This is a genomic window from Sphingomonas ginsenosidimutans (assembly GCF_002374835.1).
In the GTDB taxonomy this organism is placed as follows: Bacteria; Pseudomonadota; Alphaproteobacteria; order Sphingomonadales; family Sphingomonadaceae; genus Sphingomonas; species Sphingomonas ginsenosidimutans.
Window position 1 is genome coordinate 1 of record NZ_NWVD01000003.1, and the last position, 54472, is coordinate 54472.

Genomic DNA, 54472 nt, shown 5'->3' on the forward strand with positions numbered 1-54472 from the left:
TAGGCATGCCGCCAGCGTTCGTTCTGAGCCAGGATCAAACTCTCAAGTTTGATGCTCGATTCAGCCCCGGCGGAATAACCAGAACCAAACCGCTCACTTCAAGGAGCCGTTCCTGCACTTCACATAAATGGATACGTGAAAGACACATGAAACGGCCAACTTCTAACGACCCCAACGCACCTTGTATGCGCTAGACCCGCAGAACCACCGTCCACATGTCCCTTCATCTCAATCACAATGTCAAAGAGCCGACCGACGTCAAAACCGGACAACCTTCGTACCCCGCTATCTCTATCGGGGGACTTGGTGTCCGTCTGATGTGGCGACCGATGCGAGCGGCTGAAAGAGCAGCACCGCGTCGGTGGAGTGGCTTCTATGCCCGGGTTCCAACATCGTCAAATACTTTTTGCAATTTTCTTTCACGGCCGCCGCAAACCCGCAGAATTCCGTGCTTTTTAACGCCCCGGTGAGGTGATCCGGGGTAACGGCAGCCATGGTCGCGCCGACGAATCACGCCCCCGATGCCGGGAATCGGGCCCCGGAATCGCTTTCCACGCGGATTCGGCGGGCGGTGTTGTGGCGTTCGGGCAGCCAGGTGATCGCGCAGATCGTGCAATGGGGCGCGACCTTCCTGGTGATCCGTATCCTGACCCCCGCGGACTATGGTCTGTTCGCGATGACGCAGGTCGTGCTGATGCTGGCGGCGATGCTGAACGGCATGGGGCTGGCCAATGCGCTGGTCCGCGCGCCGGAACTGCGCCGCGAGGATGTCGCGCGCGTCTTCGGGATGCTGATCGCCGCGAATCTGGCGCTGGCCGCGATCCAGGTCGCCGCCGCGCCGCTGGTCGCGGCTTATTATCGCGAGCCGCGCGTTGCCGAGATCCTGCGGGTGCAGGCGCTCCTTTACCTCGCCAATCCATTGATCGCGCTGGCGCAGGGCCAGCTGGCGCGGACGCTGGAATTCGCCCGCCAGGCGCGGGTCAACATCCTGGCGGCGCTGGCAGGGGCGGGCACCGCGCTGACCGGCGCGCTGCTGGGCTGGGGGGTATGGGCGCTGGTGGCGGCGCCGATCGCGCTGTTCGGCGCGCGCGCGATCGGGCTGACGATCGCGGCGGGGAGCGTGCCGCGACCGTCGTTCGCGTTTCGCGGTGCGGGGGCGTTCGCGCGGTACGGCGGGCTGGTCGCCGCGGGGCAGTTCTTCGCCTTCGTGTGGAGCCAGGCCGATGTCGCGATCGCGGGGCGGATCGTCGATGCGCGCACGCTGGGGCTGTACGCCACCGCACTGTTCCTGGTGCAGATCGTCGTGTCGAAGGTGGTGCCGCCGCTCAACGAAGTGGCGTTCGCCGCCTATGCGCGGTTGCAGGGCACGCCCGGCGCGGTCGGGCGGGCGTTCCTGACGCTGGTGCGCGCGGTGATGGTGGTGGCGATGCCGTTCTACATGGGACTGGCGAGCGCGGCGGAGCCGGTCGTGCTGACCGCGCTCGGCCCGCACTGGCACGATGCCGCGCCGATCGTCGCGCTGCTGGCGCTGTCGATGCCGGCCTATACGCTCTACGTCCTGCTCGGCCCGGTATGCGACGCGCTGGGTCGGCCGGGCATCGCCACCGCCAATGGCGCCACCGCGGCGGTGATCGCGCCGCTGGCGGTGATCGTCAGCGTGCAATGGGGGATCATGGCGCTGGCCGCGTCGTGGATCGCGACCTTTGCGCTGCTGCTGGCGATCGGCGCGCGGCGCGCGCTGCCGGTGATCGGGGTGAGCGCGGGCGAGTTGGTCCGCGCGGCGGCGCCGGCGGTGAGCGCATCGCTCGCGATGGCGGCGGTGGTCCTGCTGGTCGACCGCGCGCTGCCGCCGCTGGCCGCGCCGACGCGTATCGGCCTGCTGGTCGCCACCGGGGGCGCGGTCTATGCCGGGTGGCTGCTGGTGTTCGCACGCACCTCGATCGCGGCGCTGCTGTCGTTGGTCAGGCCGCGGCCAGCCGCCTGATCGCGGCGCGCGTCTCGTCCAGATAGGTGCGCCCGTCGAAGCGGCAGGTGCCGACGAAATGCATCACCCCCACCCCCGCCGGCACGCCATCGTTCCAGAAATTGCGATAGCGGTCATACGGGAGCAGCAGCGGATCGGCGCTGTTGGCGACGACGACGTTCGAGGTCACCTGCTCCGTTCCCCATTCGCGCCAGCGCGCGGCGCCGACGATCCCCTCGGCGGCGCGGCTGAAGCTCTCCGCAACGGCGCGCCCTTCGCTCGAAGGGGCGAAGCCGGCGAACCCCGAACAGCCGCGGACGTAGCGGGCGATGCCGGTGCGGTCGATCGCCTGTTCGATCGCGCGCTGGACGTGACGGCTGTTCTCGGGCGCCAGCCGCGCGACGAAATCGTCCGCGGCCAGCAATTGCGCCGATTCCTCGCCGCGCAGCGTGAAGCAGCGCCCGGCATCGATCGCCGCCGCCACCTCCGGCACCGCGCCCAGCGTCAGCGTGTCCGAATCGAGCTGGATGACATAAGCGTCGCGCCGCAGGTCGAGGATCGTCAGCAGCCGTTCCCATGTGCCGCCGCGCGGGCATGGGCCGGTATCGACCGCGTCGATCGCGATGATGCGCGGATCGGCGAGATGCCAGGCCAGCAGGTCGCGGTCACGGGGCGTCAGCGTGCCGTCGTCGACGATCACCACCCGCCCGCGCCCCAGCGCCAGTGCGAAGGTCTTCACCGCCACCAGATAGGGCAGCACCGAGGCGGTGCCGACCATCGAGAGCAGGATGACGCCGTCGTCGCGGGCCGTGAGCGGCGGCGTATCGCGCACGCCGCGCACGATCCAGCCGTGCTGCGGCAGCTTGAGGTGCCAGTTGATATGCTCGGCAAGCGTGGGCATCGGGCCTTCCTACGCGGCGCGGCTTAACGCTTCGTCTCGACCGCCGGACACGAAGCGGCCCCGCCGGCCACGAAGGGCGGGCGGGGCCGGACCGTCATCGCAGCGAAGCGAAGGGCGCGCCTATTCGGCCGCAGCCTCGGCAGCCGCCGTGCGGACGCGGCGGCGGCGCGGCTTGGGTGCCTCTTCCGCGACATCGCCGGCGTCGGCGGCGGGCGCCGGTTCCGCGGCGGCGGAAATGCCCAGCGACGGCGGCAGGCGATCGGCGTCGAAGCCGGCCGCCTCGACCGGCGCGGCGGCCTCGCGCGGCTTGCGCGTGCGGCGACGCGGCGCGGCGCCTTCGTCGGCCGGAGCGGCTTCCGCCGTTGCGGCGGTCAGCGGCGCGCGATCGTCCTCAGCACCGGCATGGCCGTTGCGCCCGCCCTCTACCGGGGCGGCGTGACCGTTGCGGCGATCCTGGCGATCCTCTCGCGCGGGGCGACGATCCTGACGATCCGGACGATCCTCTCGCCCGCCCTCACGCCCGGCGAACTCGCGGTTCCCGTCGCGCTGGCGATCGCGGCCGCGGTCGCCACGCTCGCGCTGCGGCGCATCGGCCTCGCTGGCGCGCGCCTGTTCCTCGCCGCGGATCGGCTCGCCTTCGTCACCGAAGTCGTCGATATCGTCGAACTGGTCGAAATCGTCGCGGGTGCGGCGCTGCGGCTGGTCGTCGGTGCGGCCGCGCTGGTCGGCGAGGACGCGGAAATAATGGTCCGCGAACTGCAGATAATATTCGGTGTTGACGCGATCGCCGGACATTTGCGCGTCGCGCGCCATGTTCTTGTATTTTTCGAGCAGCTGCGCCGCATTGCCGCGCGCGCGACTGTCGATCCGATTGCCGCTGTCACGCTGTCCCTGGCCGCCGCCGCCCTGGCGCTGGCCACCACCACGGCCGCGACGGCGACCGTTCTGACGGTTATTGATCAAATCACTGTCCTCGTCCCGAAAACCAAAGCCCCGAAATCAAAACCGGCCCTTGCACGCCCCGGTCAGCCGACGATCGGTCCGACGCAGGGCGCTGGTTGCAGCAATGTCCCGCCGCACATCGACCATGGTCGATGCGGGCCTGCCATGGCCGCCGGACTGCAGCGGCTAATGACGAAGGGAGGACAAGACGCCTCGTACAACCGTATCGTGAGTGCGCGTGCCCCGCCCGTGTCTCTAGCGGCTCGGCAGGCGTTCTCAAAGGAAAATATTGGGATGCGCACGCGCTGCTTCAACCGCCCGATCCGGCCATCGCGATCACGCAGCGGTCGCGCCCGCCCAGATCGCGGCGAACCGTGGCCGACAACCCTTCGGCCGCCAGCAGCGCGGGCACCGCCGCGCCCTGGTCCCAGCCGATCTCGATACAGGCGACCCCGCCCGGCGCCAGCAGCGCGCGCAACTGCGGCGCAATGCGTCGATAGTCGTCCAGCCCGTCAGCCCCGGCGAACAGCGCCTGCGCTGGTTCGTAGCCGCGCACCTCGGCCGGCAGATCGGCATCGGTCGCGATATAGGGCGGGTTGGCGAGGATGAGGTCGAACCGCTCCGCCAGCCCCGCGCCCCAGTCGCCGAGCCGGAAGGCGGCGCGCGCGCCCATCCCCAGCGCCTGCGCATTGCCGCGCGCCTGACCCAGCGCGGCGGCGGAGGCGTCCACCCCCAGCCCGCTCGCCCCCGGCCACTGCGCCAGCGCGGCGAGCAGCAGCGTCCCCGGTCCCGTGCCCAGATCGAGGATCCGTGCGGGGCCGGCGGTGCCCGCGAAATGATCGACCGCCGCCTCGATCAGCGTCTCGCTGTCAGCACGCGGCACCAGCGCGCCCGGGCCGACCGCCAGGTCGATCGTCCAGAAGGCGCGCGTGCCGGTGATATAGGCGACCGGCTCGTGCGCGGCGCGCCGCTCCACCAGCGCGGCGAAAGCGGGCGGCACCGGATGGTCGCCGAGCGTCAGCAGCAACCGCTCGCGGGTGATCCCCATGGCATGCGCCAGCAGCAGTTCGGCATCGAGCCGCGGCGTCGCGGAAAAGCCGAAGCGCGCGGCCGCCTCGCGCAGCGCGGTGCGCGCGTCGGTCATCGCCGCGGCGCGCCCGCGAATGTTGCGAATGTTGAGACGATCGCGGGGTTGGGGGCGGGGGGCATCGGGGGTGTCGGTTCCTTGGTGGTGGTTGGGGCGTAGCGGGTCGGGGGGGCGTAGGACAGCCGGCAGGGGCGTTCGCCGCAAGAACGTCGCCGCTGCGAAAGGTTGGGGCCGTCCGGTCGGTTGGCGCGGCGGGTGACGTCTGGGGCGCGCGGAGCGGTGGCGGGCGTGCAGCATGGGTGTAGCGCTGGTGGCGCCGCGGCGAAGCCGCGTCGTCGGACGGGTGCTGCGCCCCGCCGGCCGCGCCTGGCCGAGTCCCGTCGCGGCGCGCGACGGGCCGGCCTACGCGTCCAGCGTCGCCAGCCGTTCGGCTTCGTCCTGCGCGATCAGCGCGCCGAGCAGTTCGTCCATCTCCCCCTGCAGGATTTCCGGCAGGCGGTGCAGCGTCAGGTTGATGCGATGATCGGTCACGCGCCCCTGCGGAAAGTTGTAGGTGCGGATTCGTTCGGAGCGGTCGCCCGATCCGACCATCGCGCGCCGCGTGCCCGATCGTTCCGCCGCCAGCCGCTCGCGCTCCGCCTCGTACAGGCGGGTGCGCAGCACCTTGAGCGCCTTGGCCTTGTTCTTGTGCTGCGACTTTTCGTCCTGCTGGATCACGACCAGCCCGGTGGGCAAATGGGTGATGCGCACCGCGCTGTCGGTGGTGTTGACCGACTGGCCGCCGGGGCCGGACGAGCGATAGACGTCGATGCGCAGGTCCTTCGCCTCGTCGATCTGGACGTCGACCTCCTCCGCCTCGGGCAGGACCGCGACGGTCGCGGCGGAGGTGTGAATGCGCCCGCCGCTTTCGGTGACGGGCACGCGCTGGACACGGTGGACGCCGCTTTCGAACTTCAGCTTCGCGAACACGCCGGTGCCGGTGACGCTGGCGACGACTTCCTTGTAGCCGCCCGCGTCGCTGTCCGACGCGGAGATCAGCTCGACCCGCCAGCCCTGCCGCTCGGCATAACGCTGGTACATGCGGAACAGGTCGCCGGCGAACAGCGCCGCCTCGTCCCCGCCGGTGCCGGCGCGCACCTCCAGCATCGCCGAGCGCTGGTCGGCCGCGTCACGCGGCAAGAGCGCGAGCGCGAGGCGGCGGTCGGCAGCCTCCAACGCGGCCTTGTTGTCGCGCAGTTCCTCCTCGGCCAGCGCGCGCAGCTCGGCATCGGCATCGCCGGTCATGAAGGCGAGGCTGTCGGCCTCCTGCCGCAGCCGCCGCACCTCGCCCGCCGCCTGCGCGACGGGTTCCAGCTCGGCATATTCCTTCGACACCGCGACGAAGCGGTCGCCGTCGAGATTGCCGGTCGCCATCTGCGCTGCCAGTTCGTCGCGCCGCGCCTCGATCTGGCGGATGCGGTCGGGAGAAATCGACGTCATCAGAGTGGCCGAACCACCGCATCAATCTGACCCGCCCTCGGGTTCTCCCACGAACGTTCTATCGTGAAACCCTTAGCGAGCGCGCTAAGGATGGCTTCGACGTGAGTATCGCCAAGCTCATGGTCTTGGTTCGCTCGAACCGAGATACCCGCCGCGTTCTCCCCCGAAAATTGTTCCGTGGCGACGATAACGCGACCGCCCGATTTGACTTTAGCAGCCTCCTCGAATCGTTTTTTGGCTTTGCCTCGGAAGCCCAAATCCACGATGAACCCCGAGCGGCGCAGGTTCGCGGCGATACGGGTCGCCATCTGTTCAGCGGATGGCGCCTCTGGAATTACAGAAACATCCGGCCGCTCCGCCGCCGGCTCCTCGATCAGCATCGCCAGCCGCTCGATCCCCGCGGCCCAGCCCACGCCCGCGGTCGCCGGGCCGCCGAGGCTCTCGACCAGCCCGTCGTAGCGCCCGCCGGCCAGCACGGTGCCCTGCGCGCCCAGCCGGTCGGTGACGAATTCGAACGCGGTGTGGCGATAGTAATCCAGCCCGCGCACCAGCCGTTCGTTGCGCGTCCAGCGCACGCCCGATGCGTCCAGCCCCTTCTGCACCGCCTCGAAGAAGGCGCCGGCCTCCGCGCTCATGAACGCGTCGATGCCGGGCGCGGCATCGGCGATCGAGCGGTCGCGCGGGTCCTTCGAATCGAGGATGCGCAGCGGGTTCTTGTCGAGCCGCGCCAGGCTGTCCTCCGACAGCTCGCCGCGGTGCGCGGCAAAATGCGCGACCAGCGCGTCGCGCCACGCATCGCGCGTCGCGGCATCGCCGAGCGTGTTGAGCTGGAGCGTCACCCCGTCGGCGATGCCCAGTTCGTGGAGCAGCTGGTCGGCGAGCGTCAGCAGCTCGACATCCGCCGCCGGTTCGGGCGCGCCCAGGACTTCGGCGTCGATCTGGTGGAACTGGCGATAGCGGCCCTTCTGCGGGCGTTCGTAGCGGAACACCGCGCCGCTCGTCACCAGCTTGACCGGCGCATATTGCTGCCAGCCGTTGGTGATATAGGCGCGTGCGATCCCGGCGGTGAATTCCGGGCGCAGCGTCAGCGAATCGCCGCCCTTGTCGGGGAAGGTGTACATCTCCTTCGACACGACGTCGGTGGTCTCGCCGATCGAGCGCGCGAAGACCGCGGTATCCTCGAACACCGGCACCTCGACGCGTTCGAAACCGTAGAGCCGGCGGACGCGGTCGAACGCGTCCAGCACGCGCGCGAACCGGCGCTGCTCCTCGCGAAAGATGTCCTGGGTGCCGCGCACGCGGCCGGGGGTGGGAATACGGGCCATATAGGGGCCGGGTATCTAGTGCTGCCGTGCGGGAATCGCTAGCGGGATTGCATGAACGACGTGCGCCGCTGGTGGGGTCTGGGACAGCGCGTGGCACCGCCGCGCTTCATCCTGTTCGTGATCGTGTTCGCGGTGGCGACGCCGCTGCTGCAGGGCGAGGTGGGCACGGGGCGCGCGGTGATGGGCGGGTTCGACATCGCCGCGGCGATATTCCTCGCCTCGATGATCCCGCTGTTCCGGCATGACGATCCGGTGCGGATGCGCCGCGCCACGCGCGCCAACGACGCCAATCGCGCGCTGTTGCTGGCGATTACCGGCGCGGTATCGCTGGTGATCCTGGCGGCGGTGCATGACGAGCTGAAGGGGCGCAACACCGGCGGTGCGATCGCGTTCGTGATCGTCACGCTGGCGCTGGCGTGGCTGTTCTCGAACCTGGTCTATGCGCTGCATTACGCGCACCTGTTCTACATGTCGGCGCCGGACGGGAAGGATGCGCGCGGCATCGACTTTCCGGGCACCGACACGCCCGATTACTGGGACTTCCTGTATTTCAGCTATACGCTCGGGATGACGTTCCAGACGTCCGACGTGGAGATCACCGACGGGCGGGTGCGGCGGATCGTGACCGGCCAGTGCCTGGCGGCGTTCGTGTTTAACCTGGGCGTGATCGCGTTCAGCATCAACGTGCTGGGCGGCGGATAGGTGTGGACAGGCGGGCGGAGGGGCCGTTACGCCTGTGCGATACGCCATAACCTGACGGGACGCCCCACCGCATGATCCGATCGCTCGCCGCCGCCGCCGCGCTGCTGTCCACCGCCGCGCTCGCCCACCCGCTCGCCGCGCAGGTGCCCGCGGGCAATTCCGCGCCGCAGCCGGTGCCGTTCGTCGATACGATCCCCGCGCCGCGCGACACCCCCTTCCCCGGCACGATCCGGCTGGCGGTGGACGCCACCGACACGCAGCGCGGCATCCTGCGCGTGAAGGAGACGATCCCGGTGCCTGAGGCCGGGCATATGGTGCTGCTGTTCCCCAAATGGCTGCCCGGTGCGCATTCGCCGCGCGGCGAGATCGAGAAGCTGGCCGGGCTGGTCGTCACCGCGAACGGCAAGCGGCTGGACTGGACGCGCGACCCGGTCGACGTCTTCGCCTTCCACATCGACGTGCCGGCGGGCGCGAAGGCGATCGAGGCGAATTTCCAGTTCCTGTCCGCGACGAAGAGCGACCAGGGGCGCATCGCGGTGACGCCGACGATGATTTCGCTTCAGCCCAATTCGGTCAGCCTGTATCCGGCGGGGTACTTCACCCGCCAGATCCCGATCCAGATGACGGTCACCTGGCCGCAGGGATGGACCGCGGCGGGCGCGATCCCCGCGAAGGTGGCGGGCGCGACCTCCACCTACGACACCACCAATTACGAGATCCTGGTCGATTCGCCGATCCTGGCGGGCAAGTACGGGAAGGTCTGGCCGCTGACCGACCGGGTCAACCTGAACGTCTTCGCCGACACCCCCGACGAACTGGCCGCCACCCCCGAACAGATCGCCGCGCACCGCCGGCTGGTGGAACAGGCGGTCAAGACGTTCGGCGCGCAGCATTACGACCGCTACGAATTCCTGCTGTCGATCACCGACCGGCTGGGCGGGATCGGGCTTGAGCACCACCGGTCGAGCGAGAATGGCGTGACGCCCGGCTATTTCACCAAGTGGAACGACGGGCCCGGCCGCCGCAACCTGCTGCCGCACGAATTCACGCACAGCTGGGACGGCAAGTTCCGCCGCGGCGCGGACCTGTGGACCCCTGATTTCCGCACCCCGATGCGCGATTCGCTGCTGTGGGTGTACGAAGGGCAGACGCAATTCTGGGGCTATGTGCTCCAGGCGCGCTCCGGCCTCGTCTCGAAACAGGACACGCTGGACCAGCTGGCGGCGATCGCGGCCACCTATGACAGCCAGCCCGCGCGCGCGTGGCGCGACCTGATCGATACCACCAACGATCCGGTCATCTCCGCCCGCCGGCCGAAGGGGTGGACCAGCTGGCAGCGCAGCGAGGATTATTACAACGAAGGGCTGCTGGTGTGGCTGGACGTCGATTCGCTGCTGCGCGAGAAATCGGGCGGGACGAAGTCGATCGACGATTTCGCGCGCGCCTTCTTCGGGGTGCGCGACGGCGACTGGGGCGAGCTGACCTATACGTTCGACGATGTCGCCGCGACGCTGAACGCGATCGTGCCGTGGGACTGGGCGGTGTTCCTGAAGCAGCGGCTGACCGAACATGCCAAGGGCGCGCCGCTCGACGGCTTCACCCGCAACGGCTACCGGCTGGTCTATACCGACACGCCGACGCCGTCGTCGAAGGCGGCGGAGGCCGCCGCGAAGAACACCAACCTGACCTGGTCGGGCGGGCTGATCGCCAATGCGACGGGCGAGCTGACGTCGGTGACATGGGACAGCCCGGCGTTCGCCGCGGGGATGACGGTGGCGGACCAGATCGTCGCGATCGACGGCGATGCTTGGTCGGCGGACCGGCTGAAGGCCGCGATCACCGCCGCGAAGGGCACGAAGGAGCCGATCCAGCTGACCGTAAAGCGTGGTGATTCCTATCGTTCGGTCGCGCTCGACTATCACGGGGGCTTGCGCTACCCGCGGCTCGAGAAGACCGGCACCGGGGACAGCGGACTCGACCGGCTTCTGGCGGCTCGCTGAACAGCGAGCGGCCCGACAAGACGCCTCTATAGGGGAAGAGAATGCGTATCGATCTGATTCCCGTGGGCAAGAGCCCGCCGGACGACCTGAACGTGGTGATCGAGGTTCCGACCGGCGGCGAGCCGGTGAAGTATGAATTCGACAAAGCATCCGGCGCGCTGTTCGTCGACCGGATCCTGCACACGCCGATGCGCTATCCGGCGAACTACGGCTTCGTGCCGCACACGCTGTCGCCCGACGGCGACCCGCTCGACGCGCTGGTCGTCGCGCGATCGCCGTTCATCCCCGGCTGCGTCGTGCGCGCGCGCCCGATCGCGGTGCTGAACCTGGAGGACGAGGCCGGCGGCGACGAGAAGCTGGTCTGCGTGCCGGTCGATTCGACCTTCCCCTATTACGCCAATGTCGGCGAGAAGGACGACCTGCCGGAAATCGTGTTCCAGCAGATCGAGCATTTCTTCACCCACTACAAGGACCTGGAGAAGAAGAAGTGGGTGCGCATCGGCACCTGGGGCGGCCGCGAGGAAGCGCGCCGCATCACGCTGGAAGCGATCGACCGTTACGAAGCCGCCAAGGCCGAGGGCAAGGAACCGCACGAACACGACGTGCCGGGACGCTGAGCGAAACCCGGATCACCGGATCGGGGGCGGCGCGACACCGGTCGCGCCGCCCTTTTCCTTTGGATCTGCGTCGCCGCTACATCCTCTCCGTCATGCCGGGCCTGTTCCGGCATCCACCGTGCCGCGCGCGCCACAAGGGTTTCATCGTGCGGAACGGTGGCCCCCGGAACACGTCCGGGGTGACGGGTGGAAGACGGGTGCCGCGATCGCCCCGCCCTCAATGCCCCGCGGTCAGTTTCAGCCCCGCGATGCACGCCACCGCGCCGACGATCAGCAGCAGCCGCACCGGCGTCGCCGCCTCTCCGTAGAAGATGATCCCGACCAGCACGGTGCCCAGCGCGCCGATCCCGGTCCACACGGCATAGGCGGTGCCCATCGGGATCGACCGCGCCGCCCATTCCAGCAGCAGCATCGACAACAGCACCGACGCCAGGAAGCCGGCGGTCCAGCCGATATGGCGGAACCCGTCGGCGTTGCGCAGGCAGGTGGTGAACCCCACTTCGAACAGCCCGCCCGCCACCAGCCACACCCATGCCATCACTCGCGTCCCTGCCCCGTGCCGGCGCCCGCCAGCGCGTGCAGCGCCGCGCCGTCGACGCGCTGCACCGTCCATTCGTCCTGCGCCACCGCGCCCTTCGCGCGATAGAATTCGATCGCGGGCAGGTTCCAGTCGAGCACCCACCATTCGAACCGCGCATAGTCGCGCGCCACCGCGATCCGCGCGAGATGCGCGAGCAGCGCGGCCCCCGCCCCCGATCCGCGCGCGGCAGGGGTGACGTACAGGTCGTCCAGCCACATGCCGCGCCGCCCGGTCCAGGTGGAAAAGGTGGTGTAGAAGATCGCGAAGCCGATCGGCGCGCCGTCGCGCTCGGCGATCACCGCCTCGGCCGCCGGGGTCGGGCCGAACAGCGCGGCGTGCAGCATCGGCACGGTCGCCTGCACCGCATCCGGCTCCCGCTCGAACGCAGCCAGCGCGCGGACGAAATCGAGGATCGCCGGCACGTCGGCGGGGGTGGCGGGGCGGATCGCGGGCGGATCTGCGGGCGCGGTCATGTCATCGGCTCCATTGTTTCGGCGGCGATGTCGCTGCGCCGCGCGCCGTACAGGCAGGCGCCGACGATGATCGCCGCGCCCAGCAGCGTGGCGGTCGCCACCCGTTCCCCGAACACCAGCCAGCCAAGTCCCGCGGCATAGACGAACGACGTATATTCGGTCGTCGCCAGATACCCCGTCTCGCCATGCGCATAGGCCCAGGCGAGCAGGAACAGCGATGCGGTGGCCAGCGCCGCAGCGACCAGGATCTTCGGCCATTCGCCGGCGGCGGGCAGGTGCGCCAGCCACGGCGCGGCGAGCAGCAGGATCAGCGTGACGATCGCCGACTGGACGAACGCGATCTCCCCCGGGCGGGCGACCTGGCTCTGCAACCGCGCGACGATCAGGTTGAAGGCGTAGAGCACTGCCGAGGCCAGGATCGCAATCGCCCCCGCCAGCGCATCCGGCGCCGCGGCGCCGCGCGACTGGCCCGCCAGGATCACGCCGACCCCGGCCAGCGCCGCCAGCGAGGCGACGATCACGCGCCGCCCGACCCGTTCCTTCAGCAACGCCGCGCCCAGCACCAGCGCCAGCAGCGGCGCGATATAGGCGAGCGAGATCGCCTGCGCCATCGGCACCCGCGCCAGCCCCCAGAAGAACAGCAGCGCCATCGCGGTCGTCAGCGCGCCGCGCGCGACATGCAGCCGGAGCGCCCGCGCAGTCGGCCAGCCCCCACCGCCCGCGCCCCATGCCACCGCGCCGAACAGCGACCCGGCGCCCATCCGCCACAGCAGCGCGTTATAGACGCCGATCGCCAGCGTCAGCGATTTCATGAAGGCGTCCATCACCGAAAACAGCCCGATCCCCGCCGCCGCCACCGCGAAGGCGAACGCAGGCGACAGATGGCGGGAAGAACGGCGGGTCATGGCGCGGCGGTATCACGTCGGCTAGGCCGCGACGACAGGAACCGGCAAGGAAAAGGCGCCCGCGATGCTCCGTCCGCTCATCATGCTGCTGCTGGCCGCGGCGGCGACCCCGCCCGACGCCGCGGGCCGAACCGAGGTGATCGACCGCGCGGCGCTGGCGCGGCTGCGCGGCAACGAGGGCGTGTCGCTGCAGTGGATCGACTGGGACGGTACGCACCGCGGCTTGCTGCACGTCCGGCAGCCGGGCGCGCTGGTGCATATCGACGGGGAACAGCGCGCCGCCGGGCAGCCGGGGGTGCTGACGATCGACGGCGACGTGCTGCGCATCGCGGCGCGCGAGTTCACCTTCCGCGGGCGGATCGTCATCACCGACACCCCCGACGTCGGCCGCCAGTGCGTCCGCGACGGCACCTTCACCTTCCGCATCACCGGCACGCGCCGCTACTGGCGGTTGCAGCAGATGGAGGCGTGCGACGGCCTGACCGATTACGTCGACATCTATTTCTGAGGCGCGCCGCTCAGCGGATCAGGCGGATCTCCAGCCCGACGTCCAGCGCCGCCCAGGCGTGATCGGCGGTCAGCACCTCGGTGAGGTTCACCGTCGACAACAGCAGCGGCCCGGTTTCCTGCGACAATCGCTCGCCACCCGGCTCGCCCAGCAGGAACGCAAGCACGACCGACGAATCGACGACCAGCGTCACTCCCCCCAGTCCTGCCGCCGTTCGCGCAGGAACCGGTCGACGCTATATCCCTTCATCGCATCGCGCAGCCGTGAGAGCGCGGCGGCGGGATCGTCGCGGTGCAGGACAAGATGCTCGCCATCGCGTTCCAGCACCACCGAATCGCCGTCCCTGATCCCCAGTTCGCGGCGCAGCGCGGCGGGGATGACGATCTTGCCGCCGGCGATCACCTTCGCATGATAGGTCATGTCACGCCCTCCAGGACGCGACATATGCGACAGGTCCTACTCGGCGGCCAGTACCGGCGCGGCCTTGGCCGCGTCCGCCGCCTCGATCTCGGCGGCCTTGGCCTCGACCAGCCTGACGATATGCTCGATCATGTCGGCGTCCTGGACGTGATGGTCGGTGACGCCCGACAGATAGACCATGTGCTTGCCGTTGCCGCCGCCGGTGATGCCGATGTCGGTCTCGCGCGCCTCGCCCGGGCCGTTGACGACGCAGCCGAGCACCGACAGGCTCATCGGGGTGCGGATGTGCTGGAGCCGTTCCTCCAGCGCCTGCACGGTGCGGATCACGTCGAAGCCCTGGCGCGCGCAGCTCGGGCAGCTGACGACGCGCACGCCGCGGTTGCGGATGCCCAGCGCCTTCAGGATCTCGAACCCGACGCGCACCTCGTCCTCCGGCTCGGCCGACAGGCTGACGCGGATCGTGTCGCCGATCCCGAACCACAGCAGCGATCCGATGCCGATCGCGCTCTTCACCGTTCCGCCGACGAAGCCGCCCGCCTCGGTGATGCCCAGGTGCAGCGGGCAGTCGACCGCTGCCGCCAGCTGCTGGTACGCGGCGACCGCCAGGAAATGGTCGGACGCCTTCACCGCGACCTTGTATTCGTGGAAATCATGGTCCTGCAGCAGCTTGATATGATCGAGCGCGCTTTCGACCAGTGCGTCCGGGCACGGCTCGCCATATTTTTCCAGCAGGTGCCGTTCCAGCGACCCGCCGTTGACGCCGATGCGGATCGCGCAGCCATTGGCCTTGGCCGCGCGCACCACCTCCGCCACGCGCTCCGACGAGCCGATGTTGCCCGGGTTGATGCGCAGGCACGCCGCGCCCGCGTCCGCCGCCTCCAGCGCGCGCTTGTAGTGGAAATGGATGTCGGCGACGATCGGCACCTTCGCCGCGCGCACGATCTGGCCCAGCGCCGCGGTGCTTTCGACATCGGGGCAGCTGACGCGGATGATGTCGACGCCCGCCTCCTCGCAGCGGCGGATCTGGTCGATCGTCGCGGCGGCATCCTCGGTCAGGGTATTCGTCATCGTCTGGACGGTGACGGGCGCGTCGCCGCCGACGGGGACGTTGCCGACCATGATCTGGCGGCTCGCGCGGCGCTGGATATCGCGCCAGGGACGGACGGACATGAAGGCTTCCTATCGGTTCGCGGGCGATATAGCGATCCGCGCAGCAAAACGGAAATGGGGAGAGGGATGATGACGCTGTCGCTGTACGAGGCACTGGTCCCGTCGATGCTGCAGACGCTGGGCGCGGTCGACGGCCTGCTGACCAAGGCGGAGGCATATGCCGCCGAACACGGGCTGGCGCCGTCCGAGCTGATCGACGCGCGGCTGGCGCCCGACATGGCGCCGCTGGGCTATCAGGTGAAGGCGTGCCGCGAACATTCGCTCGCCGCGATCGCGGGCGTGCGCGACGGGCATTTCACCCCCAGCCGCGCGCCGTGGCCGACCGATTTCGCGGGCCTGCACGCGCTGCTGGCGGAGGCGACCGGCGCGCTGACCGCGCTGGACGCCGCCGAAATGGACGCGCTGGCCGCCGCGCCGGTCGATTTCGTGATGGGCGAGATGCGGCTGCCGTTCACCGGCACGACGTTCCTGCTGTCCTTCTCGCAGCCCAACTTCTATTTCCACGCCACCACCGCCTATGCGATCCTGCGGATGAAGGGATTGCCGCTGGGCAAGACCGATTTCCTCGGCCGGCTGCGCCTCGGGCGTTGATAGGAAGGCGCGCCAAGGGGTTAGCGTCGCGCCGCCGAAGCTGTTAGGGGCGCGCGCGATGCAGCGGCACTACGGCCTCGACTGGCTTCGCATCGGGGCGTTCGCGATCCTGATCCTCTACCACGTGGGCATGGTGTTCGTGCCATGGGACTTCCACGTGAAGCTGCCGGGCGCCTGGTGGGTGGCGGTGCCGATGATGGCGTCGAACCCGTGGCGGCTGGCGCTGCTGTTCGTCGTATCGGGCTATGCCAGTCGCGCGCTGTTCCTGCGCAACAAGGTGCCGTGGCGGTTCGCGCGCCAGCGCAGCCTGCGGCTGCTGGTGCCGCTGGCGTTCGGGGTGGCGGTGATCGTGCCGGTGCAGCCGTGGGTCGAACTGACCAGCCGCTACGGCTACGCCCACGGCTTCTGGCATTTCTGGCTGCACGACTATTTCCGCTTCGGCGCGCTGGGCCCGCTGGTGCTGCCGACGTGGAACCATCTGTGGTTCGTCGGCTATCTGTGGGTCTATACGCTGGTGCTGGCCGCGCTGGTCGCGATCGTGCCGGCGCGCGGGCGGCGGGCGGCGCAGCGCGGCTTTGCCTGGATCATGCGCGGCCCGGCGCTGCTGCTGCTGCCGATCGGGTGGATGGTGCTGGTCAATTTCGTCCTGTTCCCCGGCGGGCGCGAAACGCATGCGCTGACGGACGACTGGGTGGCGCACGCGACCTATTTCCCCGCCTTCCTGTTCGGTTTTGCGCTGGCGTGTGCGCCCGCGACGCTGGCCGGGTTCGTGCGGCGGTGGCGCGAATCGGCGGGGATCGCGATCCTGGCCTATCTTCTGGTCGCGGCGATCGAGATCCGCTGGCCGGGCAACACCATGCCCGCGCCATGGGGCACGGCCTTCTCCGTCGCGCGCGCGGTGGAAGGATGGGCGGCGGTCGCCGCGCTGATCGGCTATGCCGACGGACACTGGAACCGCGACCATCGCTGGCGCCCGATGCTGACCGAGGCGGTGTTCCCCTTCTACATCGTCCACCAGTCGGTGATCGTGGTGGTCGCCTTCTGGCTGCGCGCCACCGGCTGGCCGGTGTGGCTGGACGCGATCGTGCTGGTCGCCGCGACGGTGGCGGGGTGCTGGGCCTTCTACCTGATCGGCCGCGCGATCGGGCCGTTGCGCCCGCTGATCGGGCTGCGCCGCCACGCTTCGCGCCGGAGCGGCGTCGATCCACGCCCGGCGATCGCGTGAACGTTACTGGCCGAAACGTTACTGCCCGAACGTGCCGGGGCGGTAGAGCAGGGTGATCGCGACGCGGCGGTTGCGCGGATCCTGCGGATTGTCGGCGATCATCGGCTCGCGATCGGCCACGCCCTCGATCCGGTTGAAGCGCGATTCGGGGATACCGCCCAGCGCCAGCCGCCGCCGCGTCGATTCGGCACGGCCCGACGACAGCATCCAGTTGTTCATGGCGCGCGGATCGCCGAACGGCAGGCTGTCGGTATAGCCGCGGATCATGATCGGGTTCTCGGTCTCGCCGATGCCCTTGGCGACCAGCCCGATCAGCTCGCTCGCCTTCGAATCGAGCGTCGTCGTGCCCAGCGCGAACATCGAATAATCGGCGTCGTCGATCAGGTCGATGCGCATCCCGTCGGGGGTCATCGTGAAGCGGATATGCTTGGCCAGATTGGCCATGTCGCGGCTCTGCGCCATGCGGCGCATCACCTCCTGCTTGAGCCGCGCGAAATTGCGCTGGTCCTCCTGCGCCGCCGCGCTGCGCAGCGACCCCTTGGTACCGAAGCCGCGGACCTCGCCCGGCGCGCGTTCGGTGACGAGCGCGATGGCGCGGATCTCCGCGGTGCCCGCCTTGGCGCCGATCTTCTCCTTCGAGGTGATCGATTCGCCGCCGAACACGCCGCTGCCGCCCAGCCCGACCACCTTCTTGTCGATCAGCGTCGGCGCGAAATAATCGGCGATGCCCTTGCGCTGCTTCTCGGTCGTCGCGCCCAGCAGCCACAGCAGCAGGAAGAACGCCATCATCGCGGTCACGAAATCGGCATAGGCGACCTTCCACGCGCCGCCGTGGTGCCCCGCGGCGATCACGTTGATCTTCTTGACGATGACGACCTTGGGCGGCTGGTTGTTGCCGTGCGGAGCCTTGGCCATCGCGCTTACTTACCGCGCAGCCCGTCGAACACCTCGGCGAAGCCGGGCTGGTTCTTGTGGTCGATGCCCGAGCGCGCCGCCTCGATCACCAGCGGCTGCGGATGGCCGTGGAGCGAGGCGATGATGATCTGCTTGACGACGTGATAGATCGCCGCATCGGCCGCGATCACCTGCTTCAGCCGGCCCGCGAACGGATTGACGATACCATAGGCCAGCAACACGCCCATGAACGTGCCGACCAGCGCCGAACCGATCATCCCGCCCAGCACCGCCGGCGGCTTGTCGATCGAGCCCATGGTCTTCACGATGCCCAGCACCGCGGCGACGATGCCCAGCGCGGGCAGCGCGTCGGCCAGGCTCTGCAACGTGTGTTCCGGCCCCTCGACCTCGTGGTGGTGGGTCTTGATGGCATTGTCCATCACCTCCTCCACCGCATGGACGTCGAGCGTGCCGGACGAGACCACGACCAGCCGCAGCGTGTCGGCGATCAGGTTGACCAGGGTATGGTCCTTCAGCAGCTTGGGATATTCGGCGAACACCGCCGAGGACTTGGGATCCTCGACATGCGGCTCCAGCGCGATCGGCCCTTCCATGCGCAGCATCTTCATCAGCTTGCTGACCAGGAAGATGACGTCGAGATAGTCCTGCTTCTTGTACTTCGGCCCCTTGAACACCTTGGCCAGGCCGCCGCCCATCGCCTTCAGCTCGCCCATCGAATTGCCGATGATCAGCGCGCCGGCCGCGGCGCCGCCGATGATGAGCATTTCGTGCGGGATAGCGTGGAAGACGGGGCCGAGATTGCCGCCGGTGATGGCGAACCCGCCGAACACCATGCCGAGAAGGACGACGAGGCCGATGGCCGCAAACATGCGCGTTTCCCCGTAAGAAGGACGTGACGGTTACCGCAGCGTGGTTAACCCGGCAGGGGTAGCGAAGTGGTTACCGCGCGCGCGAAATTCGTACCGACCCCCTCCCCGCTCCTGCCGTCCCCGATCGCGCCGCCGGCGGCACGCCCCCGCGACGAAACCGCCGCCGGCGCACGGCGACGCCGCCGCGCGCGCGGCCGCGCGATCAGCGCAGATAGGTGAACAGCGACAGCTGCGACAGTTTCGAGAAGCTCTGCTGCGTCGCGTTGAGGATCGTCAGCGTCTTCGACAGCTCGGTATAGGCCTTGGTGACGTCGACATCCTCCAGCGAGGACCGCAGGTCCGCGCGGTCCAGATTGGAACTGTCGAGCAGCCCCTGTTGCAGATCGACCCGCGCCGCGCGCGCGCCGACCGACGCCTGCACCACCGATACCTGTTCGCTGGCCTCCTTCAGCGGCGCCATCGCGGCATTGGCGACGGTCTCGCTCGCCGTACCGGTCTGCAACGCGGCGGCCAGCGTCGACAGCGCCTGCAACGTGTCGCCGGAGCCGGAGGTGAAGATGCGCGCGGCGGTCTCGGTCGGCTGGACCGACACGCCGTCGCCGATCGGGATTTCCGACAGCTTGTTGGCGGTGTTGTAGGTGAAGGTGCCGTTCGCGTTGCGGATCACCGCATCGGTGCCCGCCAGGCTGCCGAACAGCGGCTGACCGCGCAGGTCCTTGGTATTGCCCAGCCCGATCAGCGCATCGACGATCGAGGACAGCTGGTCGCCGATCACCTTGCGGTCGCTGCCGCTGAGCGCGCCGTTGGCGGCCTTGTTCACCAGTTCGGTCGCCTGCTGCATCTGCACGCTGATCGACCCCAGCGTCGAATCGGCCTGCTGGAGCAGCGCGGCCGACAGGTCCAGGTTCTTGCCATAGACCTCGGCATCGGCGTCCTTGCGCGCCAGTTCGGCGATCTGCTGCGCCACCGCCACGTTTTCGGACGGGTTGGTGATCTTCTTGCCGGTGGCGATCTGCGTCTGAAGCCGCGTGGCGGTCTTCATCAGATCGCTCATCTTGCCGGCGGAGCGTTCGAACAACAGGCTGCTGGAAATCTGCATCGCGCTTACCTGATCTCGAGGATCGACTGGAACGTTTCGCGGGCGACCTGCACCACGCGGCTGGACGCCTGATATGCCTGCTGGAAGCGGACCAGATCGATCGCCTCCGCATCGAAATTGACCCCCGACAGCTCCGACCGGGCGGTCAGCGCGCCGTCATGGATCGCGGTCTGCGCGTCCGACACCAGGTTGCGCTGCTTCAGCGTGGCGGCATTCTGGGTCACCAGTTTCTGCACGCGGCCTTCGTAATCGTCGCTGACGCGCAGCCCCGCGAGCGTCGCGAGGTTGCTGGCGTCGCGCTGCCCGCCGGTCTTGGCGGCGGCGATCTTCGCGCCATCGCTCAGCGCGACGGTGAATTTCGTCGGATCGCCCGCGGCGACGGTGAACAGGTCGGTGCCGGTCGCGCCGTTCAGATCCTGTCCACTGCGCTGCAGGGTGTTGACGGTGCTGGTGAACTTGTCGGCGATCGCGCCCAGTTCCTGGCGGGTCGAGAAGATGCGCTGCGCGCCCTCCGCCACGCCGGCCAGCGCGCCGCCTTCGGGACTCATCAGCTGCGACGATCCGTCGGCACGGGTCACCTGCAACGCGACGTTGCCGTTGCTGCGCGCATAGCCGACGTTGGTCGCCTCGCGCACGTCGACCAGCACCGGTCCGCTGTTGCCGCCGGCACGCACCGTGGCGCGGCCGAAGGAATCGAACTGCGCGTCGATGTCGGTCAGCCCGCTCATCTGTTCCAGCAGCTGGTCACGCTGGTCCTGCAATGCCGCCGCAGCGGACGTGCCGGGCACGACGGTCATCAGACCCTGGTTGACCTTCAGCACCGCCTGGTTGAGCCGGTTGAGCTCGCCGACGTTCTGGACCGCGCGCGAATCGAGCTCGGTCATCGATTCGTCGAGCGAGCGCGCGGTCACGCCGAACGAATCGGCGACCGACGCCGACGCGCTCAGCATCCCGGCGCGCAGCGCGGTGCTGGTCGGTTCGCCCTGCAGCGCGGTCGCCGCGCCGAAGAAGGCGGTCATCTGCGTCGTCAGCGCGCCGCCGCCCAGCGCGGTCTCGATCCGCTGGAGCCACACCGAACTGGCCTGCGTGCGGGCCAGATCGGCACCGGCGTTGCGCACCGCCGCCTCGGTATAGGGATTGCTGGACCGGCCGACGCCGTCGACGATGACGCCGCTGCCGTTGAGGGTTCCGCTGCCGTAGCTGCCCGCCGACGCGACCTCGCGCATCACCGTCGTGCGGCGCACATAGCCCGCAGTCCCGGCGTTCGCGATGTTCTCCGACGTCGTCGTCAGCGCGGTCTGATACGCGCGGACGCCCGAAGCGCCGATGGCGAGCAAGTCACTCATTCTAACTGCGTGCCATGACCGACATTAAGATTCGGTTGAGATTTCGCGAGAAAATCGGTCATCGCCTTGCCGATGCCGACCGGCGTGTGCTCGGCCATGTGGCGCACCGTCGCCTGGTCCTGCATGTCGCGGAAGGTGTCGAGCGCCTTGCTGTCGAACAGCGGGTCGGACAATTTGGCCTGGCGCATCGACTTCAGCATCATGCCGGTGAACACCGCCTCGAACTGCTGCCCGGCCTTGGCCAGGTTGTCGCGCGTCTCGGTGCGGCCCAGCCCCGAATCGATCCCGGTCGCACCGGAAATGGTCGGCATCGTCGTCATCACAGCACCACCAGTTCGGCCTTGAGCGCGCCGGCTTCCTTCAGCGCCTCCAGGATCGCCACCAGATCGGCGGGGCTGGCGCCGATCGCGTTCACCGCCTTCACCACATCGGCCAGCTTCGGGCCGGGCGACAGCAGGAACATCGGCTTCTTCTCCTCCTCGACCGACACGTTCGAGCGATTCTCGAGCGCGGTCTGCCCGCCGCTGAACGGCGCGGGCTGGCTGACGCGCTGATTCTCGTCGATGCGCACCGTCAGCTTGCCGTGCGTCACCGCCGCCGCGCCCAGCCGCACGGCCGAGTTGATGACGACCGTGCCGGTGCGCGCGTTGACGATCACCTTGGCGGACGGCTCGGCGGTCTCCACCGCCAGATTCTCGATCTGGCTCATCAGCGTCGCGCGCACGTCGGCGCCGACCGGCGCGCGCACCGCCACCGACACCGCGTCGGTCGCCTGCGCGGTGCCCAGCCCGAAGCGGCGGTTGATCGCGGCGGCGACGTTCTGCGCGGTGGTGAAGTCCGCGCGCGCCAGATTGTAGGTTAGGAACGGCGTATCCTCGAACCCGGTCGCGACCGCGCGCTCGACGGTGGCCCCTTCGGGAATGCGACCGGTGGAGGGGACGTTGACGACGATCTTCGATCCGTCCGCGCCCTCCGCGCCCAGCCCGCCGACCGCCAGATTGCCCTGCGCCATCGCATAGGTCTGCCCGTCGGCGCCCAGCAGCGGGGTCAGCACCAGGCTGCCGCCGCGCAGCGACTTGGCCTTGCCCATCGACGCGACGGTGATGTCGATCCGCTGGCCCGGCTTGGCGAAGGGCGGCAGTTCGGCGGTGATCATCACCACCGCGGCGTTCTTCATTCCCGGATTGGCGTTGGGCGGCAGCTGCAACCCGAAGCGCGAGGCGACCGCCTTCACCGACTGGACGGTATATTCGAGATTGTCGTCGCCGGTGCCCGGCAGCCCGACGACCACGCCATAGCCGGTCAGCTGGTTCGAACGGATGCCCTGGAACCCGCCCAGATCCTTGATCCGGTCGGCGGTCGCAGGGGTCGCGACCAGCAGCGCGGCCAGCGCGAGGAGGATGGCACGGATCATCAGAACGGGCTCACGACCTGGAAGAAGCGGGACAGCCAGCCCTGACGGCTGGAGCGGGCGACATCGCCCTTGCCGGTATAGGCGATCTGCGCATCGGCGACGCGGGTCGATTCCACGCGGTTGTCGCGATCGACGTCGGCGGTGCGCACGATCCCCTTGATCTGCACGAATTCGTCGCCGCGGTTCAGCGTCACGCGCTTCTGCCCCTGCACCAGCATCGTGCCGTTGGGATAGACTTCCGCGACGGTCACCGAAATCTCGCCGGTCAGCGAATTGGACTGGTCGGCCGCACCCGTGCCGTTGAAGCCGCGGTTGCCGCTGACGCTGGCATCGCTCGCGCCGAACAGGCTGAGCGCGCCGGTGGTCGGCGGGGTCAGGCCGAAGCCGCCCTTCGAATCGAGTTTCGACGACGACGTCTTGGACGCCGCGGTGCGTTCGACCAGCACGATCGTCAGCGGATCGCCGACGCGGCGCGCACGCCACCCTTCGTGCAGCGCGCCATAGCCGGCCGATGCCTGGAAGATCGCGCCATTGGCGGGCGGCGGCGGCGTCACCGGCGGCGCCAGCGGCGCACGGATCGCGGTGAAATCCTCCTTCGGCTTCTTGCGGCCGAACAGGCTGGCATCGGCGGGCGCCGGCGCGAACGCCGCCGCGACCAGCGCCAGCGCGGTCGCGCCCAGCGCCAGTTCGATCCAGCGCGCATCGCGCGCCAGCGGGCGAAGGGGGATGGGGCGGGTGGCCATGATCTGCATTCCTGTCGCGATCAGATGTTCTGGTTGGCGTATTTGAGCATCTCGTCGGTGGCCGAGATCATCTTCGAATTGACCTCGTACGCGCGCTGGGTCTCGATCATGTCGACCAGCTCCTCCACGACGTTGACGTTGCTCGCCTCCAGCTGGCCCTGCCGCACGCGGCCACGCCCGTCCTGCCCGCCGACGCCCAGATTGGCCGCGCCGCTGGCATCGGTTTCGAGGAGGATGTTGTCGCCGTTCGATTTCAGCCCGGCCGAATTGGGGAAGCTGGCGACCTGGATTTGCCCCAGGTTCTGCGACCCCGACTGGCCCGGGACGGTGGCGGACACGGTGCCGTCCATGCCGACGGTGATCTCGCTGGCGTTGGCCGGAATGGTGACGCCGGGCATCACCTGATACCCTTGGCTGGTGATCAGCATCCCTTCGGGCGAGCGGCTGAAATTGCCGGCGCGGGTATAGCCCAGCGTCCCGCCGGGCATCTGCACCTGGAAATAGCCGTCGCCGTCCAGCGCGACGTCCAGGCTGTTGCCGGTCTGGTTCATCGACCCCTGCGTTTCCATCCGCGCGGTGCCCTGCACGCGCACGCCGGTGCCCAGGTTCAGGCCGGTGGCATACTTGGTTTCCGAGCTGGACGGCGCGCCCGCAGCGGTGACGACCTGGTAGGACAGCGTTTCGAACGACGCGCGATCGCGCTTGAACGCGGTGGTATTCACGTTCGCCAGGTTGTTCGAGATGACCCGCATCCGCATGTCCTGGGCGTCGATCCCGGTACGTGCGATGTGCATGGCGGCGGTGGTCATGAGCTAATCCTTCCTCAGCCCGGCAGGCGCATCACGGATGCGCTCGATTCGTCCATGGTGCGTGCTTCCTTCAGAAGGTTCGCCTGCACCTCGTAGCTGCGCTGGTTCTCGATCATGTCGACCAGCGCCTGGGTCATGTTCACGTTCGATCCCTCGAGCGTGCCCGACGCGACCTTCGCGTCGAGATCGGCGGGCAGTGCGCCGCCGTTGGGAACCCGCATCAGATTGTCGAGACCTTTGACGGTCTGCGACCCCTTCGACGAGACCACCTTGATCCGGTCGATCACCTGCGGCCCGCCGGTGTCGCCCTGCGCGACGATCGCGATCGACCCGTCCTGGCCGATCGACAGCTGGCTGTACGGCGGCAGCGTGATCGGACCGGACTGGCCCACCACGATGAAGCCGTCGCCGGTTTCCAGCACACCCGAGGGCGACACCTGAAGGTCGCCGCGGCGGGTATAGGCCTCGCTGCCGTCGGCGGCCTGCACCGCGATCCAGCTGTTCTCGTCCGTCACCGCGACGTCCAGCGGGCGCCCGGTCTGCTGCAACGCGCCCTGCCGGCGGTCGATGTCGCGCACTTCCTGCCCGGTCGGCTGGCGCGCCGACAGCGTGGTGGTGCCGTCGGACAGGACGATGCGGTCGAAGATGACGCGATCGGCGCGAAAGCCGGTAGTGGAGGCGTTCGCCATGTTGTTGGCGATCGCGGCCTGCGCGGACATGTGCGCGCGCAGACCCGTCGCCGCCGTATAGACCAGCTTGTCCATCTACCGGCTCCCGCCCCCGCCTGTCGCTTACGAGCGGATGTTGAGGATGGCCTGCGACACCTGCGTCGCGGTATCCAGCGCCTTGGCGTTCGCCTGGAAGTTGCGCTGCGCCGCGATCAGGTTGACCAGTTCCTCGGTGATGTCGACGTTCGACCCTTCGACCTGGCCCGACTTCAGGTTGCCGTAGCCGTCGGTCGCCGCCGAACCCAGGTTGGCCGCGCCCGAGATACCCGTCGCCTGCCAGTAACCGCCGCCGACCTGGCGCAGCCCGGTGGGGGCGGAGAACTTGGCCATCGCCACCTTGCCCAGCGGCACGATGTCACCGTTCGAGAAGCTGGCCTTGATGAGGCCCGAATCGTCCACCGTCACGCCCGCCAGCTGGCCGACCGCGACGCCGTCCTGGCTGCGCGAATTGACCGACGACGCGCTCGACAGCTGGGTCGAACCGGCCAGGCTCAGCGTGATCTGCTGCTGCGCCGCGCCCGAGGCCGGGATGAACGGATCGAACGCCAGCGTGCCCGTCGCCGGCGCGATCAGCGCGCCGGTGTTGCCGAACTTCAGCTCGACCGGCGGCGGCGGGGTGCCGGTGTCGCCGGTGCGGCGCATCGGCGCGTCGCCGACGAAGGTGAACACCTTCCACGTGCCGGTCGTCGGCGGCGACGCGGCCGGATCGCCCATCGCGGTGCGCACGTAATAGTTGGTCATCGTCATCGGATTGCCGTTTGCGTCGTAGATGCGGCTGGCGACCGAGTTGTTGTACGTGGTGGTGTCGGTACGGTCGAACTTCGTCGCATCCTTCAGCGACGAGGTCGACGTCAGCTGGACCGACGTGGCGACGTTCGCGGTCGCCTGCGGGGTGCCGCTGGTCTGCTGGATCTGCAGGTTGGTCAGCCCCTGCTGCCCGGTGGAGGTGACGTTGCCGTCATTGTCGACCGGATAGACCATCAGGAAGCTGCCCTGCGAATCGACCACGTTACGATCGTCGTCGACCGAGAAGCTGCCGGTACGGGTATAGTTGACCTGGTCCGACAGGCCGGTCGACTTCACCACGAAGAAGCCTTCGCCGACGATCGCCATGTCGAGCGCGTTGGTGGTGCCGTTGAGCGGGCCGTCCTTGAACTGCTGTACCGTGCCCTTCACCATGACGCCCGAACCGACCATCTTGCGCGGATCGGTCGACACATTCGACGCGATCACGTCGGCGAACATGGTACGGCTCTTCTTGAAGCCGGTGGTGGATACGTTGGCCAGGTTGTGGCTGATCGTGGCCATGTCGGTCTGCATCGCCTGCAGGCCGGAAAGCGCGGTGAAGAAGGACATGGTGTAAACTCCTCGCGGTAACGATGTGATGGCAGGTTCGTGGATGGGGGTGTCAGGTGACCTTGCGGACCGAAGCCGGCTTGACCTCGCCGAGGCCGGCGACATTCAGCACCGGCTCGCCGCCGGGCACCAGCGTGGCGGACTGGACCGGCGCCCACACCAGCGGCGTGGCGGCGACGATCGCGGACTTGTTCGCCGCCTCGACGATGATCGTATAGGGGCCGTTCTCGACGGCGTTGCCGGCGTCGTCCTTGCCGTTCCAGTCGAACGTCGCGGTGCCCTGCGGCTGCTCGCCCAGCTGTAGGTTCTTGACGATCTTGCCGTCCTTGTCGGCGATCGCGACGTTGACGTCGCTGGCCGCGCCGCCCAGTTCGACCGCGCCGGCGATCCCGCCGGTGCTGCGCTCATAGGCGGTCTTGCCCTCGGTCAGGACGGTGCGGCCGACGAACGACATCGCATCGGCGGTGCTGGTCGCGCCGAGCCGCGCGGAGATGGCGGCCAGCGACTTGTTCATGTCGCTGATGCCCGCCACGCTGCTGAACTGCGCCATCTGGGCGACCATCTCGGTATTCTCGACCGGCTTGAACGGGTCCTGGTTCTTCAGCTGCGCGGTCATCAGCGCGATGAAGTCCTCCTGCCCCAGCGTAGTCTTGTTGCCCTTGGCGGCGGTGTTCGCCTGCGCGCCGGTGCGCGTGATCCCCGCCGCGGCCAGCGCGGCGTCGTAGCTGCTCTTGCTGGCGTCGGCGGCCGCCTGGGAGGTGAGGGTGAGCGAATTGCTTGCCATGATCAGCGACCCATCTTGATGGTGTCGAGGATCAGCTTCTTGGCCGTATCCATCACCTCGACATTGTTCTGGTAGCTGCGCGCGGTCTCCATCATGTCGACCAGCTCGCGCGATTCATCGACCGCCGCGTCGAAGACGTTGCCGTCCTTGTCGGCCAGCGGATTGGCCGGGTCGTACCGCTTGGTCGGCGCCTCGCCGGCGGTGACGATCTGTTGCACGTCGACGGTCGACATGCCGCTGGCCGCGTCGAAGCTGGTGCGGAACACCGGCTTCATCGTCTTGTACGCGCCGTCCGCGGTGGTCGCGACGTTGCCGGCATTGGCCAGGTTCGACGCGGTCGTGTTCATGCGCGTCAGCTGCGCCGACATCGCGCGCCCGGCGACCTGGAAGATGGTGAGCGGGGAACCCGTGGGCATCGCTTATTCCCCCTTCAGCGCGCGGGTGATCTGGCCGATCCGCCCGTTCAGGAACGACAGCGTCGTCTGATACTGGACGGCGTTTTCGGCGAAGGCGGTCTGTTCGGTCGACAGTTCCACCGTATTGCCGTCCATCGACGGGGTGGTCGGCACGCGATAGCGCACCGCGCCGTCGATTCCGCCCGCATTGCCCGCCTCCACCGCGCCCAGCGCGGTGCGGAAGTCCAGGTCGCGGGCCTTGAAACCGGGGGTGGACGCATTGGCGATATTCGACGCCAGCACGCCCATGCGCTGGGAACGCACCTCCAGCGCACTGCCATGAATTCCGAACAATCCGTCAGCCATGGGCCGATCCTCCTTCGCACGAACAGGTGCTCGCCGAGGTATCAGCAAGGGGCGTGCCAAATGCCGCGCAACGGGAACGAATCGCCGCCGGGGCGCCGCACGGCAGCAGCGGCGGCAAGCCTTTGCCGGTTGCCGGCAACGATCTTGCCGTCCGCGCGCCGTCGCGGTCGCCGTCCGTCAGCGCATGCGGATTGGCCCGCGGATTGCAGGGGGATCGCGCATGACACCCGGCACCTTCCTCGATCCCGCCGCGCTCGCCATCGTCGGTGGCGGCACCGTGCTGGCGACGCTGCTGCGCACCCCGCTCGCCGATGTCGCGTGCGCGCTGTCGGCGCTGCGCGTGCTGCTGCGGCGGCGGTTCGATGCCGGCCCGCTGGTCGAACAGATCGCCGCGCTGTCGCGGATCGCGCGGCGCCACGGCGCGATGGCGCTGGACCGCACCGTCGTCGCCGATCCCGACGTCGCGCTGGGCATTGCCGCGATCGTCGACGGAACGCCGGTGCCCGCACTGCTCGACGCGCTCGACACCGCGCAGCGCGCGCGCGTCGAACGCCACCGGATCGCCGCCGACGTATGGGCCGGCACGGCGGAGGCGGCGCCGGCGATGGGGATGGTCGGCACGCTGGTCGGGCTGGTCGCGATGTTCACGCAGATGACCGATCCCGCCGCGATCGGCAGCGCGATGGCGATCGCGCTGCTGGCTACCTTGTATGGCGCGCTGCTCGCCAACCTGATCGCGCAGCCGATCGCGACCCGCCTGCGCACCGCCGCACGGACCGAGGCGCTGGAGCGGCTGCGGCTGGCCGCGCCGCTCGCCGCGCTGGCCGCGCGCGAGGCGCCGCGACCGGTCTCGTTCGTGCCGCAGCGTGATGGCGCTGCTCCCGCCACGCCGATCGCGGAGGAGGATGCGGCATGACCGCCGACGACCTGCCCCTGCCCGCCCCCGCGCGCCCGCTGTGGCTGGTGACGCTGGCCGACCTGTCGCTGCTGCTGGTCGGCTTCTTCGTGCTGCTCCAGGCCAATCGCGATCTCGATCCGCGGCGGCTGGCCGAGGGGCTGGCCGCCGGCTTCGGCGTCACCGCGCCGGCGATGCCGGTCGCGGGCAATGCCATCGACGGCTTCGCCCCCGGCAGGGCCGATTTGCCGTATAGCCCCGCCGCGCTCGCCGCCTGGGCCGGTGCCGAGCTGCGCGATCCGCGCGTGCGGCTGACCGTCACCGGCGTCGCCGACACCGTCCCCGGCCATGGCGACGTCGACGCGGCCAGCGGCAGCGGCGCGGTGCTCGCCGCCGATCGCGCACGCACGCTGGTCGCCGCGCTCGCCCGCGCCGGAGTGCCCGACGCGCGCATCGATATCGCCGCCGCGCTGCGCCCCGGGCGCCGCGCGGTCATCGTCACGCTCGCCTTCGCGGGCGATCCGTCCGTCGCTTCCCAGGGGAAACGTCCATGATCCTGCCGCTCCTCCTCGCCGCCGCCGCGGCGCCCGCTTTCCAGGATACCGCCGCGCTCGACCGCGCGGTCGCCGCCTTCACCGCGCAGCCGATCGGTGCGCTGGGCGGAGCGCGCGCGCCGGTCGATCCGCGGCTGCGGCTGGCGACCTGCCCGATGGTGGCGATGTCGTGGCGCACCGATGCGCATGACGCGGTCGTCGTCGCCTGCGCCGGTCCCAGCTGGCGGATCTTCGTTCCCGTGCTCGCCCCGCCGCGCGCCGCGCCCGCCGCCGCCACGCCGGCGCTGCGACCGGCCGCCGCCGTCCCCGCCGCCCCGGTGATCCGGCGCGGCGATCCGGTGACGATCGAGGCCGGTTCGGACGGCTTTTCGATCACCCGCGACGGCGTCGCGATGGGCGATGCCGCCCCCGGTGCGCGGCTGATGGTGAAGGTCGACGACACGCCGCGTCCGGTGCAGGCGGTGGCCGTCGCGGCGGGCCGCGCGACCCTGCCGGGATGGCCGGAATGATCGCGCCACAATGACCGCTATAAAAAAGTGCTAAAGTCACCGCCCCGATGGTCGTTTCTGCCGGTGTCAGCGGAACCGGATGGGTGCGGACATGGTAGACTCGGTAAGTTCAAACACGATCAGGGCAGGAGATCTTCGGATCGCCAACGTCGCGCGCGTCGCGGCGGCTCCGGCGGTGACGACCGACGCTCCAGCGTCGTCTCTTCCCGGCGTGCAGGCGCCACAGACGCTCGCCCGGTCGATGGCGACCAAGCCGCCGGTCGATTCGGAGCGGGTCGCCGCGATCAAGTCCGCGATCGCCAACGGCACCTTCCCTTTGTCGCCAGCGACGATCGCCGACCAGCTTATCGCGCTGAAATACGATTGGATGTCGCATGAACAGGCGTGACGCGCTGGTGCGCGTGATCGATCTCCTCCACGCCGAGATCGCCGCGCTCAAGGCCAACGACCTCAACGCCCTGGAACGCGCCACCGCGCACAAGCTGACCGCGATCGAGACGCTGCGCGCGCTCGGCGACGGCCCCGCCTCGCCCGAGGTACGCGCGCTCGCCGAGGAAGCGGACCGGCTGAACGACACCTGCCGCATCTACGTCAACCTGATGGCGGCAAATGTCCGCCGCCGCCTGCAGCTTCTTTCCGGCCAGGGCGGCAACGCCTATCGCCGCGGCAGCGTCGCCTACGCCTGATCCGCGCCACCCGCGCGCCGCGCGGCGAAATGGCACGCCTCTTGCTGATTGCGGCATATGACCGTGTCAGCGATTTCCCCGACGACCCAGCGCGTGACGTCCGCGATCCAGCGGGCCGCCCAGCGCACCGGCATCGACTTCGACTATCTGCTGGGCCAGGCAAAGCTGGAAAGCGGCCTGAATGCCACCGCGCGCGCGGGCACCTCCTCCGCATCGGGGCTGTACCAGTTCATCGAGCAGAGCTGGCTGTCGGTGGTCAAGAAACACGGCGCCGAACACGGACTGGGCTGGGCCGCGGACAGCATCCAGCAGACCGGGTCGGGCCGCTTCACCGTCACCGGCGGCAATCGCGCCGCGATCCTGGGGCTGCGCAACAATCCCGAGATCGCGTCGCTGATGGCCGCCGAACATGCCGGCGACAACAAGGACGGGATCGAGGCGGTGACCGGCCGCGCCGCGACCGGCACCGACCTGTACATGGCGCATTTCCTGGGGCTGGGGGGTGCGCGCACTTTCCTGTCCGCGATGAAGGGCAACCCCGATCGCAGCGCCGCGTCGCTGTTCCCCGCCGCCGCGCGCGCCAACCGCAACGTCTTCTTCGAACGCGACGGCTCCGCCCGATCGCTGTCGGACGTGTACCAGCGGTTCGCGGACAAGCTGGGCGCGGGCGCCGCATCGGCGGGCGCGGGCACCGGCAGTGCCGCCGCCACCGCGATGCAGTTCGCGGCGCAGGCGCTGGCGATCGGCGACGACGCCACCGTGGTGACCGGCGCGGGGCAAAGCGCCAGCGACGCGCTCGCCTGGGCCAGTTCCACGCTCGGCCGGATCCAGGCGGCGGCGGGCCAGTCGGCCGCCGCGGCCAATAACAGCATGCTGCGCCCCTCCCCCGATCATGCCCGCCTGGCGTACATGATGCTGGCGAGCATGGGGGGCTGACCTGGTGAAGCTGCTCCACAACGCGCGTCAGGCCGCGCTGCCCGCCGCGATCCTGCTGCTGGTCGTGCTGATGGTGGTGCCGATCCCGGCGGCGCTGCTCGACCTGTTCTTCATCATGAACATCACGATCAGCCTGGCCGTGCTGATGGTGGCGCTGAACGCGGAACGCCCGCTCGACTTCTCCGCCTTCCCGACGGTGCTGCTGTTCGCCACGCTGTTCCGGCTCGGCCTCAACGTCGCCTCGACGCGCGTCGTGCTGGTGCACGGCCACACCGGGTCGGCCGCGGCGGGGCACGTGATCGAGGCGTTCGGATCGTTCGTGATCGGCGGCGACTATGTCGTCGGCCTGTTCGTGTTCGCGATCATCGTCATCATCAACCTGATCGTGGTGACCAAGGGCGCGGGCCGCGTGTCCGAAGTGTCGGCGCGCTTCACGCTGGACGCGCTGCCCGGCAAGCAGATGGCGATCGACGCCGACCTGAACGCCGGCCTGATCACCCCCGACGAGGCCAAGCAGCGCCGCGTCGACGTGGCGACCGAAGCCGAATTCTACGGTTCGATGGACGGTTCGTCCAAGTTCGTGAAGGGCGACGCGGTCGCCGGGCTGCTGATCCTGGCCGCCAATATCGTCGGCGGGCTGATCCTCGGCCCGGTCAGCCATGGCATGGCGGTCGGCAAGGCGGCGCAGACCTATACGATGCTGGCGATCGGCGACGCACTGGTCGCGCAGGTGCCGGCACTGCTGCTGTCGATCGCCGCCGCCGCCATCGTCACCCGCGTGAAGTCCGAAAAGGATCTGGCCGGGCAGATCGGCAGCCAGTTCGGCTCGGCGCGCACCTGGACGCCGGTCGCGGCGATCCTGACGCTGCTGGGCGTGCTGCCGGGGATGCCGCATCTGGTGATCCTGCCGATGGCCGCCACCGCCGGCTTCGCCGCGTGGAAGCTCAACCAGATCGCCAAGCGCCCGAAGATCGTCGAGCCGGCCGCGCCGGTCGAGGCGCCCGATCCGTCGAAGATCGGCTGGGACGAGGTGACCGAGGCGATGATGGTCAACCTCGACGTCGGCTACGGGCTGGTCCCGCTGGTCGACGAGCGCCGCGGCGCGCCGCTGATGGCGCGGCTGACCGGCGTGCGCCGCCAGCTGTCGAAGGAACTGGGCTTCGTGGTGCCGCAGGTGCGCGTGCGCGACGACATCAACCTGCCGCCCTACACCTATCGCCTGATGCTGGGCGGGGTGTGCATCGGCGAGGATCAGGTGTCGCCCGATGAGATGCTGGCGCTCGACACCGGCCAGGGTTTCGGCGAGCTGATCGGCAAGAAGGCCAAGGATCCGACCTTCGGGCTGGAGGCGACGTGGATCTCGCCCGGCGACGCCGACGTCGCGACCGGCCAGGGCTATCTGGTGGTCGATTCGGGCACCGTCATCGCCACCCATCTGAACCATGCGCTGGGCGCGCATTCGGCCGACCTGCTGGGCGCCGACGAGGTCCAGTCGCTGCTCGACGGGTTGAAGGAGCGCGCGCCGCAGCTGGCCGCCAGCCTCGCCACGCTGCCGCTGACCACGCTGACCGGCGTGCTGCGCGGCCTGTTGGCGGAGGGCATCCCGCTCAAGGAATTCCGCCGCATCGCCGGGGCGATCGCGATCGCCGCGCCGCGCAGCCAGGACGCTGGCGAGATCGTCGAGCTGATCCGCCCCGACCTCGGCCCGCTGATCATCGCGCGGCTGGCCGGCGTGCGCGAGCCGCTGCGCGTCATGACGCTGGAGGGCGGGCTGGAACAGCTGCTCGGCCAGGCGATGCGCAACGATCCCGGCCGCCAGGTCATCGAACCCGAACTGGGGCGCCGCATCGTCGACGCCCTGCAAGCCGCGGCCCAGCCGCTCATCGCGGAAGCCAAGCCGTTCGCACTGGTCGTCCAGCCCGCGATCCGCCTGGCGATCCGCAAACTCGTCCGCACCGTTCTTCCGGATACGCCCGTCATGAGCTTTTTCGAAGTCCCCGAGGACAAGGCCGTTGAAGTCGTCGCGATCATTGGCGGCCACACCCCGCAGCCGGCGCTGGCGGCATGAGCGCCGAGCCGATGAAGGGCGCGTTCGCCAACGCGACCCCGCTGGAGTCCGCTCCGCTCACTTATAGTCCACGCGCGCGCGCGCGAGACGACAATGCGCTGGTGCAGACGCACCTGCCGCTGGTCCGGCGGCTGGCGTGGCATGTCCACGGCTCGGTCTCGACCGCGATCGAGGTGGAGGACCTGATCCAGGTCGGGCTGGTCGCGCTGGTCGAGGCGATCGCCACGTTCGAGGATCGCGGGCAGGTGACGCTCAAACAATATCTCGTCACGCGGCTGCGCGGCGCGATGATCGACGAGCTGCGCCGTCATGCGGCGATGACGCGCGGCGCGATCCGCCGGCGGCGCGACTATGCGCGCGCGGTCAACCATCTGTCGGGCGAACTGGGCCGCGCGCCCACCGACCGCGAACTGGCCGAACGGCTGGGCGTCACGGTCGAGAAGATGCGCGCCGAATATGCCGCCGCCGAGGCGGTGAAGTACGAATCGATCGACGAAGTTTATGCCGACGACCAGCCGTGGTTCGCCAGCGACACGCCCGATGCGTTCGAGCAATTGTCGGAGGCGCAGACGCGCGACCGGCTGATCGCCGCGATCGCGACGCTGCCCGAGCGCGAACAGATGGTCATCCAGCTGTATCACGTCGAGGAACTGAACCTGGAGGAAATCGGCCAGGTGCTCGGCGTCGGGTCGGCGCGCGTCTGCCAGATCAAGGCATCGGCGCACGCCCGGCTGAAGAAGGCGATGCAGCGCGGCGCGGGGTAAGGCGTTGTCCGCGCGGGGCTGCCCTGCCCCGCCGGAGACGATCGCATGGCCGGGCGATCCCGACGAGCCGACCGTCGAGGGCGGCGAATGAGGGACACGACGACACCCCGGCGGCCGACAAATCGGTCGCCGGGGTGTCGCGCGTCAGCGGTTACGGGCCGCCGCGGGGGGACAGCGGCCCCACCCGTCGCTTAGCCGAGCAGCTTGAGCACGCTCTGCTGCGACTGGTTGGCCTGCGAGAGCATCGCGGTCGACGCCTGGCTGAGGATCTGCGCCTTGGCGAGCGCGGTCGTCTCGGTCGAGAAGTCCGCGTCCTCGATGCGGCTGCGCGCGTCGGTCAGGTTGGTCATGTTGGTGGTCATGTTGTTGACCGCCGATTCGATGCGGTTCTGGATCGCGCCGAATTCCGCGCGCTTGTTCGACACGTTGGAGATCGCGGTGTCGAAGGCGTCGATGTTGGTCGTCCAGTTCGGCGACGCGGCGGTGACGTCGACCGCGGACACCGCGGGCGGGCCGGCGGTGACGGCGCTGCTGATCGTCGGCGCCTGGAACGTCATGCTGATCGCGTCGGCGCCCTCGGCACCGGCCTGGATCGACTTGGTCGCGGCGGTCGCCGGGAACAGCGCCACGCCGTTGAACTGCGTGTTGCTCATCACGCCGTTCACCTGCTTGGCCAGCTGGTCCATTTCGCTCTTGATGTTCGACAGGTCGGTCGAGCTGTAGCTGCCGTTGGCGGCCTGCACCGTCAGTTCGCGCATCCGCTGCAGCATGTTGCCGACTTCGTCCAGCGCGCCTTCGGCGGTCTGCGCCATCGAGATGCCGTCGTTGGCGTTGCGGATGCCCTGCGCCATGCCGCGGATTTGCGACGTCATCGACGCGCCGATCGCCAGGCCGGCGGCATCGTCCTTCGCCGAGTTGATGCGCTTGCCGGTCGACAGCCGCTGCATCGCGGTCGTCAGGTCCTTGCTGGCGAGCGCGTTGGCATTGGTGGCGCGCAGCGCCGAGGTATTCGAAGCGATAACGGTCATCGGGACCTCCCTGAAGTGCTGCGCCGCCGCCGCCGCCAGGCATCGGGCCGGGCATTGGATCGTCGCTGCAGGGAGAAACGGCCGTCATCGGGCACGCTTTAGGATTTTGTTGCACGTCGGCGAAAAGAACCCCGCCGCCCCTGACGAGCGACGGGGTTCCGGTCGACACCAACGCCCCAGTTTCGGGGGCGAAGGGCGCCGGTGCAGACGAGCCGGTCGTTAGCCGAGCAGCTTGAGCACGCCCTGCTGCGACTGGTTGGCCTGCGAGAGCATCGCGGTCGACGCCTGGCTCAGGATCTGCGCCTTGGCGAGCGCGGTCGTCTCGGTCGAGAAGTCCGCGTCCTCGATGCGGCTGCGCGCGTCGGACAGGTTGGTCATGTTGGTGGTCATGTTGTTGACCGCCGATTCGATGCGGTTCTGCACCGCACCCAGTTCGGCGCGCTTGTTCGACACGTTGGCGATCGCGGTGTCGAAGGCGTCGATGTTGGTCGTCCAGTTCGGCGACGCGGCGGTCACGTCGACGGCAGACACCACCGGCGGGCCAGCGGCGATCGCGCTGCTCAGCGTCGGCGCCTGCAGCGTCATGCTGATCGCGTCGGCACCCTCGGCACCGGCCTGGATCGACTTGGTCGCGGCGGTCGCCGGGAACAGCGCCACGCCGTTGAACTGCGTGTTGCTCATCACGCCGTTCACCTGCTTGGCCAGCTGGTCCATTTCGCTCTTGATGTTGGTGAGGTCGTTCGAGCTGTAGCTGCCGTTGGCGGCCTGCACCGTCAGTTCGCGCATGCGCTGCAGCATGTTGCTCACCTCGTCCAGCGCGCCTTCGGCGGTCTGCGCCATCGAGATGCCGTCGTTGGCGTTGCGGATGCCCTGCGCCATGCCGCGGATCTGCGACGTCATCGACGCGCCGATCGCCAGGCCGGCGGCATCGTCCTTCGCCGAGTTGATGCGCTTGCCGGTCGACAGCCGCTGCATCGCGGTCGTCAGGTCCTTGCTGGCGAGCGAGGATGCGTTGGTGGCGCGCAGCGCCGCGGTATTGGAAGCGATAACGGTCATCGTGACCCTCCGTGGTTGTCGCGCCGCCGCCGCCCCCGAGGCGTCGGACCGTCGCTGACACCACAAACGACCATGGTTGATGCGACTTTAGGCCTTTTTTTCAGCTGGGCATGACGAAGCCCCGCCGGCGCGATCGCCGGCGGGGCCGCGTGATGCCGGACCGTCGGATCCGCGCCGTTACTGGAGCAGCTTGAGCACGCTCTGCTGCGACTGGTTGGCCTGCGCCAGCATCGCGGTCGACGCCTGGCTGAGGATCTGGGCCTTGGCGAGGGCGGTCGTCTCGGTCGAGAAGTCCGCGTCCTCGATGCGGCTGCGCGCGTCGGTCAGGTTGGTCATGTTGGTGGTCATGTTGTTGACCGCCGATTCGATGCGGTTCTGCACCGCGCCGAATTCCGCGCGCTTGTTCGACACGTTGGCGATCGCGGTGTCGAAGGCGTCGATGTTGGTCGTCCAGTTCGGCGACGCGGCGGTCACGTCGACCGCGGACACCGCGGGCGGGCCGGCGGTGACGGCGCTGCTGATCGTCGGTGCCTGGAACGTCATGCTGATCGCGTCGGCGCCCTCGGCACCGGCCTGGATCGACTTGGTCGCGGCGGTCGCCGGGAACAGCGCCACGCCGTTGAACTGCGTGTTGGTCATCACGCCGTTCACCTGCTTGGCCAGCTGGTCCATTTCGCTCTTGATGTTGGTGAGGTCGGTCGAGCTGTAGCTGCCGTTGGCGGCCTGCACCGTCAGTTCGCGCATGCGCTGCAGCATGTTGCCGACCTCGTCCAGCGCGCCTTCGGCGGTCTGCGCCATCGAGATGCCGTCGTTGGCGTTGCGGATGCCCTGCGCCATGCCGCGGATCTGCGACGTCATCGACGCGCCGATCGCCAGGCCGGCGGCGTCGTCCTTCGCCGAGTTGATGCGCTTGCCGGTCGACAACCGCTGCATCGCGGTTGTCAGGTCCTTGCTGGCGAGCGCGGATGCGTTACTGGCGCGCAGCGCCGAGGTGTTCGAACTGATTACGGTCATGGGATGGTCTCCTGCGTCGCCTAACCCCGCCAGCCCCCTCGGAAGGCAGGTGATCCGCGCCGTCTGACCAGCAAAACGGCAGGGTTTTGCCGGTCTTTAGGAAAATTCTTGCCGGCCCCCTGCCGGGGCTTGCCGGTTGCCGGCCAATCGGGGCACCTCGCGCGCGCGCGATACGCCCCCGCGCGAGGGCACGCGACGCACCGGTACGCGCGCCCGGAAAAAATCTGCCGCCGGACGGCAAATGATACCCGGCGTTAACCATTTCGGTCGCATTCCAACCCTCGTCAGATTGAGGGATTCGAAGATCATGCGATCGATCATGCCGTCGGCCACCGTGGAGCGGGAGCATCTCACGCTCGTCTCCTCGCTGCGGGCGCAGGGCTTTTCGGTGGAAGCGCCGGGCACGCGCGCGCCGGCCGCCACGACCTTCCTGGTCGCGGACGGCGAAGCGATGGCCGCCCCGGCGCGCACGCTGATCGTCGGCAGCGAGGGGCGCACCGTCCTGCCGTTCCGCGACGGGCAGCCGGCGCGGATCGCCTATGGCCATGCCGATGCCGCAGTGGGCAACGCCTTCGCCCGCGCGCTGGTCGGCGGGCCGGAGCTGCCGACCGCCGCCGACCCGGAGACGCTGGCGCTGCTGGCGCTGGCCGAGCGCGTGGCGCAGGCCGACATCACCGTCCTCATCAACGGCCCCACCGGCACCGGCAAGGAAGTGCTGGCGCGCACGATCCACCTCAATTCCGACCGCCGCGACGGCCCGTTCGTCGCGATCAACTGCGCCGCGCTGCCCGAAACCATGCTGGAAGCGATGCTGTTCGGCCACCAGAAGGGCGCGTTCACCGGCGCGTCGTCGGGCGGCGAGGGCTTCTTCCGCGCCGCCAACGGCGGCACGCTGCTGCTGGACGAGATCGCGGAAATGCCCCTCAACCTGCAGGCCAAGCTGCTGCGCGTGCTGCAGGAGCGCGAGGTAGTGCCGATCGGCGCGACGATGCCGCAATCGGTCGACGTACGCGTCATCGCCTGCGCCAACCGCGATCTTCAGGGCGAAGTCGCCGCCGGGCGGTTCCGCGCCGACCTCTACTACCGCCTGTCGGTGTTCCCGCTGACCACCAAGGCGCTGGCCGACCGGCCGCAGGACATTCCCGCGCTGGCCGCGACGATGATCCTGCGCCACGCCGGCAACCGCCCGACCATTCCGTGGCCCAGCGACCAGGCGATCGCCGCGCTGCTGGCGCACGACTGGCCGGGCAACGTGCGCGAGCTGGAGAATGTGATCCAGCGCGCCTTGCTGTTCGCCGGCGGCGACACGATCGAGGCCGGGCACATCGTGTTCGACCGCCCCGCCCCGGCCCCCGCCGCGATCGGCCCCGCCGCCGTCGGCGCGGAGGACGCAACGCTGGGTCAGGTGGTGCAACTGTCCGAATTCGCCGCGATCCGCGAAACGCTGGCCGCATGCGGCGGCAGCCGGATCGAGACCGCGCGCCGACTGGGCATTTCGGAGCGCACGCTGCGCTACCGCCTCGCCAAGGCGCGCGAACAGGGCGACGATCTGGCCGCCGGCACCGGCCGCGCCGGCTTCGCCGATCGGGCGATGTCGGCATGAGCGGGGTCGCCGGAATCGGCGGCGTCGACCGGGTGATGGCGCTGCGCGCGCAAATCCTGGAACGCAACGCCGCGCTGAGCCGCGCCAACGCCTCCGCGGGGGCAAGCGCGCCCGAGCCGGTCGGCGCATCGACCGGCGCCACCAGCTTCGCCGACACGATGCAGTCGGCGATCGGCAAGGTGAACGAGACCCAGCAGAAGGCGTCGGCGCTGTCGGAAGCCTACGAACGCGGCGAAACCGTCGACATCGCCAAGGTGATGCTGGCCCGCCAGGAAGCGTCGGTCGGGTTCGAGGCGACGCTGCAGGTCCGCAACAAGATCCTGTCCGCCTACAAGGACATCATGAGTATGCCGGTGTAACATGAGCAACGCTCTCGCACCCACATCGCAGCCGCAGCAGCCGGTGCCCGTCACGATGGTGCCGGAACGGTTCGCCAATCCGCTGCGCCAGATCCAGGGCGTGTTCGCACAGCCCGCGGTACGCCGCGCGGGGCCGATGGCGCTGATGGTCAGCCTGATCGGCGGCGCCGCGCTGGCATGGTCGGCACTGTCCACCCCGCCGCAGAAGACGCTGTTCTCCGGCCTGCCGGACAGCGACAAGGCGGCCGTCACTACCGCGCTCAATGCCGCGAACATCACCAGCCATATCGACGATTCCACCGGATCGCTGACCGTCGCCGAGGAGGATTATTCCAAGGCGCGGCTGCTACTGGCGGGCCAGGGTCTGCCGAAGGCGGCGCCCGGCGGCTATGCGATCCTCGACCAGCTGCCGATGGGCGTCAGCCGCGCGGTGGAGGGCGAACGCCTGCGCCAGGCGCGCGAGACCGAACTTGCCCGTTCGATCCAGGAGATCGACGCGGTGGCGGAGGCGCGCGTCCACCTCGCCATGCCCGAAACCAGCGTGTTCGTGCGCGACAATGCCGCGCCGTCCGCATCGGTGGTGCTCAAGCTGCAGGGCGGGCGCTCACTCAGCGACGCGCAGGTTTCCTCGATCGTCAACCTCGTCGCCTCGTCGGTGCCGGGGATGAAGCCCGATGCGGTGACGATCGTCGACCAGCTCGGCGGCCTGTTGACCAAGCATGCCGGCGGACCGGATGCCGCCAATGACGCGCGCATCGATTTCCAGCGCCGCGTCGAGGAAAAGTATCGCCAGCAGCTGATCCAGCTGCTGACCCCGCTGGTCGGCGCGGGCAATTTCACCGCCGAGGTGCAGGCCGACGTCAATCTGGACGAAACCAGCGCGACGCGCGAAAGCTATGACAAGCAGGGCGCGCTGCGCGCCGAAACCGGCAACTGGACCGGCAACCAGGCGACGACCGCCCCGCCGGGCGGCATCCCCGGCGCGCTGAGCAACACCCCGCCGCCCGCCGCGCAGCTGTCGACGCCGCAGCCGGCGACCGGCAACCCCGGCACACCGCCCGCCGCGCCCACCGCCGGCGGCCCCGCGCCCGATCCCGCGAAACAGTCCGATGCGTTCCAGCGCGCCTATGACCTGGGCAAGGAAGTGTCGGTCACCCGCAACGCGCCGGGCAGCATCAAGCGGCTGTCGGTCGCGGTGCTGCTGCGTGATCCCGACAAGGGCCGGCGCACCGCGATGGAAATCGGCCAGATCAGCGATCTGGTGAAGGGCGCAGTCGGTTTCGACCAGGCGCGCAACGACAACGTCACCGTCATCAGCCGCAAGTTCGCCGATTCGGCGACCGAGCCGGCCGCGGCGCCGAAATGGTACGACAATGCGCTGGTCCCGATGATCGCGCGCAATGCCACCGCGGTCATCATCGCGCTCCTGGTGCTGCTGCTGGGCGTCCGCCCGCTGGCCAAGGCATTGATGAAGAAGCGCGAGGAGGCACCCGCCGCCGCCGCCGAAGCACTGCCCGCGCCCGCCGCGCGCCGCCGCAAGCGCCGTGGCCCGAGCGCCGGCGCTGCCGACGACGCCACCGCGCATTACGACGACGACGATGACGACATTGAGGTGTCCGAACCGGTCGGCCTCGACCAGATCGAGACCAGCCGCAGCTATGACGAGCGGATCGACGCGGTGCGTGGCTTCACCCGTGACAATCCGGCGCGCGCCGCGCTCGCGGTACGCGACATGATCGCCGCGGACGCCAAGTCATGAGCGAGGAACAGGCCACCGCCACGACCCCGCCGCCGCGCACCTTCACCGGGGTGGAGCGCGCCGCGGTGCTGATGATGCTGGTCGGCGACGACGAAGCCGCCGCGATCCTGCAGAAGCTGGAACCCGACGAGGTCCGCAACCTGGGCAGCGCGATGTTCGCGGTGGCGGACGTCAGCGAGGAAGAGGTGCAGCTCGTCCTCGACAATTTCGTCGGGTGTGCGCGGCAGCGCACCGGCATCACCTTCGATCCCGGCCGCAAGGTGGAATCGGTGATGACCCGCGCGCTGGGCGCCGAAAAGGCCGAAAGCGTGCTGGCGCGCATCACCCCGGCCGAGGCGGTGTGCGAGATCGACCTGCTCGACTGGCTCGACGCGACCGAGATCGCCGCGCTGCTCGACAAGGAGCATCCGCAGATCGCCGCGGTGATGATCGCCAATCTCGATGCCGAGGTCGGCAGCAAGGTGCTGGAGCTGCTGCCCGAGCTGGTCCAGCCCGACATCCTGCACCGCATCGCACGGCTGGGGCCGATCACGCCCGAGGCGGTCGACATGCTGCGCACGCTGATCGCCAACCGCACCAGCGGCGGCGGCACCGGCGCGGGCACGTCGCTGCAACTGGGCGGCGCGCGCGAGGCGGCCAAGCTGCTGCAGGGCGCGCGCAAGTCGGTGGAACAGCGCGTCATGCCCAAGCTGTTCAAGATGGACCGCGACATGGCCAAGCAGATCGAGGAGGCGATGTTCGTCTTCGAGAACCTGCTGGAAATGGACGACAAGAACCTGGGCACGCTGATCCGCAACGTCGATGGCGACACGCTGACCCGTGCGCTGAAGGGCGTCGAGGAAAGTGCGCGCAACCGCATCCTGGGCTGCATGTCGGCACGTGCCGCCGACGGCATCCGCGACGATATGGAAGCACGCGGCCCGATGAAGCTGAGCGAAGTGCTGGATGCGCAGAAGGTGATGATCCAGATCGCGCGCAACCTGGCGAAGGACGGGACGATCCAGATGGGGGCAGGCGACGACGATTATGTCTGACAACGGTTTCGTCATCGGACTGCCGTCGCGCGTGGACGAGGCGGCGGCCTCGCGCGTGCGTGCGCAGACCCGCGAGCATCAATCCCCGACCGGTTTCACTCCTGCCGAACTGATCCAGCGGATCGAGGAAGCGTTCGGCGGCAGCACCGCCGAGACGGTCGGCGCCGCGCCGCGCCATTTCCACCCCGCCGACCGCGCCGACAATCCCACCGAGGGCTGGGATCCGCTCGATGCCGCGGCCGAGCCCAGCGCCTTCCTCGACCCCGTCGAGGTCGCGCGCGCCGAGGGGTATGAGGACGGCGTCGCCGCCGCCACGCTGGCCGCGCGCGAGGACATGGAGCGCGACCGCGCGATGATGACCGCGCTCGCAGCCGAGCTGAAGGCGGGCGGCGCGATCGACCGCGCGGCGCTGGCCGATGCGCTGCGCCGCACCGTGCTGGCGCTGGTCGGCAAGCTGGTCGGCGAGAACGGCGTGTCGGGCGAATTGCTGGCGGCGCGCATCGCCGCGGCGTCGGACCTGCTGGCCGATGCGCACGAATCGGCGATGCTGCGCGTCCATCCCGACGATGTCGCGCTGCTGGACGGGCTGCTGCCCGACACGATCTTCCCGGTCGGCGACGCCGCGATCGCGCGCGGCAGCTTCGTGCTGGAAGCCGCCTCGACCATTGTCGAGGACGGCCCAGCGCTGTGGCTGGACCAGCTTGCCGGCGCGATCGAGCGCGTTCCCCTTCCCGCGTCCAGAACCGCCGCCGCGTGATGCTCAACCGCTACGCCGGCGATTATCTCGACGCGCTCGCCGCTGCGGACGTGCGCCCGCGCGCGCGCGTGTCGGGGCGGCTGGCGTCGTATGACGGGCTGCTGATGGAGGCGGTGGGGCTGTCGCTGCCGGTCGGCACCGTCTGCCTGATCGGCGCGGCGGGCACGCATCAGGTGGAGGCCGAGGTGATCGGTTTCCGCAACGGCCGCACGCTGATGATGAACCTGGGCGGCGCCGCCGCGCTGCTGCCCGACGCCCCGGTGCGCCCGCTGGGAGCGCCGGGCGAGGCGGAGGTGGGCGCCGCGCTGCTCGGCCGCGTCGTCGATGGCGCGGGTAACCCGATCGACGGGCTGGGGCCGATCCGCGGCGCGGGCCACTGGCCGCTGGCCGGGCGCATCCAGTCGCCGCTCGACCGCGGGCGCGTGGTGGCGCCGATGGACGTCGGCGTGCGCGCGATCAACGGGCTGCTCACCGTCGGGCAGGGCCAGCGCGTCGGCATCATGGCCGGTTCGGGGGTCGGCAAGTCGGTGCTGCTGGGGATGATGGTGCGCGCGGCGCGGGCCGACGTGGTCGTCATCGGGCTGATCGGCGAGCGCAGCCGCGAAGTCGCCGACTTCCTGGAAACCAAAGTGGCCGGGGAGGCGCGCGCGCGCGCGGTCGTCGTCGCGGTGCCTGCCAACCATTCCCCCGTGCTGCGCATCCGCGGCGCGCTGCGCGCCACCGCGATCGCCGAAGCGTTCCGCGCCGAAGGCAAGAAGGTGCTGCTCATCATCGATTCGCTGACCCGCGTCGCGCACGCCGGGCGCGAGATCGGGCTGGCGCTGGGCGAGCCGGCCTCGGCGCGCGGCTATCCGCCGTCCGCGATCGCGATGCTGCCCAACCTGATCGAGCGGGCGGGGTCCGACGTCCACACCGGCGGGTCGATCACCGCGATCTACACCGTGCTGGCGGACGGCGACGACGGTAACGATCCCGTCGTCGATTCGGCGCGATCGATCCTCGACGGGCATATCGTGCTCAGCCGCGCGATGGCCGAACGTGCGGTCTATCCCGCGATTGACATCTCCAAGTCGGTCAGTCGCGTGATGAACGACATCGTGCCGCGCGATCACCAGCAGGCCGCGCGCGCGCTGCGCCGGCATCTGGCGACCTATGAGGAAAATCGCGATCTGGTGCTGATGGGCGCCTATCGCGCCGGCAGCGATGCCGCGATCGACGCGGCGATCGCCTATCACCCGGCGATCATGGAATTCGTGCGCCAGGACACCGACCAGATCGTGCCGCTGGAGGATGCCGCGGCGGAACTAACCGGCGTGTTCGGCGACGCGCCGGACGGCACGCATGGCTGACGGCAAGCGGCTCCAGCGGCTGCACCGCGTCCGCACGCTGCAACTCAACCTGGCGCGCGCGGACGAAGCGCGCGCGCGCGAACAGGTGACCAGCGAACAGCAATTGTCGCATCGCATCGCGCAGCTGGCCGCCGCGGTCGCGCCGCAGCCCGCGCTGGTCCCCGGCGCCGCGCATCTGGCCGCCGCCGCGCACTTCCGCGAGCGGCTGCACCGGTCTGCCGACGCCGCGGTCGAGCGCGTCCGCACCGCCGAGATGAACGCCGACCGCCGCAGCCAGGCCGCGCGCGCCGCGCACCGCGACCAGAGCGCGGTCGAAAAGCTGATCGATCGCCACCGCGCGGAGCTGATCCGCGCCGAGATGAAGGCGCTGGAGGATGCGCCCGCGCCCACCCGCCGGCGCTGAGCCACGCGCGATCGCCGCCGGGGCGGGGGCCGCCCTTTCGTCCGCGAGGTCCGCGAATCCAATGGCTTGTACGGATACGGGGCGGTCGCGAGGCGCGCTACGCCGACCGCATGTCGCCCGCCGCGAATCTCAAAACGGCACGCATCTTGCTGATTTGTCCACGGACGCTCGCGTCCATCGGTTCAACCCGCTGCGACTGGATACGCCTTGACCACGATGGCCAGCCTTTTGCTGACGACCGCCCCCGGCGCGATCGCGATTCCGGCATCGCCCGTGTCCGCCGCCGGCGGTACGCCGGGCGAGGCGGCGGCGGTTTCGTTCATCGACCTGCTGATGCCCGGCGCCGCAGGCGTGCCGACGCTGCCCGATGCCGCCCGGCAGGCGCTTGCCGCCCCCGGCACGGCGATGCCGGCGCTGCCCGCCGCAGCGGCCGTTGCGCCCACCCTGCTGCCCGCGGCGCTGCCGGTCGCCGACACCGCGCGACCCGCCGTCCTGCCCGACGCCGCGCCGGGCGCCGTCCTGCCCGAGGCTGTGCCGATACTCACCGTGACGCCGAACACGGCGCCGATCGCGCACGTGCCCGACGCGCCCGTAGCGCAGCCGCCGGTCACCGAAGCGCCGGTCGCGCGCGCCGCGCCGGCGCCAGCGACGCGCGCGCCGCGTGCCGATGCGCCGGCCGATCCGCTCGCCTGGCTGGCCGACGCCACCGGGATCGTCGTTCCCCCCGCGCCCGCCGCGGAGGCGGACGCGGAAACGCCGCCCGCCGCCACGCCGCCGACGCCGCCGACGCCGGTGCTGGCCACGATCGTGCCGCCGGTGCTGCCGCGCGCCATCCGCACCGCGCGCAAGGACGCGCCCGCCACGCCCACGGACATGCCGGTCGCCGTCACGCCGGAGGCGGCCGCTGCCACCCCCGACGACGCCCCGCGCGCGGACGCGGCGGTCGAGGATCCCGCGTCGGCGCCGCTCACCAGCGACGCCCCCCTCGCCAGCGATACGCCCGGCACCGCCGATCCCGGGCCGTTGCCGGTCGTCCCGAGCGACGATCGCCCCGCCGCCGCGCCCGTCACCGAACCGCAGGCGCGGACACCCGCATCCGACCCGGCGCTGGTGCCGCTGCCCGCCGCACCGGTCGTGACGCCGGCACCCATCGCCGCGGCGCCCGCGCCAGCCGCGCTGCGCCATGCCGCCGCGGCAGCGCCCGTGCGTGCGCGATCCGGTCCGGTCGCGACATCGCCCGTCGTGCCGCCCGCCGCCGCGCCGGCCGCCGCGCCTGTTACCGCCGCACCGGGGCCCGCTGAGTCAGTGACGCACGCCGACGCGCCGGTGCCGGTCGCCGCGACGCCGCCCTCCGTTCCAACCACCACCACCATCGCGGCCCCCGCCGTCGCCGCTGCCGATGCGGCCACGCCGCCCGCCGCGACCCGGACCGCGGATCAGACCGCCGTGGCAGGTCCGGCGCCCGTCGTCGCGCCGCCCCCCACCCCCACCGACGCCCCGACCGACACCCCGGTCGCGCGCTCGGCCGTCGCCGCCCCCGTGGCCGACGCGCCAGCCGAATCCCCGGCCGCCCCCCTGCCCGCCGCCGCTACGCCCTCGCCCGCCAGCCCGGTCGTCAGCCCGCCCGTCAGCCAGGTCGTCAGGGCGCGTCCCGCCGTCGCCGATCGCGCGCCGGACGGTACGGCGACCACGGATGCATCCACACGCGCGGTACCGATCGTCGCGCCCCGCGCATCCGCCGCCTTCCGCGCGATCGACACCACCGCGATCCCGCACTTCCGCCTTGCCCAGGCGGTCGCCGCATCCGTCGCGACCGTCGCGCCGGCCGCCGCCACGCCGCCCGCCGCGGCCGCGATCGTCACCGATTCGGCACCGCCGGTGCCAGCACCCGTCATCCCGGCCGCGATGGAGGTCGCCGCGACGCCGCTGCCCGCCGCCACGACCGGCGCCGCCGCGACACTCGCCCCGCGCCTTGCCCGCACGCCGTCACCGGTCGCCGGCCCCGCCACCCCCGCCGCCGCACCACGCGCCACGGGCGAGGCACCGCCCGCGATCGACACCGCCGCACGCGCCTTCGCCGATGCGATCCACCGCGCGGTCACGGGGGAGGATCGCCCCGCCGCGCCCGACGCCCCGCTGCCCGCGCCGGCGTTCACCGCGCCGGTCGCCGCCGCCGGCGCCGCAGCGCAGACCGGACAGCAGACGCTCGACATGAACCAGCCGCGCTGGCCGGAGGCGATGATCCAGCGGATCGAGATGCTGCGCGACATGGCCGATGCCAACGACATGTCGATCCGGCTGGTCCCCGATGCGCTGGGCGCGATCGACATCTCGCTGCGCCGCGACGGCGATACCGTTCAGGTGCAGCTGACCGCCGAACAGCCGCGCACCCGCGCGTTGCTGGCGGAGGCGCAGCCGCAGCTGACCGACATGGCCGAGGCGCGCGGGCTGAAGCTGCAGCAGACACCGGCCGCGACCGGCGGCGATCGCACCGCGATGGCCGGCCAGCAGCAACAGCAATCGCAGGCGCATCAGCAGGCGCATCAGCAGTCGGGGCAGCACCAGCCGCCCCGCGCGCCCGCGCCCGCCCCGCGCCCGTCGCGTGGCCCCGCCGACAGCGCGGCCGACGATGACGAGCGCATCGCCTGAGCTTCTTTCGACAAGACGACCGTGAGGAACCCCGACCATGAGTGACACAGAGGCAGCGCCCGCGCCCAAGAAGAAGGGCAAGATGAAGATGATCCTGCTGATCGTCGTCGGCGTCGTCGTCCTGCTGGGCGGCGGCATCGGCGCCGGCCTGTATGCCGCCGGCTCCGGGCTGGTCGGCGGCGGCGGCGGCAAGCACGAGGAGAAGGAGGACCCCAACAAGCCGCATCTGGTCCCCAAGGCCGAGCAGAAGCGCGCCGGTGAAGGCGGCGGCGAGGGCGGCGAGCACGGCGGCGGCGGCGAAGGCGGCGGCGGCGGCGAACATGGCGGCGGCGAGGGCGAGGCCAAGGAGGAGCACGTCGGCGCCCCCACCCCGCACGGTTCGGGCGGGGAGGAATATGCCTCCAACTATTATGCAATGGAGAAGGAGTTCACCGCCAACCTCCAGAACTCGATCCATTTCGTCCAGGTCGGCGTCGCCATTTCGACCCCCTATGACGACAAGGTCATCAACAATCTGAAGACCAACGACATCGCGGTACGCTCCGCGATCCTGATGACGCTGGGCGACACGACCGAGGACCAGGTGTTCACCAGCGCGGGCAAACAGCAGCTGCAGAAGCGGCTGGCGGGCGCGATCAACGCCGTTCTGAAGGAAAAGGAGGGATTCGGCGGGATCAGTAACGTCTACTTTACCAATTTCGTTGTTCAGTGACCGGGCATGGTTAACGAGCCCGCAACCCCCGAATCCGGAGTCGTCTCCGGCGCGTCCGACCGGCGCGAACGTACCCGAGCCGACGCCCTCGTCAGCCCGGTGACGCTCGGCGCCGGTCCCGCCGGGGGTGCGGGCGGTGCGGCCAAGCTGCATCCGTTCGGCGATCTCCACACGCTCCAGCATCTGTCGGCGCGCGCCGCGCGCGGGGTGCGCCAGACGTTCGAGGGCGTGTGGCGCACCGAAACGCGCGTCTGGGCCGAACCGCTGGAGGTGCTGCGCCTGGCCGACTATCGTCTGGCGCGCGGCGACCTGCTCACCGCATGGGTGCCGCTGTCGATGGACGGCCGCCCGCTGCTGTGCGTGATGGACGGTACGTTCATCTTCGAGCTGATCGACATGTTCTTCGGCGGGCGCGGCGACGTACCGCCGATCATCGCGCAGGAATTTACCCCCGCGGCCGACGCGCTGATGGCGCGGATCGCGCCGTCGCTGGCGCGCGCGCTGGAAACCGCGTGGGAACCGCTGGCCCCGGCACGGTTCGAGGCGGAGCGCTGCGAACTGGGCGCCGGCCTCACCTCCGCGATCGAGGCGGACGAGGTGGTGATCGCCACCCGCTTCGGGATCGCGCGCGGCGCCGGCAAGCCCGCGCTGCTCGACGTGCTGTACCCGGTCCAGACGCTCAAGCCGTACACCGTCGCGCTGACCGGGAAGGTCGTCGCCAAGCCGACCGGCGTCGATGCCGAATGGCAGACCGCGCTGACCCGCGCCGCGATGGCGGTGCGCGTGCCGGTCCGCTCGGTACTGGCCGAACCGACGATCTCGCTCGCGCGGCTGATGGACCTGAAACCCGGCGACGTCATCCCGATCAGCTTCGGCACCGACGTGCCCGTCCACATCGGCGGGATGCCGCTGGGGATGGGCACCGTCGGCACCTCCAACGGCCGCGCCGCCATCCGCATCACCAAGCTTGAAGGACCCGTGCAATGAACGACATGACCGGGGGGTTCCCCGTCGAATCCGCCGTGGCCGCCAACATGCGGCTGCTGCAGGACGTCGACGTCAAGCTGACGGTGGAGATCGGATCGACCACGCTGTCGCTGCGCGAGCTGCTGGCGCTGGGCGAGGCGAGCGTGATCGAGCTGGACCGCAAGGCGGGCGAGCTGCTGGACGTGCTGGTCAACGGCACGCTGATCGGCCGCGGCGAGGTGGTGACCGTCGGCGAGCGCTTCGGCGTGAAGATGACCGAGCTGGTCGCCCCCGAAAAGCGCGGCTGAGGCGCCCGTCCGATGATGTGGACCTATATCCTGAAGCTGATCGTGCTGTTGCCGCTGGTGTGCGGGCTGATGATCGGCTGCCTGTATCTTTGGCGCAAGCTGGAGACGCGGATGCCCGGTCGTACCGCGACGCGGATGATCGCGGTGCGCGAGACGATGATGATCTCCCCCGGCGTGCGCCTCGCGGTGCTCGATTTCGAGGGCAAGCGCCTGCTCGTCTCGGTCGCACGCACCGGCGTCACGCTGGTCGATACCTCGGCCACGCGCGTGCCGATCGGCGGCGACGCATGAGCACGGCTCCAATCACCGTCACCCGCACCGGCCGCGGCCCCGCGCTGATCGCGCCGGCGCGTCCGCGCGCCGCGGGCGGCTGGTGGCGGCTCGTCCTGGCGCTGGTCGCGATCGGCATCGCGCTGGCGGTCGCCATGCCCGCCTTCGCGCAGGGCGCCGCCCCGCCGCCGGGCGCGCCCGCCGCGCCCGCACCGGGCGTCGGCGATGCGATCGACCGCGCGCTGGGCCAGCTGTCGACCGGCGCGGCCAGCCCCGCCGGCACGCCGGGCAACGGCTCGCTGTCGCTGTCGCTGCAGGTGCTCATCATCATGGGCCTGCTCACGGTGCTGCCGGGCATCGTGCTGATGATGACCAGCTTCACGCGGATCATCATCGTCCTGTCGATCCTGCGCCAGGCGATGGGGTTGCAGCAGACGCCGCCCAACCAGGTGCTGATCGGCCTGTCGCTGTTCCTCAGCTTCTTCATCATGGCGCCCGCGATCAACCAGATCAACGCGACCGCGATCCAGCCCTATGCCGCGGGCCGGATCGGCGGCACCGATCTCATCAAGACCGCCGGCGCCCCGCTCCACGCCTTCATGGCGAAGCAGACGCGGGTGAAGGACGTGACGATGTTCGCGGACATGGCCAAGTCCGGCCCCTATGCCAGCCCCAACGATATCCCCTATTCGGTGCTGCTGCCGGCGTTCGTGACGTCGGAGCTGAAGACCGCGTTCCAGATCGGCTTCCTGATCTTTCTGCCGTTCATCGTCATCGACCTGGTCGTGGCGACGGTGCTGATGGCGCTGGGCATGGCGATGCTCAGCCCGACGATCATCTCGCTGCCGTTCAAGCTCCTGCTGTTCGTCCTTGTCGACGGCTGGGCGCTGACGATGGGCAGCCTCGCCAATTCCTTCGCCACCTGACGCCCCCCGGACAGGAACCGACGCCATGCATCCGCTGGTCGATGCCGACTATTTCCTCACCCTCGCCAACCAGACGATGTGGGTGCTGGCGCTCGCCGCCGCGCCGCTGCTGGTCCCCGCGCTGCTGTCCGGGCTGATCCTGGGGATGGTGCAGGCCGCCACCTCGATCAACGAACAATCGCTCAGCTTCATCCCGAAGCTGATCGTCGTGGCCGTGTCGATCATGGTGTTCGGCGCGATGATCCTGGGCCTGCTCAGCGATTTCACCGCCGAAATCTTCGCGCGCATCCCCGATCTGGTGCGGTAACGACCGATGACGGCGACCACCCACGGATCGCCCCGCCCCGCGCCCGCGTGGCGCGCGGCGCGCGCGCGGGCGCGGACCGCGTAATGCTCGGCTTCGGCCTCGCGATCGAGCCGCAGCTGTGGGCGCTGCTGTTCGTGATGGTGCGCGTCGGCGCCGCGTTCGTCGCCGCGCCGGTATTCGGCAACGTCTCCGTCCCGGTGCAGGTGCGCGTCGCGCTGTCGGGCGCGGTGGCGATCCTGGTGCTGGGGACGAACACGATTGCGGTGCCGCCGACGGTGTTCGCGCTGTCGACCTTCCTGTCGGTCGCCGCGGAGGCGCTGGTGGGACTGGCGCTCGGCTTCGTCGTGCAGATCGCCTTCGCCGCGCCGCTGGTCGCGGGCGAGATCATCGGCGGTTCGATGGGGATCGGCTTCGCCAGCATGATGGACCCCACCACGGGGCGTTCCAGCCCGGCGGTCAGCCAGTTCCTGTCGATCCTGCTCACCTTGCTGTTCCTGTCGCTCGACGGGCATCTGGTGCTGGTCGACATGGTCGCCAAAAGCTATCGCGCGCTGCCGCCCGGCGCGGCGTGGATGACCGCGGGGCAGATGCGCGACATCGCGCTGTTCGGCGGCTACGCCTTCCTGGCGGGGCTGCTGCTGGCGCTACCGGTCGGCTTCCTGCTGCTGTGCCAGAACATCGTCATGGGGATGCTATCGCGCTCCGCGCCGGCGCTCAACCTGTTCTCGGTCGGACTGCCCGCCAGCCTGGCGGTGGGGGTCATCACGCTCGGCATCGCGCTGCCCGCGATGGGCGATTACATGCAGGTGATCGTGCGCGAGGGGCTGGCCGCGGCGCAGAGCCTGGTGCTGCTGACGACGGGAGGCTTCTGACATGTCGGAGGAAGCCGCCGGCGACAAGACAGAAGCCCCAACCCAGAAGCGCAAGGACGACGCCCGCGACAAGGGCGATATCCTCAAGAGCCGCGAATTCGCCACCGCGCTCGTGGTGCTGGCGGGCACCGCGTGGATGATCTTCTTCGGCCCCGGGCTGATCGCGGCATGCCGCGCGGTGATGCGCGCGAGCTTCACCTTCGGGCGTACCGACGTGGAGGATTTCCAGCCGTTCCGCCCGCTGGTGGAGGCCGGATGGAAGGTCGCACCGCCGGTCGCGATCCTGTTCGCGATCACCATCGCCGCCGCGATCGTCAGCCAGGCGGGGCTGGGCAGCCTGCGCTTCAACGCCTCGCTGATGGCGCCCAAGCCGCAGCGCCTGAATCCGGCCAACGGGCTGAAGAAGATTTTCGGCCTGAACGGCTGGACCGAGCTGGGCAAGTCGCTGCTGAAGGTCGTGCTGCTGGGCGCGATCGGCGCGTGGATGCTGTGGAAGACCGCGCATTTCAGCTTCGGGCTGGCCGCCTCCAACCTGCCGGTCGCGCTCGCCTCGCTGGGGGAGACGCTGAACGGCATCATGCTGGCGATGGCCGCCGGGCTGGTCGGGATCGCCGCGCTCGACGTGCCGACCCAGATCCTCCAGCTGCTGCGCAAGCTGCGCATGACCAAGCAGGAGGTGAAGGACGAGAACAAGGAGAGCGAGGGCAACCCCGAGATGAAGGGCCACCTGCGCCAGAAGCAGCGCGAGGTGCTGTCGGGCGGGATGCGCAAGGCGATCGCGGAGGCGCATGTCGTGCTGACCAACCCGACGCATTTCGCGGTCGCGCTGCGCTACGATCGCGGGCGCGATCAGGTGCCGGTGGTGGTCGCCAAGGGCCGCGGCGCGACCGCGCTGGCGATCCGCGAGCGCGCGGGCGAGATCGGGCTCCAGATCCTCGAATATCCCGCGCTGGCGCGCGCCGTCTATTACACCAGCCGCGAAGGGCAGGAGATCCGCGACGACCTGTACCTGGCGGTCGCCACCGTGCTGGCGTTCGTCTTCGGCCTCAACGCGCAGGCCGGCGGCACGATGCCGGCGATCGACGTTCCCCCCACCGCCCGGTTCGACGAAAATGGCGTCCAGCAGGCATAAAGCCCGCCGCCGTCCGGTCGTTTAGAAAGGACGATCATGGCTACCGTCAGCAGCACCAGCAGCAGCTCGTCCACGAGCACCACGTCCGCCGCGACGACGGCCAAGACGTCGGCGGCGGCGCTGGCCAGCAAGACCGCCAAGTCGCTGCTCGATTCGCTCAACGGCAGCGACAATATCGATACCGGCGCGCTGGTCGGCCAGCTGGTCGATGCGCAGTTCGCGACCCGCAAGGCGCAGCTGGCGGCCAAGAGCGATCAGCTGACCGCGCAGATTTCCGGCGTGTCGACGATCAAGGACACGATCGCCACCTTCACCAAGGCGGTGAAGTCGCTGGCCGACGGCGGCACACTGACGTCGCAGCCGGTCAGCAGCAACGCCGCGGCGATCACCGGCACGACGATATCGGGCGCGTCGATCGCGGACCTCAACACCACCATCAAGGTGACCGCGCTCGCCACCGCGCAGGTCAGCACTAGCGCTAAGGTGACGTCGCCGGGCACCGCGACCTTCGGCACCGGCACGCTGACGCTGAAGCTAGGCACCGCCACCTACGGCAGCGACGGCCAGATGACCGGCTTCACCACCGGGACCAACGCCGACAATTCGGCCAAGTCGTTCGACATCGCGATCGATTCCAGCAACAACACGCTGTCGGGGATCGCCGCAGCGATCAACGCGAAGAAGACCGGCGTCACCGCATCGGTGCTGACCGATGCCGACGGATCGGCGTTCCTGTCGCTGAAGGGCGCGACCGGCACGCAATCGGCGTTCCAGCTGACCGCGGACGATCCGGCCAGCGACCTGGGCAAGTTCGACGTCCGCGCGCGCGGGTCCGGCGATCCGGCCACGCTGCCCACCAAGCTGACCGGACAGGCCGCCAATGCGGTGCTGGACGTCGATGGCGCCCGCGTCGAGCGCGCCTCGAACGAGGTGACCGATCTGGTCGCGGGGGTGAAGCTGTCGCTGACCGGCACCGGCACCGCGACGCTGACCGCCAAGCGCCCCACCGCGCAGCTGACCGACGCGGTCAAGGCGTTCGTGGAAACCTATAATCAGGTGCTGGCGGTCGTGAAGGAACAGACCGACCCGATCAACGGCAAGCTGCGCGGCGATACGGCGGCGCGCGCGCTCCAGCGCACGCTCCAGTCGCTTTCCAGCACCTCGCTGCTGCCCAATGCCGCCAGCGGCACGCCCTCCTCGCTCGCCGCGATCGGGGTCCGCACGCTCAAGGACGGCACGCTGGAGGTCGACGACAAGGCGCTGTCCGCCGCGATGACGCGCTCGCCCGACGCGATCGAGGCGATGTTCGCCTACAGCCCGGTCAGCAAGACCGGCCTGTACCAGGTGATGCAGTCGATCCAGCTCAACAGCAGCAGCTCACTGTACGGGCTGGGCGCCTCGACCAACGCCTATCGCGAGGCGCAGGCCGATCTGACCAAGCGGCAGTCGACGCTGGACGATCAGGTGACCCGCACGACCGATCGCATGACGCAGCAATTCTCCAGCATGGGCGCGCGCGTCAACGCCTACAAGACGACGCAATCCTTCATGGATCAGCAGATCAAGACCTGGACGAAGGGCTGACATGGCATACGCATCCGCCCTGTTGCGCGATCCGGCGCGCACCTATCGCGACATCGACCTGGCCGGGCGCACCGCCGCGGCCGATGGACCGGCGCTGGTGCAGCTGCTGTACGAGGAACTGATGCAGGCGCTGCGCGTCGCCGCCTGGGCCGCCGACCGCGACCAATATACCACCAAGAGCGAGCGCGTGACCCGCGCCACCGCGATCCTGTTCGCGCTGGAGGCGAACCTCGATTTCGAGCGCGGCGGCGCGGTGTCGC

Annotated in this window: 60 protein-coding genes (1 of these 60 cut by a window edge); 33 read left to right on the plus strand and 27 right to left on the minus strand. The window is 69.7% G+C overall.

What is annotated here, in order from left to right; all coding sequences use genetic code 11:
- Positions 1-571 precede the first annotated feature (571 nt).
- Positions 572-1984 carry a lipopolysaccharide biosynthesis protein gene (locus tag COA17_RS08350; protein ID WP_245857576.1) on the plus strand — a complete coding sequence of 471 codons (1413 nt, stop codon included), beginning with the start codon at positions 572-574 and terminating at the stop codon, positions 1982-1984.
- Here the strand turns inward: COA17_RS08350 and COA17_RS08355 are convergent.
- The 5 genes from COA17_RS08355 to hisS form a co-directional block, all read right to left on the minus strand.
- Positions 1962-2864, minus strand: coding sequence for a hypothetical protein (locus COA17_RS08355; RefSeq protein WP_096611709.1), 903 nt, complete (start codon positions 2862-2864; stop codon positions 1962-1964). The genes COA17_RS08350 and COA17_RS08355 overlap by 23 nt on opposite strands.
- 120 nt (positions 2865-2984) lie before the next feature.
- Positions 2985-3827: a DUF4167 domain-containing protein gene (locus COA17_RS08360; RefSeq protein WP_096611711.1), complete on the minus strand. Its 843-nt coding sequence runs from the start codon at positions 3825-3827 to the stop codon at positions 2985-2987.
- A 289-nt stretch (positions 3828-4116) separates the two neighbouring features.
- On the minus strand, positions 4117-4950 hold the full coding sequence (gene prmC, locus COA17_RS08365) for a peptide chain release factor N(5)-glutamine methyltransferase (protein ID WP_096611713.1): 834 nt from the start codon (positions 4948-4950) through the stop codon (positions 4117-4119).
- Between the two features lie 345 nt (positions 4951-5295).
- Positions 5296-6372 (minus strand): peptide chain release factor 1, encoded by a 1077-nt coding sequence (prfA, locus tag COA17_RS08370; RefSeq protein WP_096611715.1) that lies wholly within the window; start codon positions 6370-6372, stop codon positions 5296-5298.
- Positions 6372-7697: a histidine--tRNA ligase gene (gene hisS / locus COA17_RS08375; protein ID WP_096611717.1), complete on the minus strand. Its 1326-nt coding sequence runs from the start codon at positions 7695-7697 to the stop codon at positions 6372-6374. The genes prfA and hisS overlap by 1 nt, the downstream gene beginning before the upstream one ends.
- A gap of 51 nt (positions 7698-7748) precedes the next feature.
- Here hisS and COA17_RS08380 point away from each other — a divergent pair, with 51 nt between their 5' ends.
- From COA17_RS08380 to ppa, 3 genes are all read left to right on the plus strand, one after another.
- Positions 7749-8399: a DUF1345 domain-containing protein gene (locus COA17_RS08380; protein WP_066490582.1), complete on the plus strand. Its 651-nt coding sequence runs from the start codon at positions 7749-7751 to the stop codon at positions 8397-8399.
- A gap of 71 nt (positions 8400-8470) precedes the next feature.
- Positions 8471-10399 (plus strand): M61 family metallopeptidase, encoded by a 1929-nt coding sequence (locus tag COA17_RS08385; RefSeq protein ID WP_096611719.1) that lies wholly within the window; start codon positions 8471-8473, stop codon positions 10397-10399.
- 41 nt (positions 10400-10440) lie between these two features.
- On the plus strand, positions 10441-11016 hold the full coding sequence (gene ppa, locus COA17_RS08390; protein WP_066485400.1) for an inorganic diphosphatase: 576 nt from the start codon (positions 10441-10443) through the stop codon (positions 11014-11016).
- 217 nt (positions 11017-11233) lie between these two features.
- Here the strand turns inward: ppa and COA17_RS08395 are convergent, their stop codons facing one another.
- From COA17_RS08395 to COA17_RS08405, 3 genes are read right to left on the minus strand one after another with little or no spacing between them, the layout of a single operon-like run.
- Complete coding sequence (locus tag COA17_RS08395; RefSeq protein WP_070321679.1) at positions 11234-11554, minus strand: DMT family transporter; 321 nt, start codon at positions 11552-11554, stop codon at positions 11234-11236.
- Complete coding sequence (locus tag COA17_RS08400; RefSeq protein WP_096611721.1) at positions 11554-12069, minus strand: GNAT family N-acetyltransferase; 516 nt, start codon at positions 12067-12069, stop codon at positions 11554-11556. The genes COA17_RS08395 and COA17_RS08400 overlap by 1 nt, the downstream gene beginning before the upstream one ends.
- Entirely contained in the window at positions 12066-12974 is a 909-nt protein-coding gene (locus tag COA17_RS08405; RefSeq protein ID WP_096611723.1) for a DMT family transporter, read from the minus strand. The genes COA17_RS08400 and COA17_RS08405 overlap by 4 nt, the downstream gene beginning before the upstream one ends.
- A gap of 64 nt (positions 12975-13038) precedes the next feature.
- Between COA17_RS08405 and COA17_RS08410 the strand changes: the two genes are divergently transcribed.
- Positions 13039-13482 (plus strand): hypothetical protein, encoded by a 444-nt coding sequence (locus COA17_RS08410; RefSeq protein WP_141397060.1) that lies wholly within the window; start codon positions 13039-13041, stop codon positions 13480-13482.
- 10 nt (positions 13483-13492) lie between these two features.
- On the opposite strand, the gene COA17_RS08415 is transcribed toward COA17_RS08410, so the two are convergent.
- Genes COA17_RS08415 through ispG form a run of 3 tightly spaced genes read right to left on the minus strand, consistent with a single transcriptional unit; the run spans position 13493 to position 15072 of the window.
- Positions 13493-13675, minus strand: a complete 183-nt coding sequence (locus COA17_RS08415; RefSeq protein WP_096611727.1) for a PIN domain-containing protein — start codon at positions 13673-13675, stop codon at positions 13493-13495.
- A complete protein-coding gene (locus tag COA17_RS08420; RefSeq protein ID WP_096611728.1) occupies positions 13672-13902 on the minus strand; it encodes an AbrB/MazE/SpoVT family DNA-binding domain-containing protein in 231 nt (76 codons plus the stop codon). Before COA17_RS08420 ends, COA17_RS08415 begins: the two co-directional genes overlap by 4 nt.
- Before the next feature lie 36 nt (positions 13903-13938).
- Positions 13939-15072, minus strand: coding sequence for a flavodoxin-dependent (E)-4-hydroxy-3-methylbut-2-enyl-diphosphate synthase (gene ispG, locus COA17_RS08425; RefSeq protein ID WP_096611730.1), 1134 nt, complete (start codon positions 15070-15072; stop codon positions 13939-13941).
- 66 nt (positions 15073-15138) lie between these two features.
- Between ispG and COA17_RS08430 the strand changes: the two genes are divergently transcribed.
- Together COA17_RS08430 and COA17_RS08435 are read left to right on the plus strand one after the other, a co-directional pair.
- Positions 15139-15663 carry a DUF1993 domain-containing protein gene (locus tag COA17_RS08430; RefSeq protein WP_245857578.1) on the plus strand — a complete coding sequence of 175 codons (525 nt, stop codon included), beginning with the start codon at positions 15139-15141 and terminating at the stop codon, positions 15661-15663.
- Positions 15664-15721: 58 nt separating this feature from the next.
- A complete protein-coding gene (locus COA17_RS08435) occupies positions 15722-16888 on the plus strand; it encodes an acyltransferase family protein (RefSeq protein ID WP_096611732.1) in 1167 nt (388 codons plus the stop codon).
- A gap of 18 nt (positions 16889-16906) precedes the next feature.
- On the opposite strand, the gene COA17_RS08440 is transcribed toward COA17_RS08435, so the two are convergent.
- The 13 genes from COA17_RS08440 to COA17_RS08500 form a co-directional block, all read right to left on the minus strand.
- Positions 16907-17803, minus strand: a complete 897-nt coding sequence (locus COA17_RS08440; RefSeq protein ID WP_066486452.1) for a flagellar motor protein MotB — start codon at positions 17801-17803, stop codon at positions 16907-16909.
- 5 nt (positions 17804-17808) lie between these two features.
- Positions 17809-18672 (minus strand): flagellar motor stator protein MotA, encoded by an 864-nt coding sequence (gene motA / locus COA17_RS08445; protein WP_066486453.1) that lies wholly within the window; start codon positions 18670-18672, stop codon positions 17809-17811.
- A gap of 202 nt (positions 18673-18874) precedes the next feature.
- The gene (locus COA17_RS08450; RefSeq protein ID WP_066486454.1) at positions 18875-19771 is read right to left on the minus strand and encodes a flagellin N-terminal helical domain-containing protein; all 897 of its coding nucleotides are present in this window, start codon (positions 19769-19771) and stop codon (positions 18875-18877) included.
- A 5-nt stretch (positions 19772-19776) separates the two neighbouring features.
- Complete coding sequence (gene flgK / locus COA17_RS08455; RefSeq protein WP_066486464.1) at positions 19777-21117, minus strand: flagellar hook-associated protein FlgK; 1341 nt, start codon at positions 21115-21117, stop codon at positions 19777-19779.
- Complete coding sequence (locus COA17_RS08460; protein WP_096611734.1) at positions 21114-21437, minus strand: rod-binding protein; 324 nt, start codon at positions 21435-21437, stop codon at positions 21114-21116. The genes flgK and COA17_RS08460 overlap by 4 nt, the downstream gene beginning before the upstream one ends.
- The gene (locus COA17_RS08465; protein WP_066486469.1) at positions 21437-22531 is read right to left on the minus strand and encodes a flagellar basal body P-ring protein FlgI; all 1095 of its coding nucleotides are present in this window, start codon (positions 22529-22531) and stop codon (positions 21437-21439) included. The genes COA17_RS08460 and COA17_RS08465 overlap by 1 nt, the downstream gene beginning before the upstream one ends.
- Positions 22531-23274 carry a flagellar basal body L-ring protein FlgH gene (locus COA17_RS08470; protein ID WP_066486511.1) on the minus strand — a complete coding sequence of 248 codons (744 nt, stop codon included), beginning with the start codon at positions 23272-23274 and terminating at the stop codon, positions 22531-22533. The genes COA17_RS08465 and COA17_RS08470 overlap by 1 nt, the downstream gene beginning before the upstream one ends.
- A gap of 20 nt (positions 23275-23294) precedes the next feature.
- Entirely contained in the window at positions 23295-24083 is a 789-nt protein-coding gene (gene flgG / locus COA17_RS08475) for a flagellar basal-body rod protein FlgG (protein WP_066486472.1), read from the minus strand.
- A gap of 14 nt (positions 24084-24097) precedes the next feature.
- Positions 24098-24847: a flagellar basal body rod protein FlgF gene (locus COA17_RS08480; protein ID WP_096611736.1), complete on the minus strand. Its 750-nt coding sequence runs from the start codon at positions 24845-24847 to the stop codon at positions 24098-24100.
- A 27-nt stretch (positions 24848-24874) separates the two neighbouring features.
- Positions 24875-26167 carry a flagellar hook protein FlgE gene (locus COA17_RS08485; protein ID WP_066486486.1) on the minus strand — a complete coding sequence of 431 codons (1293 nt, stop codon included), beginning with the start codon at positions 26165-26167 and terminating at the stop codon, positions 24875-24877.
- A gap of 52 nt (positions 26168-26219) precedes the next feature.
- A complete protein-coding gene (locus COA17_RS08490; RefSeq protein WP_096611738.1) occupies positions 26220-26951 on the minus strand; it encodes a flagellar hook assembly protein FlgD in 732 nt (243 codons plus the stop codon).
- A gap of 2 nt (positions 26952-26953) precedes the next feature.
- On the minus strand, positions 26954-27367 hold the full coding sequence (gene flgC, locus COA17_RS08495; RefSeq protein WP_066486491.1) for a flagellar basal body rod protein FlgC: 414 nt from the start codon (positions 27365-27367) through the stop codon (positions 26954-26956).
- Between the two features lie 3 nt (positions 27368-27370).
- The gene (locus tag COA17_RS08500; RefSeq protein ID WP_066486496.1) at positions 27371-27712 is read right to left on the minus strand and encodes a flagellar basal body rod protein FlgB; all 342 of its coding nucleotides are present in this window, start codon (positions 27710-27712) and stop codon (positions 27371-27373) included.
- A gap of 220 nt (positions 27713-27932) precedes the next feature.
- Between COA17_RS08500 and COA17_RS08505 the strand changes: the two genes are divergently transcribed.
- The 8 genes from COA17_RS08505 to COA17_RS08540 all read left to right on the plus strand — a co-directional run bounded on the left by COA17_RS08505 (position 27933) and on the right by COA17_RS08540 (position 34124).
- On the plus strand, positions 27933-28628 hold the full coding sequence (locus tag COA17_RS08505; RefSeq protein WP_082740569.1) for a motility protein A: 696 nt from the start codon (positions 27933-27935) through the stop codon (positions 28626-28628).
- The gene (locus COA17_RS08510) at positions 28625-29161 is read left to right on the plus strand and encodes a flagellar motor protein MotB (RefSeq protein WP_245857582.1); all 537 of its coding nucleotides are present in this window, start codon (positions 28625-28627) and stop codon (positions 29159-29161) included. Before COA17_RS08505 ends, COA17_RS08510 begins: the two co-directional genes overlap by 4 nt.
- A complete protein-coding gene (locus COA17_RS08515) occupies positions 29158-29670 on the plus strand; it encodes a flagella basal body P-ring formation protein FlgA (protein WP_066486499.1) in 513 nt (170 codons plus the stop codon). Before COA17_RS08510 ends, COA17_RS08515 begins: the two co-directional genes overlap by 4 nt.
- A gap of 91 nt (positions 29671-29761) precedes the next feature.
- Positions 29762-30058, plus strand: a complete 297-nt coding sequence (gene flgM, locus COA17_RS08520) for a flagellar biosynthesis anti-sigma factor FlgM (protein WP_082740622.1) — start codon at positions 29762-29764, stop codon at positions 30056-30058.
- On the plus strand, positions 30045-30356 hold the full coding sequence (locus tag COA17_RS08525) for a hypothetical protein (protein ID WP_066486502.1): 312 nt from the start codon (positions 30045-30047) through the stop codon (positions 30354-30356). The genes flgM and COA17_RS08525 overlap by 14 nt, the downstream gene beginning before the upstream one ends.
- A 57-nt stretch (positions 30357-30413) precedes the next feature.
- On the plus strand, positions 30414-31292 hold the full coding sequence (locus tag COA17_RS08530) for a flagellar biosynthesis protein FlgJ (protein WP_096611740.1): 879 nt from the start codon (positions 30414-30416) through the stop codon (positions 31290-31292).
- 1 nt (position 31293) lies between these two features.
- Positions 31294-33360 (plus strand): flagellar biosynthesis protein FlhA, encoded by a 2067-nt coding sequence (gene flhA / locus COA17_RS08535; protein WP_096611742.1) that lies wholly within the window; start codon positions 31294-31296, stop codon positions 33358-33360.
- Complete coding sequence (locus COA17_RS08540; protein ID WP_066486508.1) at positions 33357-34124, plus strand: sigma-70 family RNA polymerase sigma factor; 768 nt, start codon at positions 33357-33359, stop codon at positions 34122-34124. Before flhA ends, COA17_RS08540 begins: the two co-directional genes overlap by 4 nt.
- A 191-nt stretch (positions 34125-34315) precedes the next feature.
- Here COA17_RS08540 and COA17_RS08545 read toward each other — a convergent pair whose 3' ends face one another.
- From COA17_RS08545 to COA17_RS08555, 3 genes are all read right to left on the minus strand, one after another.
- Positions 34316-35152 carry a flagellin N-terminal helical domain-containing protein gene (locus COA17_RS08545; RefSeq protein ID WP_096611744.1) on the minus strand — a complete coding sequence of 279 codons (837 nt, stop codon included), beginning with the start codon at positions 35150-35152 and terminating at the stop codon, positions 34316-34318.
- 219 nt (positions 35153-35371) lie between these two features.
- The gene (locus COA17_RS08550; protein WP_096611746.1) at positions 35372-36208 is read right to left on the minus strand and encodes a flagellin N-terminal helical domain-containing protein; all 837 of its coding nucleotides are present in this window, start codon (positions 36206-36208) and stop codon (positions 35372-35374) included.
- Positions 36209-36385: 177 nt separating this feature from the next.
- A complete protein-coding gene (locus tag COA17_RS08555; protein WP_096611748.1) occupies positions 36386-37222 on the minus strand; it encodes a flagellin N-terminal helical domain-containing protein in 837 nt (278 codons plus the stop codon).
- A 307-nt stretch (positions 37223-37529) separates the two neighbouring features.
- Between COA17_RS08555 and COA17_RS08560 the strand changes: the two genes are divergently transcribed.
- The 18 genes from COA17_RS08560 to COA17_RS08645 form a co-directional block, all read left to right on the plus strand.
- The gene (locus tag COA17_RS08560) at positions 37530-38825 is read left to right on the plus strand and encodes a sigma-54 interaction domain-containing protein (RefSeq protein WP_096611750.1); all 1296 of its coding nucleotides are present in this window, start codon (positions 37530-37532) and stop codon (positions 38823-38825) included.
- A complete protein-coding gene (gene fliE / locus COA17_RS08565; protein WP_066489678.1) occupies positions 38822-39184 on the plus strand; it encodes a flagellar hook-basal body complex protein FliE in 363 nt (120 codons plus the stop codon). The genes COA17_RS08560 and fliE overlap by 4 nt, the downstream gene beginning before the upstream one ends.
- A gap of 1 nt (position 39185) precedes the next feature.
- Positions 39186-40943 (plus strand): flagellar basal-body MS-ring/collar protein FliF, encoded by a 1758-nt coding sequence (gene fliF, locus COA17_RS08570; RefSeq protein WP_070321832.1) that lies wholly within the window; start codon positions 39186-39188, stop codon positions 40941-40943.
- Positions 40940-41977: a flagellar motor switch protein FliG gene (gene fliG, locus COA17_RS08575; protein WP_066484497.1), complete on the plus strand. Its 1038-nt coding sequence runs from the start codon at positions 40940-40942 to the stop codon at positions 41975-41977. The genes fliF and fliG overlap by 4 nt, the downstream gene beginning before the upstream one ends.
- Complete coding sequence (locus COA17_RS08580) at positions 41970-42734, plus strand: FliH/SctL family protein (protein ID WP_066484495.1); 765 nt, start codon at positions 41970-41972, stop codon at positions 42732-42734. The genes fliG and COA17_RS08580 overlap by 8 nt, the downstream gene beginning before the upstream one ends.
- Positions 42734-44083, plus strand: coding sequence for a FliI/YscN family ATPase (locus COA17_RS08585; protein WP_096611752.1), 1350 nt, complete (start codon positions 42734-42736; stop codon positions 44081-44083). The genes COA17_RS08580 and COA17_RS08585 overlap by 1 nt, the downstream gene beginning before the upstream one ends.
- Positions 44076-44486 carry a hypothetical protein gene (locus COA17_RS08590; RefSeq protein ID WP_096611754.1) on the plus strand — a complete coding sequence of 137 codons (411 nt, stop codon included), beginning with the start codon at positions 44076-44078 and terminating at the stop codon, positions 44484-44486. The genes COA17_RS08585 and COA17_RS08590 overlap by 8 nt, the downstream gene beginning before the upstream one ends.
- Before the next feature lie 216 nt (positions 44487-44702).
- Positions 44703-47135 (plus strand): flagellar hook-length control protein FliK, encoded by a 2433-nt coding sequence (locus tag COA17_RS08595; RefSeq protein WP_245857657.1) that lies wholly within the window; start codon positions 44703-44705, stop codon positions 47133-47135.
- 37 nt (positions 47136-47172) lie between these two features.
- Positions 47173-47847 carry a flagellar basal body-associated FliL family protein gene (locus tag COA17_RS08600; protein WP_066486952.1) on the plus strand — a complete coding sequence of 225 codons (675 nt, stop codon included), beginning with the start codon at positions 47173-47175 and terminating at the stop codon, positions 47845-47847.
- 6 nt (positions 47848-47853) lie between these two features.
- Positions 47854-48834, plus strand: coding sequence for a flagellar motor switch protein FliM (locus COA17_RS08605; protein WP_096611758.1), 981 nt, complete (start codon positions 47854-47856; stop codon positions 48832-48834).
- Positions 48831-49121 (plus strand): flagellar motor switch protein FliN, encoded by a 291-nt coding sequence (gene fliN / locus COA17_RS08610; protein WP_066486961.1) that lies wholly within the window; start codon positions 48831-48833, stop codon positions 49119-49121. Before COA17_RS08605 ends, fliN begins: the two co-directional genes overlap by 4 nt.
- A 12-nt stretch (positions 49122-49133) precedes the next feature.
- Entirely contained in the window at positions 49134-49412 is a 279-nt protein-coding gene (locus COA17_RS08615; RefSeq protein WP_066486962.1) for a flagellar biosynthetic protein FliO, read from the plus strand.
- The gene (gene fliP, locus COA17_RS08620; RefSeq protein ID WP_096611760.1) at positions 49409-50317 is read left to right on the plus strand and encodes a flagellar type III secretion system pore protein FliP; all 909 of its coding nucleotides are present in this window, start codon (positions 49409-49411) and stop codon (positions 50315-50317) included. Before COA17_RS08615 ends, fliP begins: the two co-directional genes overlap by 4 nt.
- A gap of 25 nt (positions 50318-50342) precedes the next feature.
- Positions 50343-50624, plus strand: coding sequence for a flagellar biosynthetic protein FliQ (locus COA17_RS08625; protein WP_082740678.1), 282 nt, complete (start codon positions 50343-50345; stop codon positions 50622-50624).
- 83 nt (positions 50625-50707) lie between these two features.
- Positions 50708-51496, plus strand: coding sequence for a flagellar biosynthetic protein FliR (gene fliR / locus COA17_RS08630; protein ID WP_066486999.1), 789 nt, complete (start codon positions 50708-50710; stop codon positions 51494-51496).
- Between the two features lies 1 nt (position 51497).
- Positions 51498-52628: an EscU/YscU/HrcU family type III secretion system export apparatus switch protein gene (locus COA17_RS08635; RefSeq protein WP_096611762.1), complete on the plus strand. Its 1131-nt coding sequence runs from the start codon at positions 51498-51500 to the stop codon at positions 52626-52628.
- A gap of 36 nt (positions 52629-52664) precedes the next feature.
- Positions 52665-54212, plus strand: coding sequence for a flagellar filament capping protein FliD (gene fliD / locus COA17_RS08640; RefSeq protein ID WP_096611764.1), 1548 nt, complete (start codon positions 52665-52667; stop codon positions 54210-54212).
- A 1-nt stretch (position 54213) separates the two neighbouring features.
- A protein-coding gene (locus COA17_RS08645; RefSeq protein ID WP_066486978.1) for a flagellar export chaperone FliS crosses the window boundary here: on the plus strand, positions 54214-54472 show its 5' portion. The gene runs 140 nt beyond the window's last position; only the first 259 of its 399 coding nucleotides appear in the window; its start codon is at positions 54214-54216; its stop codon lies off the right edge, out of view.

Excerpts from the sequence above, each read along its gene's own strand:
- fliN (WP_066486961.1), top strand. The coding sequence starts at position 48,831 with ATGAACGACATGACCGGGGGGTTCCCCGTCGAATCCGCCGTGGCCGCC.
- COA17_RS08470 (WP_066486511.1), bottom strand. The coding sequence starts at position 23,274 with ATGGCCACCCGCCCCATCCCCCTTCGCCCGCTGGCGCGCGATGCGCGC.
- COA17_RS08355 (WP_096611709.1), bottom strand. The coding sequence starts at position 2,864 with ATGCCCACGCTTGCCGAGCATATCAACTGGCACCTCAAGCTGCCGCAG.
- COA17_RS08580 (WP_066484495.1), top strand. The coding sequence starts at position 41,970 with ATGTCTGACAACGGTTTCGTCATCGGACTGCCGTCGCGCGTGGACGAG.
- fliD (WP_096611764.1), top strand. The coding sequence starts at position 52,665 with ATGGCTACCGTCAGCAGCACCAGCAGCAGCTCGTCCACGAGCACCACG.
- hisS (WP_096611717.1), bottom strand. The coding sequence starts at position 7,697 with ATGGCCCGTATTCCCACCCCCGGCCGCGTGCGCGGCACCCAGGACATC.
- COA17_RS08380 (WP_066490582.1), top strand. The coding sequence starts at position 7,749 with ATGAACGACGTGCGCCGCTGGTGGGGTCTGGGACAGCGCGTGGCACCG.
- COA17_RS08545 (WP_096611744.1), bottom strand. The coding sequence starts at position 35,152 with ATGACCGTTATCGCTTCGAATACCTCGGCGCTGCGCGCCACCAATGCC.
- motA (WP_066486453.1), bottom strand. The coding sequence starts at position 18,672 with ATGTTTGCGGCCATCGGCCTCGTCGTCCTTCTCGGCATGGTGTTCGGC.
- COA17_RS08400 (WP_096611721.1), bottom strand. The coding sequence starts at position 12,069 with ATGACCGCGCCCGCAGATCCGCCCGCGATCCGCCCCGCCACCCCCGCC.
- COA17_RS08500 (WP_066486496.1), bottom strand. The coding sequence starts at position 27,712 with ATGGCTGACGGATTGTTCGGAATTCATGGCAGTGCGCTGGAGGTGCGT.
- COA17_RS08585 (WP_096611752.1), top strand. The coding sequence starts at position 42,734 with ATGCTCAACCGCTACGCCGGCGATTATCTCGACGCGCTCGCCGCTGCG.
- fliF (WP_070321832.1), top strand. The coding sequence starts at position 39,186 with ATGAGCAACGCTCTCGCACCCACATCGCAGCCGCAGCAGCCGGTGCCC.
- flgM (WP_082740622.1), top strand. The coding sequence starts at position 29,762 with ATGGTAGACTCGGTAAGTTCAAACACGATCAGGGCAGGAGATCTTCGG.
- COA17_RS08420 (WP_096611728.1), bottom strand. The coding sequence starts at position 13,902 with ATGACCTATCATGCGAAGGTGATCGCCGGCGGCAAGATCGTCATCCCC.
- COA17_RS08450 (WP_066486454.1), bottom strand. The coding sequence starts at position 19,771 with ATGCAGATTTCCAGCAGCCTGTTGTTCGAACGCTCCGCCGGCAAGATG.
- fliE (WP_066489678.1), top strand. The coding sequence starts at position 38,822 with ATGAGCGGGGTCGCCGGAATCGGCGGCGTCGACCGGGTGATGGCGCTG.
- COA17_RS08515 (WP_066486499.1), top strand. The coding sequence starts at position 29,158 with ATGATCCTGCCGCTCCTCCTCGCCGCCGCCGCGGCGCCCGCTTTCCAG.
- ispG (WP_096611730.1), bottom strand. The coding sequence starts at position 15,072 with ATGTCCGTCCGTCCCTGGCGCGATATCCAGCGCCGCGCGAGCCGCCAG.
- COA17_RS08550 (WP_096611746.1), bottom strand. The coding sequence starts at position 36,208 with ATGACCGTTATCGCTTCCAATACCGCGGCGCTGCGCGCCACCAACGCA.
- ppa (WP_066485400.1), top strand. The coding sequence starts at position 10,441 with ATGCGTATCGATCTGATTCCCGTGGGCAAGAGCCCGCCGGACGACCTG.
- COA17_RS08465 (WP_066486469.1), bottom strand. The coding sequence starts at position 22,531 with ATGATCCGTGCCATCCTCCTCGCGCTGGCCGCGCTGCTGGTCGCGACC.
- flgC (WP_066486491.1), bottom strand. The coding sequence starts at position 27,367 with ATGCCCACGGGTTCCCCGCTCACCATCTTCCAGGTCGCCGGGCGCGCG.
- COA17_RS08430 (WP_245857578.1), top strand. The coding sequence starts at position 15,139 with ATGATGACGCTGTCGCTGTACGAGGCACTGGTCCCGTCGATGCTGCAG.
- COA17_RS08405 (WP_096611723.1), bottom strand. The coding sequence starts at position 12,974 with ATGACCCGCCGTTCTTCCCGCCATCTGTCGCCTGCGTTCGCCTTCGCG.
- COA17_RS08440 (WP_066486452.1), bottom strand. The coding sequence starts at position 17,803 with ATGGCCAAGGCTCCGCACGGCAACAACCAGCCGCCCAAGGTCGTCATC.
- COA17_RS08480 (WP_096611736.1), bottom strand. The coding sequence starts at position 24,847 with ATGGACAAGCTGGTCTATACGGCGGCGACGGGTCTGCGCGCGCACATG.
- COA17_RS08385 (WP_096611719.1), top strand. The coding sequence starts at position 8,471 with ATGATCCGATCGCTCGCCGCCGCCGCCGCGCTGCTGTCCACCGCCGCG.
- COA17_RS08555 (WP_096611748.1), bottom strand. The coding sequence starts at position 37,222 with ATGACCGTAATCAGTTCGAACACCTCGGCGCTGCGCGCCAGTAACGCA.
- COA17_RS08525 (WP_066486502.1), top strand. The coding sequence starts at position 30,045 with ATGAACAGGCGTGACGCGCTGGTGCGCGTGATCGATCTCCTCCACGCC.
- COA17_RS08635 (WP_096611762.1), top strand. The coding sequence starts at position 51,498 with ATGTCGGAGGAAGCCGCCGGCGACAAGACAGAAGCCCCAACCCAGAAG.
- COA17_RS08505 (WP_082740569.1), top strand. The coding sequence starts at position 27,933 with ATGACACCCGGCACCTTCCTCGATCCCGCCGCGCTCGCCATCGTCGGT.
- flgG (WP_066486472.1), bottom strand. The coding sequence starts at position 24,083 with ATGACCACCGCCGCCATGCACATCGCACGTACCGGGATCGACGCCCAG.
- COA17_RS08510 (WP_245857582.1), top strand. The coding sequence starts at position 28,625 with ATGACCGCCGACGACCTGCCCCTGCCCGCCCCCGCGCGCCCGCTGTGG.
- fliR (WP_066486999.1), top strand. The coding sequence starts at position 50,708 with ATGCTCGGCTTCGGCCTCGCGATCGAGCCGCAGCTGTGGGCGCTGCTG.
- fliG (WP_066484497.1), top strand. The coding sequence starts at position 40,940 with ATGAGCGAGGAACAGGCCACCGCCACGACCCCGCCGCCGCGCACCTTC.
- flgK (WP_066486464.1), bottom strand. The coding sequence starts at position 21,117 with ATGAGTGACTTGCTCGCCATCGGCGCTTCGGGCGTCCGCGCGTATCAG.
- prmC (WP_096611713.1), bottom strand. The coding sequence starts at position 4,950 with ATGACCGACGCGCGCACCGCGCTGCGCGAGGCGGCCGCGCGCTTCGGC.
- COA17_RS08460 (WP_096611734.1), bottom strand. The coding sequence starts at position 21,437 with ATGACGACGATGCCGACCATTTCCGGTGCGACCGGGATCGATTCGGGG.
- COA17_RS08560 (WP_096611750.1), top strand. The coding sequence starts at position 37,530 with ATGCGATCGATCATGCCGTCGGCCACCGTGGAGCGGGAGCATCTCACG.
- COA17_RS08395 (WP_070321679.1), bottom strand. The coding sequence starts at position 11,554 with ATGGCATGGGTGTGGCTGGTGGCGGGCGGGCTGTTCGAAGTGGGGTTC.
- COA17_RS08485 (WP_066486486.1), bottom strand. The coding sequence starts at position 26,167 with ATGTCCTTCTTCACCGCGCTTTCCGGCCTGCAGGCGATGCAGACCGAC.
- COA17_RS08600 (WP_066486952.1), top strand. The coding sequence starts at position 47,173 with ATGAGTGACACAGAGGCAGCGCCCGCGCCCAAGAAGAAGGGCAAGATG.
- COA17_RS08530 (WP_096611740.1), top strand. The coding sequence starts at position 30,414 with ATGACCGTGTCAGCGATTTCCCCGACGACCCAGCGCGTGACGTCCGCG.
- fliP (WP_096611760.1), top strand. The coding sequence starts at position 49,409 with ATGAGCACGGCTCCAATCACCGTCACCCGCACCGGCCGCGGCCCCGCG.
- COA17_RS08590 (WP_096611754.1), top strand. The coding sequence starts at position 44,076 with ATGGCTGACGGCAAGCGGCTCCAGCGGCTGCACCGCGTCCGCACGCTG.
- prfA (WP_096611715.1), bottom strand. The coding sequence starts at position 6,372 with ATGACGTCGATTTCTCCCGACCGCATCCGCCAGATCGAGGCGCGGCGC.
- COA17_RS08625 (WP_082740678.1), top strand. The coding sequence starts at position 50,343 with ATGCATCCGCTGGTCGATGCCGACTATTTCCTCACCCTCGCCAACCAG.
- COA17_RS08410 (WP_141397060.1), top strand. The coding sequence starts at position 13,039 with ATGCTCCGTCCGCTCATCATGCTGCTGCTGGCCGCGGCGGCGACCCCG.
- COA17_RS08435 (WP_096611732.1), top strand. The coding sequence starts at position 15,722 with ATGCAGCGGCACTACGGCCTCGACTGGCTTCGCATCGGGGCGTTCGCG.
- COA17_RS08595 (WP_245857657.1), top strand. The coding sequence starts at position 44,703 with ATGGCCAGCCTTTTGCTGACGACCGCCCCCGGCGCGATCGCGATTCCG.
- COA17_RS08615 (WP_066486962.1), top strand. The coding sequence starts at position 49,134 with ATGATGTGGACCTATATCCTGAAGCTGATCGTGCTGTTGCCGCTGGTG.
- COA17_RS08605 (WP_096611758.1), top strand. The coding sequence starts at position 47,854 with ATGGTTAACGAGCCCGCAACCCCCGAATCCGGAGTCGTCTCCGGCGCG.
- COA17_RS08540 (WP_066486508.1), top strand. The coding sequence starts at position 33,357 with ATGAGCGCCGAGCCGATGAAGGGCGCGTTCGCCAACGCGACCCCGCTG.
- COA17_RS08490 (WP_096611738.1), bottom strand. The coding sequence starts at position 26,951 with ATGGCAAGCAATTCGCTCACCCTCACCTCCCAGGCGGCCGCCGACGCC.